At 48.2% G+C, this 57,671-nt stretch carries 48 protein-coding genes, 2 tRNA genes and 7 pseudogenes (1 of these 57 running past the window's edge); 25 read left to right on the forward strand and 32 right to left on the reverse strand.

What is annotated here, in order from left to right; all coding sequences use genetic code 11:
• Positions 1–169: 169 nt before the first annotated feature.
• From omp85 (A3SI_RS10470) to A3SI_RS10550, 18 genes and pseudogenes are all read right to left on the reverse strand, one after another.
• Positions 170–1,693, reverse strand: coding sequence for an Omp85 family outer membrane protein (gene omp85 / locus A3SI_RS10470; RefSeq protein ID WP_040670699.1), 1,524 nt, complete (start codon positions 1,691–1,693; stop codon positions 170–172).
• 235 nt (positions 1,694–1,928) lie between these two features.
• The gene (omp85, locus tag A3SI_RS10475; RefSeq protein ID WP_050977496.1) at positions 1,929–3,485 is read right to left on the reverse strand and encodes an Omp85 family outer membrane protein; all 1,557 of its coding nucleotides are present in this window, start codon (positions 3,483–3,485) and stop codon (positions 1,929–1,931) included.
• A gap of 71 nt (positions 3,486–3,556) precedes the next feature.
• The gene (gene mgtE, locus A3SI_RS10480) at positions 3,557–4,933 is read right to left on the reverse strand and encodes a magnesium transporter (RefSeq protein WP_009055739.1); all 1,377 of its coding nucleotides are present in this window, start codon (positions 4,931–4,933) and stop codon (positions 3,557–3,559) included.
• A gap of 12 nt (positions 4,934–4,945) precedes the next feature.
• Positions 4,946–5,101 (reverse strand): hypothetical protein, encoded by a 156-nt coding sequence (locus tag A3SI_RS20825; protein ID WP_238531717.1) that lies wholly within the window; start codon positions 5,099–5,101, stop codon positions 4,946–4,948.
• On the reverse strand, positions 5,043–5,669 hold the full coding sequence (locus A3SI_RS10485; protein ID WP_009055741.1) for an MgtC/SapB family protein: 627 nt from the start codon (positions 5,667–5,669) through the stop codon (positions 5,043–5,045). Before A3SI_RS10485 ends, A3SI_RS20825 begins: the two co-directional genes overlap by 59 nt.
• Before the next feature lie 197 nt (positions 5,670–5,866).
• Entirely contained in the window at positions 5,867–7,237 is a 1,371-nt protein-coding gene (locus A3SI_RS10490; protein ID WP_009055743.1) for a sensor histidine kinase, read from the reverse strand.
• On the reverse strand, positions 7,234–7,932 hold the full coding sequence (locus tag A3SI_RS10495; RefSeq protein WP_009055745.1) for a response regulator transcription factor: 699 nt from the start codon (positions 7,930–7,932) through the stop codon (positions 7,234–7,236). Before A3SI_RS10495 ends, A3SI_RS10490 begins: the two co-directional genes overlap by 4 nt.
• A gap of 42 nt (positions 7,933–7,974) precedes the next feature.
• Entirely contained in the window at positions 7,975–9,087 is a 1,113-nt protein-coding gene (wecB, locus tag A3SI_RS10500) for a non-hydrolyzing UDP-N-acetylglucosamine 2-epimerase (protein WP_009055747.1), read from the reverse strand.
• Between the two features lie 150 nt (positions 9,088–9,237).
• A complete protein-coding gene (locus A3SI_RS10505) occupies positions 9,238–10,380 on the reverse strand; it encodes a BamA/TamA family outer membrane protein (protein WP_009055748.1) in 1,143 nt (380 codons plus the stop codon).
• A 20-nt stretch (positions 10,381–10,400) separates the two neighbouring features.
• Positions 10,401–12,781, reverse strand: a pseudogene (locus A3SI_RS10510) (TonB-dependent receptor).
• Positions 12,782–12,908: 127 nt separating this feature from the next.
• A pseudogene (locus A3SI_RS10515) lies at positions 12,909–13,635 on the reverse strand (fatty acid desaturase).
• 11 nt (positions 13,636–13,646) lie between these two features.
• Positions 13,647–14,492: a 4-hydroxy-3-methylbut-2-enyl diphosphate reductase gene (locus A3SI_RS10520; protein ID WP_009055752.1), complete on the reverse strand. Its 846-nt coding sequence runs from the start codon at positions 14,490–14,492 to the stop codon at positions 13,647–13,649.
• A gap of 52 nt (positions 14,493–14,544) precedes the next feature.
• A complete protein-coding gene (locus tag A3SI_RS10525; protein ID WP_009055754.1) occupies positions 14,545–15,387 on the reverse strand; it encodes a phytoene/squalene synthase family protein in 843 nt (280 codons plus the stop codon).
• Positions 15,388–15,408: 21 nt separating this feature from the next.
• Positions 15,409–16,889, reverse strand: a pseudogene (locus tag A3SI_RS10530) (phytoene desaturase family protein).
• Between the two features lie 4 nt (positions 16,890–16,893).
• Positions 16,894–17,406, reverse strand: a complete 513-nt coding sequence (locus A3SI_RS10535) for an RNA polymerase sigma factor (RefSeq protein ID WP_009055756.1) — start codon at positions 17,404–17,406, stop codon at positions 16,894–16,896.
• Positions 17,407–17,751: 345 nt separating this feature from the next.
• A pseudogene (locus tag A3SI_RS10540) lies at positions 17,752–18,647 on the reverse strand (MerR family transcriptional regulator).
• 5 nt (positions 18,648–18,652) lie between these two features.
• Positions 18,653–19,096 (reverse strand): sterol desaturase family protein, encoded by a 444-nt coding sequence (locus tag A3SI_RS10545; RefSeq protein WP_009055758.1) that lies wholly within the window; start codon positions 19,094–19,096, stop codon positions 18,653–18,655.
• A gap of 32 nt (positions 19,097–19,128) precedes the next feature.
• On the reverse strand, positions 19,129–19,716 hold the full coding sequence (locus A3SI_RS10550; RefSeq protein WP_009055760.1) for a carotenoid biosynthesis protein: 588 nt from the start codon (positions 19,714–19,716) through the stop codon (positions 19,129–19,131).
• A 187-nt stretch (positions 19,717–19,903) separates the two neighbouring features.
• Here A3SI_RS10550 and A3SI_RS10555 point away from each other — a divergent pair, with 187 nt between their 5' ends.
• Positions 19,904–20,206 (forward strand): DUF4286 family protein, encoded by a 303-nt coding sequence (locus A3SI_RS10555; protein WP_009055762.1) that lies wholly within the window; start codon positions 19,904–19,906, stop codon positions 20,204–20,206.
• A gap of 179 nt (positions 20,207–20,385) precedes the next feature.
• On the opposite strand, the gene A3SI_RS10560 is transcribed toward A3SI_RS10555, so the two are convergent.
• Complete coding sequence (locus A3SI_RS10560; protein ID WP_009055764.1) at positions 20,386–21,147, reverse strand: hypothetical protein; 762 nt, start codon at positions 21,145–21,147, stop codon at positions 20,386–20,388.
• A gap of 40 nt (positions 21,148–21,187) precedes the next feature.
• On the opposite strand from A3SI_RS10560, the gene A3SI_RS10565 reads away from it, so the two are divergent.
• The gene (locus A3SI_RS10565; RefSeq protein WP_040670700.1) at positions 21,188–21,517 is read left to right on the forward strand and encodes a Rieske (2Fe-2S) protein; all 330 of its coding nucleotides are present in this window, start codon (positions 21,188–21,190) and stop codon (positions 21,515–21,517) included.
• Between the two features lie 22 nt (positions 21,518–21,539).
• Here the strand turns inward: A3SI_RS10565 and A3SI_RS10570 are convergent, their stop codons facing one another.
• Positions 21,540–21,875 (reverse strand): tRNA-binding protein, encoded by a 336-nt coding sequence (locus A3SI_RS10570; protein ID WP_009055768.1) that lies wholly within the window; start codon positions 21,873–21,875, stop codon positions 21,540–21,542.
• A gap of 70 nt (positions 21,876–21,945) precedes the next feature.
• Here A3SI_RS10570 and A3SI_RS10575 point away from each other — a divergent pair, with 70 nt between their 5' ends.
• Positions 21,946–22,344 (forward strand): hypothetical protein, encoded by a 399-nt coding sequence (locus A3SI_RS10575; protein WP_009055769.1) that lies wholly within the window; start codon positions 21,946–21,948, stop codon positions 22,342–22,344.
• Here the strand turns inward: A3SI_RS10575 and A3SI_RS10580 are convergent.
• A complete protein-coding gene (locus A3SI_RS10580) occupies positions 22,341–22,901 on the reverse strand; it encodes an RNA methyltransferase (RefSeq protein WP_009055771.1) in 561 nt (186 codons plus the stop codon). The genes A3SI_RS10575 and A3SI_RS10580 overlap by 4 nt on opposite strands.
• An 83-nt stretch (positions 22,902–22,984) precedes the next feature.
• Here A3SI_RS10580 and mutS point away from each other — a divergent pair.
• The 7 genes and pseudogenes from mutS to A3SI_RS10615 all read left to right on the forward strand — a co-directional run bounded on the left by mutS (position 22,985) and on the right by A3SI_RS10615 (position 29,767).
• A pseudogene (gene mutS, locus A3SI_RS10585) lies at positions 22,985–25,584 on the forward strand (DNA mismatch repair protein MutS).
• A 75-nt stretch (positions 25,585–25,659) separates the two neighbouring features.
• Entirely contained in the window at positions 25,660–26,397 is a 738-nt protein-coding gene (locus A3SI_RS20830; protein ID WP_009055772.1) for a helix-turn-helix transcriptional regulator, read from the forward strand.
• Between the two features lie 135 nt (positions 26,398–26,532).
• A tRNA-Gly gene (locus tag A3SI_RS10595) sits at positions 26,533–26,605 on the forward strand.
• A 57-nt stretch (positions 26,606–26,662) separates the two neighbouring features.
• A tRNA-Leu gene (locus A3SI_RS10600) sits at positions 26,663–26,746 on the forward strand.
• A gap of 364 nt (positions 26,747–27,110) precedes the next feature.
• A complete protein-coding gene (locus A3SI_RS10610) occupies positions 27,111–27,986 on the forward strand; it encodes a PorP/SprF family type IX secretion system membrane protein (protein ID WP_316929164.1) in 876 nt (291 codons plus the stop codon).
• Positions 27,926–28,165 (forward strand): type IX secretion system membrane protein PorP/SprF, encoded by a 240-nt coding sequence (locus A3SI_RS22675; protein WP_316929165.1) that lies wholly within the window; start codon positions 27,926–27,928, stop codon positions 28,163–28,165. Before A3SI_RS10610 ends, A3SI_RS22675 begins: the two co-directional genes overlap by 61 nt.
• 72 nt (positions 28,166–28,237) lie before the next feature.
• The gene (locus A3SI_RS10615; RefSeq protein WP_009055774.1) at positions 28,238–29,767 is read left to right on the forward strand and encodes a cryptochrome/photolyase family protein; all 1,530 of its coding nucleotides are present in this window, start codon (positions 28,238–28,240) and stop codon (positions 29,765–29,767) included.
• Positions 29,768–29,895: 128 nt separating this feature from the next.
• Here the strand turns inward: A3SI_RS10615 and A3SI_RS10620 are convergent, their stop codons facing one another.
• Positions 29,896–30,567: an ATP synthase subunit e gene (locus A3SI_RS10620; protein ID WP_009055776.1), complete on the reverse strand. Its 672-nt coding sequence runs from the start codon at positions 30,565–30,567 to the stop codon at positions 29,896–29,898.
• A 471-nt stretch (positions 30,568–31,038) separates the two neighbouring features.
• Here A3SI_RS10620 and A3SI_RS10625 point away from each other — a divergent pair, with 471 nt between their 5' ends.
• Positions 31,039–31,671, forward strand: a complete 633-nt coding sequence (locus A3SI_RS10625; RefSeq protein ID WP_009055778.1) for a pirin family protein — start codon at positions 31,039–31,041, stop codon at positions 31,669–31,671.
• A gap of 11 nt (positions 31,672–31,682) precedes the next feature.
• Positions 31,683–31,889 (forward strand): pirin-like C-terminal cupin domain-containing protein, encoded by a 207-nt coding sequence (locus tag A3SI_RS22680; RefSeq protein ID WP_316929166.1) that lies wholly within the window; start codon positions 31,683–31,685, stop codon positions 31,887–31,889.
• A gap of 313 nt (positions 31,890–32,202) precedes the next feature.
• On the opposite strand, the gene A3SI_RS10630 is transcribed toward A3SI_RS22680, so the two are convergent.
• The 6 genes and pseudogenes from A3SI_RS10630 to A3SI_RS10655 all read right to left on the reverse strand — a co-directional run bounded on the left by A3SI_RS10630 (position 32,203) and on the right by A3SI_RS10655 (position 37,825).
• Positions 32,203–32,991, reverse strand: a complete 789-nt coding sequence (locus A3SI_RS10630) for a Rossmann-like and DUF2520 domain-containing protein (protein ID WP_040670705.1) — start codon at positions 32,989–32,991, stop codon at positions 32,203–32,205.
• A 76-nt stretch (positions 32,992–33,067) separates the two neighbouring features.
• Positions 33,068–35,595: pseudogene (gene ccsA, locus A3SI_RS10635) on the reverse strand (cytochrome c biogenesis protein CcsA).
• 26 nt (positions 35,596–35,621) lie between these two features.
• The gene (locus A3SI_RS10640) at positions 35,622–36,038 is read right to left on the reverse strand and encodes a cytochrome c maturation protein CcmE domain-containing protein (protein WP_009055784.1); all 417 of its coding nucleotides are present in this window, start codon (positions 36,036–36,038) and stop codon (positions 35,622–35,624) included.
• Positions 36,039–36,075: 37 nt separating this feature from the next.
• The gene (locus A3SI_RS10645) at positions 36,076–36,324 is read right to left on the reverse strand and encodes a CcmD family protein (protein WP_050977492.1); all 249 of its coding nucleotides are present in this window, start codon (positions 36,322–36,324) and stop codon (positions 36,076–36,078) included.
• Complete coding sequence (ccsA, locus tag A3SI_RS10650; RefSeq protein WP_009055786.1) at positions 36,321–37,001, reverse strand: cytochrome c biogenesis protein CcsA; 681 nt, start codon at positions 36,999–37,001, stop codon at positions 36,321–36,323. Before ccsA (A3SI_RS10650) ends, A3SI_RS10645 begins: the two co-directional genes overlap by 4 nt.
• A gap of 158 nt (positions 37,002–37,159) precedes the next feature.
• Positions 37,160–37,825, reverse strand: a complete 666-nt coding sequence (locus tag A3SI_RS10655; protein WP_009055787.1) for a heme exporter protein CcmB — start codon at positions 37,823–37,825, stop codon at positions 37,160–37,162.
• A gap of 143 nt (positions 37,826–37,968) precedes the next feature.
• Between A3SI_RS10655 and A3SI_RS10660 the strand changes: the two genes are divergently transcribed.
• The 8 genes and pseudogenes from A3SI_RS10660 to A3SI_RS10695 all read left to right on the forward strand — a co-directional run bounded on the left by A3SI_RS10660 (position 37,969) and on the right by A3SI_RS10695 (position 45,118).
• A complete protein-coding gene (locus A3SI_RS10660) occupies positions 37,969–38,385 on the forward strand; it encodes an RrF2 family transcriptional regulator (RefSeq protein ID WP_009055790.1) in 417 nt (138 codons plus the stop codon).
• A gap of 143 nt (positions 38,386–38,528) precedes the next feature.
• Complete coding sequence (locus A3SI_RS10665; RefSeq protein ID WP_238531718.1) at positions 38,529–38,735, forward strand: DUF2061 domain-containing protein; 207 nt, start codon at positions 38,529–38,531, stop codon at positions 38,733–38,735.
• On the forward strand, positions 38,710–39,414 hold the full coding sequence (locus A3SI_RS10670) for a phosphoadenylyl-sulfate reductase (RefSeq protein WP_009055792.1): 705 nt from the start codon (positions 38,710–38,712) through the stop codon (positions 39,412–39,414). Before A3SI_RS10665 ends, A3SI_RS10670 begins: the two co-directional genes overlap by 26 nt.
• 6 nt (positions 39,415–39,420) lie before the next feature.
• Positions 39,421–40,320 (forward strand): sulfate adenylyltransferase subunit CysD, encoded by a 900-nt coding sequence (gene cysD / locus A3SI_RS10675; RefSeq protein ID WP_009055793.1) that lies wholly within the window; start codon positions 39,421–39,423, stop codon positions 40,318–40,320.
• Positions 40,321–40,330: 10 nt separating this feature from the next.
• Complete coding sequence (locus A3SI_RS10680) at positions 40,331–41,590, forward strand: sulfate adenylyltransferase subunit 1 (RefSeq protein ID WP_009055794.1); 1,260 nt, start codon at positions 40,331–40,333, stop codon at positions 41,588–41,590.
• A 78-nt stretch (positions 41,591–41,668) separates the two neighbouring features.
• The gene (locus A3SI_RS10685) at positions 41,669–43,750 is read left to right on the forward strand and encodes a nitrite/sulfite reductase (protein WP_009055795.1); all 2,082 of its coding nucleotides are present in this window, start codon (positions 41,669–41,671) and stop codon (positions 43,748–43,750) included.
• Complete coding sequence (gene cobA, locus A3SI_RS10690; protein WP_009055797.1) at positions 43,747–44,547, forward strand: uroporphyrinogen-III C-methyltransferase; 801 nt, start codon at positions 43,747–43,749, stop codon at positions 44,545–44,547. The genes A3SI_RS10685 and cobA overlap by 4 nt, the downstream gene beginning before the upstream one ends.
• Positions 44,544–45,118: pseudogene (locus A3SI_RS10695) on the forward strand (precorrin-2 dehydrogenase/sirohydrochlorin ferrochelatase family protein). The gene cobA and the pseudogene A3SI_RS10695 overlap by 4 nt, the downstream one beginning before the upstream one ends.
• Positions 45,119–45,250: 132 nt before the next feature.
• On the opposite strand, the gene A3SI_RS10700 reads toward A3SI_RS10695, so the two are convergent.
• On the reverse strand, positions 45,251–46,804 hold the full coding sequence (locus A3SI_RS10700) for a hypothetical protein (protein WP_009055799.1): 1,554 nt from the start codon (positions 46,802–46,804) through the stop codon (positions 45,251–45,253).
• Positions 46,805–47,085: 281 nt separating this feature from the next.
• Positions 47,086–50,382, reverse strand: coding sequence for a TonB-dependent receptor (locus A3SI_RS10705; protein ID WP_040670709.1), 3,297 nt, complete (start codon positions 50,380–50,382; stop codon positions 47,086–47,088).
• Between the two features lie 347 nt (positions 50,383–50,729).
• Here A3SI_RS10705 and A3SI_RS10710 point away from each other — a divergent pair, with 347 nt between their 5' ends.
• From A3SI_RS10710 to A3SI_RS17520, 4 genes are all read left to right on the forward strand, one after another.
• Positions 50,730–51,434 (forward strand): lysoplasmalogenase, encoded by a 705-nt coding sequence (locus A3SI_RS10710; protein ID WP_040670715.1) that lies wholly within the window; start codon positions 50,730–50,732, stop codon positions 51,432–51,434.
• Between the two features lie 98 nt (positions 51,435–51,532).
• Positions 51,533–52,108: a M16 family metallopeptidase gene (locus A3SI_RS17510; RefSeq protein ID WP_050977493.1), complete on the forward strand. Its 576-nt coding sequence runs from the start codon at positions 51,533–51,535 to the stop codon at positions 52,106–52,108.
• A gap of 11 nt (positions 52,109–52,119) precedes the next feature.
• Positions 52,120–53,346 carry a M16 family metallopeptidase gene (locus A3SI_RS17515; RefSeq protein WP_262491777.1) on the forward strand — a complete coding sequence of 409 codons (1,227 nt, stop codon included), beginning with the start codon at positions 52,120–52,122 and terminating at the stop codon, positions 53,344–53,346.
• A gap of 163 nt (positions 53,347–53,509) precedes the next feature.
• A complete protein-coding gene (locus tag A3SI_RS17520; RefSeq protein ID WP_050977495.1) occupies positions 53,510–54,364 on the forward strand; it encodes a M16 family metallopeptidase in 855 nt (284 codons plus the stop codon).
• A gap of 110 nt (positions 54,365–54,474) precedes the next feature.
• Here the strand turns inward: A3SI_RS17520 and purU are convergent, their stop codons facing one another.
• Positions 54,475–55,329: a formyltetrahydrofolate deformylase gene (gene purU, locus A3SI_RS10720; RefSeq protein WP_009055806.1), complete on the reverse strand. Its 855-nt coding sequence runs from the start codon at positions 55,327–55,329 to the stop codon at positions 54,475–54,477.
• Positions 55,330–55,552: 223 nt separating this feature from the next.
• Entirely contained in the window at positions 55,553–57,031 is a 1,479-nt protein-coding gene (gene guaB / locus A3SI_RS10725; protein WP_009055808.1) for an IMP dehydrogenase, read from the reverse strand.
• A gap of 349 nt (positions 57,032–57,380) precedes the next feature.
• On the opposite strand from guaB, the gene A3SI_RS10730 reads away from it, so the two are divergent.
• Positions 57,381–57,671, forward strand: the 5' portion of a protein-coding gene (locus A3SI_RS10730; RefSeq protein WP_009055809.1) for a hypothetical protein. 90 nt of this gene lie beyond the right edge of the window; the window shows 291 of its 381 coding nt (coding positions 1–291); its start codon is at positions 57,381–57,383; its stop codon lies beyond the right edge, outside the window.

The raw sequence follows: 57,671 nt of genomic DNA on the forward strand, positions 1-57,671 counted from the left end.
CTACAGCTACCTTTAAAATGTTCGTTTACTTTCGTTTGCTTTCCTTTTTTCGAAAAAACGAGATCGTTTGCTTTCTTTTTCTTTCGTTTGCTTTCTTTTCTATGTTCGTTTGCTTTCGTTTGCTTTCCTTTTGGGCAGAGCCCAAAAAAAGGGCAGCGCAGGCGCTCCCTTAGAAAATGTGTCCAAAACCGAAGAAAAACTGACTCCCCTCACGGCTAGTCGCAAAATCGAGACGAAGGACCGTGCTCTGATTCCAAGCGATACGCCCTCCGATACCAGGGGCACCACGTAACTCATTCAACTGAATGTCTCGAATGCCATCCCATACCGTTCCAAAATCATAGAAGGGTGTCAGGCCCAGAGCGAAGTGCTGATTAAACGCATTAAAATCATACAGACGTGTACGCATCTCCAAATTGACCAAACCAACCGTAGGGGCTAAAAAGCGAGCTTCCCGATATCCCCGAAGCGAGCGAGCACCACCTAACACCAAGATGCCACCCGCCTCAGCCTGTGAAGATAAATCCCACATCTCGATAAAGTTGATGTTCGGACCGAAAATATGGCCGAAAGCCGCTAAGCCTGCAAAGGTGATTCGATTGCGACCATCTTTCCAGCGATGTAAGGTACGCACGTACTGGCCCTGAACCATAAACTTGTTGAAGTTAAAGTCAGACCCTAACCATGGAGCCGAGTACTCATGACTATACTGCAGGAAAACCCCTTTCGAAGGATCTGGCTCTAGGTCACGCGTATCATAAATAATGGCACCCGCTAGCATGGAAGTAAACATGAAGGAGTCCGAAAAGCCTGAAAGGTTAAAACGGTCCCAAGTGCCATCTTGAATCTGACGATTCACAAGAGTCTGCCGCTGAATCGCCTCCACTTCTGTACCATCCGGTAAGAAGGCCTCCTCAGCGATGCGTCCTGTGTAATCCTCAAAGGCAGTAAAGAGCATCTCATAACCGAACATCAAACGCAGCTTACCCCCCATTTCTACCCGCTCTCCTAAGAAGTTAAACAGCGCTTCCCGCTGAATAAACTCATTAAAATGGGTGTTCGTTAAAAACCCACCTTGATTATCCGAAGTAGCGATGCGCAGATTGTCCTCGTACTTGCGTACACGGTTAAACTGGCGCACTTCGCCGGTAGTCTGATCCTCGAAGCGTAACGGATTTAAGGACTCGCGACCGATGCCCCAGTACTGCGCATTCGGGTCTTCCCAAAGCACCGCATCCGCACGAAGTCGCCACTTAGAGTTAAAAATATAGGGTACGTCCAAGTTTAAAGCGGCCTTCACACGGCCATTCTCGAAGACGAAAAACTCGGAATTTAGACTCCACCGATAAGGGGTATAATAAAATAAGGGGTCTTCCTTGGTCTTGTTTTGATAAAAAAACACATTTCCTCCCACTCCAAAGCCTCGAATCGGGTCGAACTCAAAACGTGGCAGTCCCGTCACAAAAAATCCCTCCTTCTTAGAAAGAATATCCTCCTTAGAAAGTCGCTTCTCCTCCGCTAACGTGAAGGGCAGCTGAATGGTATCTAAAATCGCTAAGCGATCGAGATTTTCGATGCGCGCAGAACGATCTTTGGCCGTGGCCACCTGTACGTCGGTCTGCTGAGCCGACAGCTGCGGGCAGGAAAAAAGCAGTAAGAGCCCTCCCACCACAAGGATGCGTAGTCTTTTCATTTCTATGGAGTCGAATGTGTGTTGGTTTTCAGAAGACTCGCCTCATTACGCAAGCCTCCTGATTTTCAGTGCGCAAAAATACCGCTTTCAGCATCGGAAATACCAAATTATAGATTAGATTATTATTAAAGTTAGCCGAAACCCTTCACCCCAGCCGCTATCAGCTAAAAAAGGTGCCGACAGCATCGGCACCTTTTTCAAACAGTAAAACACACATTCGAGGCACAGCGTGCCCTTAAAATATATGGCCGAAACCAAAGAAAAATTGGCTTCCCTCTGCGCCTGATGCGAAGTCTAAGCGGATCACAGTAGACTGATTCCACGCGATCCGACCGCCGATTCCGGGTGCTCCCCGCCAGCCTTCTAGGCCTACACGGCTGAGCTCATCCCAACCTCTACCCATATCATAAAAGGGAGTCAGACCTAAAGCGAAGTGCTGGTTTAAAGCTCTAAAATCATACAAACGGAAGCGCGCTTCTAAGTTGATCAAACCGATAGCCGGCGCTACGAAGCGGGACTCGCGGAAGGCACGTAAGGAACGGTCACCACCGAGCACGTTTATACCACCCGCTTCCGCCTGAGAAGATAAGTCAAACATCTCGAGCCAGTTGATATTACTTCCCCAAACATAACCGAAGGCTGCCATACCCGCTAAGGTGAGACGACTCTTACCCCCTCTCCACTTTGCAACCGTATTAAAATACTGCCCTTGGATCATGAACTTGTTGAATGCAAAGTCAGACCCGAGCCACTTAGCAGAATACTCATGAGAATATTCTAAAAAAGTTCCCTTAGAAGGATCTGGCTCTAAGTCGCGCGTATCCCAGATCAATGCAGCAGCTATCATCGAGGTAAAAAACCAGTCATTGTTCCCGATGGCATTCACCCCGCTGATATTAAAACGATCCCAGGTACTGCCTTCCGTACTTCCGTCACCGGTTCTGGCGATCGCATCTTTATTGATAAGCGTCTGGGCATTAATCGCCTCTACTTCACGACCATCAAAAAAGGCCTCTTCCGCTATTCTTCCTGTCCAGTCATTTGTACGCGTGAACAGAGCCTCGTACCCGAACATAAAACGCAGCTTGCCTCCATACCATACGCGCTCAGGAAGCACATTAAAGAGCATTTCTTCGATTTCGATTTCGTTATAGTGGGTATTCGTAATGAAGCCACCGTTTCGCGTCTGCGCCTGTGCTAAATTTTCCAGGTACGCATCGATATTTCTAAAGGACTGCGCTGGTTGTCCCGTTCTGGCTTGATCGAACTGCTCTAAGGAGCGCAAGCTCTGCTCCCCGATTCCGAAATACTGAAAGTTCGGGTCGAACTCATAGAGAGCATCGACGCGCATTCTCCATTTGGTACCGAACATGTAGGGCACATCCAAGTTCAGCCCCCCCTGTAAACGTCCATTCGTAAAGAAGCGGAAGTCAGTAGATAAGCGATAACGGTACGGCGTGTAGTAAAAGAATGGATCACTGGAGTCCCTGTTTTGGAAAAAGAAGGCCGTTCCACCGATTCCAAGGCCTCGGATAGGATCTACCTCGATATCAGGAAAGCCTGTCACAAAGAAGCCTTCCTTTTTCGTCAAGATATCATCCTCGCTGAGCCTTTTTATCGGATCGATATGTAAAGGTGTCGTCAGCGTATCGAGGATTTGTAAGCGATAGGCATTTTGTTCCCTCAGGTTTTTTAATTTACTAGGAGACTGGGAAATGGGATCTTCCTGCGCCTGAGCTCCTGTGAATGCCAGCCAATTCAGCAAGGCAAAAGCAAGTAACATTTTTTTCATGGCAATAATCATTTAGGCGCTTTCTTAAGGAAAGCGAATGTATAAATTTGGATAGATTTAATGTGCTTATTTCAACTAAGCCCGAGCAGGGTAACGGTAACTGTGAAGTATATGAGCAGGCCCGTCACATCCACCACCGTGGTGATGGCCGGTGAGGCTGCCACTGCAGGGTCACCCCCGAAGCGCCGTACTAGTAGGGGCAAACCCGCACCGATACAGGTGGCCGTGACGACCTGTAGGGAAAGTGCTAAGGCGATGACGCTTGCTATCTGCATCAGCGAATACTCCGGGGGAACAGTGGTCTCCCAGCTTAGAAAGAGAACTTTGCCGAAGGCCAAAACCCCCAGACAAATGGCCAATAGAAAGGAAATTTTAAACTCTTTAAAAATAATCTGGAACCACTGCTTAGGGGCCACCTGCCCGAGCGCGAGTGAGCGTACGATCACCGTTGCAGCCTGCGAACCGGAATTCCCGCCCGTGTCGGCCACCATAGGCATGTAAAGCGCCAGGATGATAAGCGCCTCGAGAGTCGCCTCGAAGCGATGAATGATCATCCCGGAGATAATGCCTACCGCTGCCAGAGAAACGATCCACACCACACGTTTTTTAAAGTGGCCCATGGTGCTCGTTCCTAGGTAATCTGCCCCCTCACTTTCCTGCATGATCCCCATAAATTTCTCCATATCCTCAGTATGTTCCGCGCGGATGACGTCGATCGCATCATCCTGCGTCACGATACCGACGAGCTGCCCGGCATGGTTGAGCACCGGAATGGCTAAAAGGTCATAGGACTCGATCAACTTAGCGACCTCCTCGCGGTCTTCGTCCACATGCACATGCACGAAGTTTTCATGCAGCACATCGGAAATCAACTGGCTCGGGCTGGACATGATTAAATCTTTCAGGGAAACGAAGCCCACCATCTTCATACGGTGATCGACCACATAGATGTAATAAATCATCTTCTTCGAGGGGCTATCCCGCCGTACCTTACTGATGGCTGATTCCACCGTCATGGAGGCCAGCACCGTCGCAAAGTCCGTGCTCATGATCCCTCCGGCCGTTTCTGGCGGATAGGCACTCAGCTTGATAACATCCTCGCGAACGGTCTTAGTCAGATAAGGGAGTAGGGCCACCTGCTCCTCTTGGCTCATGTGCTGAAAGAGGTCACAGCGATCATCGGAAGCCATGTTCTCGAAAATGGGCGCAAAACGCTTCTTACTCACCTGCTGAAAAAAGGCCAGCTGACGCCCCATTTCCATCTCAACGATGATTTTACCCTGCTCCTCGGGAGAAAAAAACTCCAATGCCTCTAAAATACTGGCTTCTTCCAGGGGTTCTAAGGTCTGCGCGATCTCCAGGGCGGGCATTTTTCGGAGGGCAGGAATCAGCTCCCGCACTTTTTGTTTTTCGCTCATCACGATCCAGTTTTCTGTTCCTGTTTTCATCACTTCCTCTGCTTACATTTCCGCCGGCTGCTGCCCGTGAATTTCCCAACTCACCTCCAGCACCCCGTATTCCAGTGTTAATTTCCCCGCGAAGGTCTCCATTATCTCATCACGCTTGCCGTTCGCTAAGACCAAAGCTTCCACATAGGCATGTCTCAGGATTGCCATTATCGAAGCTTTTTAGGGAGCGCAGGCGCAAATTTTTATCTGATTTCACCGTCTCCAGGAGCATCACCCGCAGGTGGTTCTCCACCTTATCCAGACACTTGATCTGAAACTGATAGTAGTAGGTTCCCGTGCTGTCATCATCGTCATGGTTAGCCGTCAGGCTGTACATTTTGCGCCCCACGGGCCGCAAAACTATATGCGCAAACATCACGAATGCTGCTGTGATAACTGCCTCCCACGTAAGGCCCACACCTGCGAGAGAGCCGACCGCCGCCGAACACCAAATCGTGGCCGCCGTATTCAGCCCCTGCACGTTTAAGCCATCCTTCATGATGACGCCAGCCCCTAAGAAGCCTATCCCGGTAACGATCTGTCCTGCCACACGGGATGGATCTCCCATATCTCCCGTCAGCGAAACGGATAGCAAAATAAATGCTGCCGCTCCCATCGCAACCAAAGTGTTCGTCCGCAGGCCAGCACTTTTCTGGCGCCACTGCCGCTCGAAACCGATGCCCGCACCTAAGACCAGCGCGAGCCCTAACCGAAAGATGAATTCTACTAATTCCATCGCTTTTCCTCCTCTTTTTTAAATGCTTACAGCGCCAGCATGCGGCCTGTAAAAAAGGAAGACCTGCCGGCGTTTTAGCGTTTTAATGCAAATATGGGACCTAGTTCCATGAGATAGGTATGTTTTAACTCCCACAAAGGTACGAAACATTATTCCGCGCCATTTTAGAAAGCTATTAAGATGGAATTAGAAAAAAATTAGAAGGCATGATTCAGGTGAAGCGTAAAAATGGTCTCTCCTGGCTTGGAGCTCACGGCGATCTTACCCTGATGCAGGGTGACGATGCGCTTCACCAAACTCAGCCCGATACCACTACCGAAGGCTACGCTCTGGTTTTTACCGCGAAAAAAGGGCTCAAAAATCTCTTCCACTTCCTCTTTCGGAATACCCACACCGGTATCACGAAATTTCAGGTGCACGCCCGAGACATCTGGAGCGATAAACACCTGGCAGGTTCTATTCGATGAAAACTTACAGGCGTTTTCCATCAGATTAACGAAGGCAATCGTGAGCAGATAACCATTACCGGTCACATTTAGGGCCTCCTCTCGGTCCGTCAGACCCTCAAAAGAAAGGTCGATGCGGTAGCCAGGATTCGCCTGCTGCACCTGTTGGCTGGCATCGAGCACCAGCTCATCCACCCGCTGCAGGCGGAAATTTACTGCTGTCCGATCGTAACTGGCCCGCGCGAAGTCCAGTAAACTTCCCGAGAGCTTGGCTAATTTCTTCGCATCTCCCAGCACCGTCTCAGCCACCTGTCGGTATTCCTTTTTCTCCCGCTTTCGGGTAAGGGAGAGCTCTAGCTCGGTGATCATGGCCGCTAGGGGAGTGCGCACCTCATGGGCCATAAAATAGACGAACTGCTTCTGGGTGTCAAAGGATTTTTCCAACTTTTCTAACAGGGCATTTATCGTCGCTGCTAAGGCATACAGTTCGTCCCGATTCGGCCCCATTTTCAGCCGCAGATCCAGATTAGAAGCGGTAATCTTTCCCGCTTCCTGAATCATATCACTGATGGGGCTGAGCGCGCGCCGCGCAAAATACTTGCCTAAAAAGAATAAAATTACGATGGCGATGAGGTAGCCTAACAGTAAAAAACGGCCTAAATCGGCTAATTTGGCGTAGCCATACTCATCATAAGCGGCGGCAGTAACCAGGTAACTGCCCTGCTGGGTACGGAATTTCTGACCGAGGACATCCCAGCCCTCCTGCTGAAAAGTGATGCGCACCTCCTGCTGTATTTGGGCGAGCATCTCGGCGGTTTCTTTCACAAAGTCGATATCCACAGCATCGTGATAACGCAGCGTATAGTCTTCCTCCTCATAAATGGCCACCTCGACCTCGTAGAGAATTTCCCGGTTGTTCCGGTAAATCGTCTGCAAGGTGGCTTCATCCAAGCCGCTGTTCAGAAAGAGGTTTAATTTCGTGCTGGCCTCCTTTTCTAAAATCGAGTAGAAGGCCGTTTGCCGGTTTTGAGCAGAGAAAAAATAGACACCCAAACAAAAAACCAGCAGGAGCCCCCCTGCTAAAAGGGTAAAACGTAAGGTAAGGCGCTGCTGTATGCTCATGATCGCTCTAAGACAAATCCCATCCCCGTGCGGGTATGGATTAATTTTTCCCCGAAAGGCTTATCTACCTTTTTCCGGAGATAATTGATATACACATCGATGAAATTCGTACCTGTGTCGAAATCTACCCCCCAGACTTCTTTAGCGATTTCCTCGCGCGAAAGCACGCGCATGGGATGCTCCACCATATAGCGCAGCAGGTTAAACTCCTTAGGGGTAAGCTGCAGCTCTTGTTCTTCGCGGAAAGCCTTTTTGGCTTGCAGGTCGATCCGAATGTCGGCAAAGCGCAGCATGTCTGCATTCGATTCCGCTGCTTCTGGCACCAAGCTGGCCCGCTGCAGCAGTGACTTGATGCGCACATACAATTCCCGAATGTCAAAAGGCTTCACCAAGTAGTCATCCGCTCCGGCATCGAAGCCCTCCACCTTATCGTCGGTGGTGCCGAGGGCTGTCAGCATGATGATCGGCACTCTACGGTCTACTGCACGGATTTCCCGCGACAGCTGCATGCCATCCATTTCAGGTAAGATCAGATCCGTGATCACCAGGTCGATGCCGCCTGCCTGCCAGCGACGCAGCCCCTCTGCCCCATCTGTAGCCAAAGAGGTCGCGTAGCCTTTTTCCTGCAAACTTTTCAGAATGACTTCCGCCAGCCGTTCATCATCTTCTACTAACAGAATATGGTGCTCTTTCATACCGCAATATTAGCGCTTCCTCCGGACCTCCGGTATTAAATCTCAATTAGAATCTGCTTTCCCGTAGAGCTCCAGCAGCTTCGCAATAATCCGCTCGGCGGCTTTGCCATCCCAGTTCGGGATGTCGCTTCCCTGCTGCCAGTCCCCTCGCATCAGGCGATCTAGAAAAGGCCCTAAGCGCTCGGGATCCGTTCCGACGAGGGCATTCGTCCCTAGGGTAACCGTTTCAGGCCGCTCCGTATTGTCCCGAAGGGTCATACAGGGCACCCGAAGGACGGAAGCCTCCTCAGTGATGCCTCCTGAGTCGGTGATCACTCCCGCAGCATGCTGCACTAGATAGTTAAACTCTAAATAACCTAAAGGTTCACACTGCAAAAGCCGCTCATGCACCAAGCCCGTGTTTGCCAATATCCTTGCCGTGCGTGGATGCACCGGAAACACGATGGTAAAGGGCGCCGTCCGGTCTAAAATCACCTGCAGAAAGGTGGCCAACTTCTCTTCCTGATCCACATTCGCAGGTCGGTGCATGGTCATCACCAAATATTTTTTCGGCTCGAGTGCCTCAAAAGCGGCTCCCTCGGGGGCGCGAAACTGAGCTTGATTTGCCAGCAGGGTATCGATCATGGTATTGCCGACAAAATGAATTTGCTCCTCCCGAAAACCCAAGCGGCGTAAATTTTCATTTGCCACCTCCGAGGTGGTGAAAAAATGATCACTGATGCTGTCCGTAACCATGCGGTTAATCTCTTCCGGCATGCTGAGATCTCCCGAGCGTATACCCCCCTCCACGTGCACGACATCGATGACCAGTTTTTTCGCCGCGATGCTGCAGGCCAGGGTAGAGGTGACATCTCCTACGACCAGGACCACGTCAGGGCGGTTTTGGAGGAGCTCCCGCTCAAAGGCCACCATAATCGCTGCTGTCTGCTCGGCCTGACTCCCTCCTCCTGCGCCCAGATTCGCGTCCGGGGTGGGGATACGGAGCTGCTCGAAAAAAGCATCCGACATCTTTTTATCGTAATGCTGCCCCGTGTGCACCAGTCGAAAGTGAATCGGCTTAGCGGCTGCTTGATTATGGGCTTGTATGGCGTGAATGATCGGCGCGATTTTCATAAAATTCGGACGCGCACCTGCAACTAACGTAATTCGGAACATAAAAATTTATTTCGTGCTAAACAAAGATAGGGCTTTCCTAGAAGGGAAGAAAACCTCAGGCTGGAATTCCCCATCGAAAAGCATACTTTCACCCTTTCCGTGTCCCTTTGCCGGAAGGCAAAGACCGGTCGCAGTTCAGCACTTTACCACTTAAAAGGCCTCATTTAGGCCGAAATATCCTTTTAGCGCATCCCCATAGGCTAGGTCGATCCGCAGCTGCAGACCATTTTCGCTCAGCCGATACCGTGCGCCTAATCCGCCCGAGGCTCGCAGGGGTGCCACTTCGCCCGGACGATAGACCGTGCCCAAGCCACTGAAAATGGCGATGCTTAATTTTTTATAAAGTGGCTGCCGAAGCTCAGCCTGAAATGCCAGTACTCCGCTGTCTCGGTGCCTTCCGCGAAAATAACCCCGCATCAGATTCGCCCCGCCGAACTGCGACAGGGTCGTAAACGGCACATCGCCTCCTTGGAATTCATGATACAGCTGAGCGGCCAGCACGCCCCCCGTGCCGATCTGTCGGTAGGCGCGGATATCCTGCTCGAAGGTCGTATTTTCAAAATCGGAGAGCAGCCCTTCTACGGAAAATCCTGCCCGAAAAGTGGCCCAAACCCCTCGTGTAGGATAAAAAAGATTGTCCCGCGAATCAAAAGTCCACTGTACACCGATCGTAAGCTGCTGAAAAGGGTCTATACCGAGGAGCTCCGGATCATCGAAAAGCCCATTCGCCTCGAAAGCATAGACAGACTCTCTACGGTAGCGAACGAACGCCCCACCATACAGGTGGCGATGAAAGTAGTTTTCGCCGGCGCTAACAAAAACGCGTGCAAAACGGCTGGAATAGGGCTGTCCCTCGGCTAAAGGATTGGCACCCGTGCCAAAAAAGAAAAAGGGATAATCGTTAAACTCCACGCGCGCGAAAATGTGCTGCTTGTCTGCTTTCGTCCAGATATCTGCCTCTGCGCTGAGAATCCACTGATTGTTAAGCGTATACAAAAAAGTAAATGGGTAGGTGTTCGGCCTACCGCCTCCTTCTTTCTCGGCTATTTTAACGGACTTCACCCCGAGACCTACTGAAGTTTCTGGCGCGAAAACCACCGCCGGAATAAAAATACGCTCACCCACAGTCAAGCCACTCAGCACACGGTCGCCTAAACGAAACAACTTGTCCAGCACCTGCACTTGGGGCGCCGACACAGCCGTATCCGCCAGTGTTTCGGCATCCATCTGCTGCCCCCGAAGAGAAAAAGTTAGGAAAAAGGATATAAAAAAGAATAGGAAAGGGTATTTCATGCCTTGGAACTGTGCCCGTTTTAAAACTCGATTATCAGCCCTATCGTCGGCAAGATCGTGCCTGCCGGATTCGCCACCTGCCGTAAATCATACTTTTCTGGATTCACACTACTTACACGCAGCGAACCGTCCGGATTACGCGTAGGCAGTAAAAGAGGGGGCTGATCTGCCTCTAAATTAAAGGCATTTTGTACATCAAAGTACCAATTTAAATTCCACTTATCAAAGAAGTACTTTTTATCGATACGAAAATCGAGTTGATTAAACGCAGCCAGCCGCAATGCATTTATCCGCGTAAAATCGGGTATAGCCACCCCTCTGCTGTCCCAGTTGGCGATCAGCGCCGAAGCCTCCAGGTCATCTGGCGTAAACGGTGTGCCACCCAGCCAGCGCCAGCGAGCACCCGCCTCCCAGTTTTTGCCGAAGCGATAGCCCGCGGTCAAGCTGACGATAAAGCGGTTGTCCCAAGCGCTCGGAACGAAGCCCTCCGTATTCGGATTTGTGAATTCTGAGCGCACGAGCGTGAGGGAAGCGATCCCAAAGAAATTATTAAACAGCCGCTGCTGGGCGAGGAACTCCATCCCGAAGGCTCTCCCCTCTGCATCCGAGGCTACGGGCTCATTACCGATCACCCCGAAGTCGGCTCCTAAATTCGCCAGTGCGATGCCGTTTCGAATACTGGTTGGGTAATTACTATAGCCCTTGTAAAACACCTCCGCCGTAAAGCGCCGACTTTTCTCCGGAATCACCTTTTCTATCCCCGCGATGTAGTGCACCGCACGAATCCAACGAATATCATTCTCCTGATTCACGAGTACGCCCGCATTATCTCGAAACCCTAAGGCCGTGTAAGGAGGCTTTTGATAGTAAATTCCTGTGTTCGCCGTCAAAAATAAATTCGGTTTCAGCTGATAGGAGAGGTTTAGGCGCGGGCTAATTTGGTTCAGGGGATTGGCCGCTGTCGCGCCAAAGTCACTTCCGTCCATGCGCACCCCCCCGGAAACCAATAAACGCTCCGACAAGAACGTTTGACTAGCCGAAATAAAAGCCCCATAGGAGTGAAAAAAAGCCTGGTCGTTCACATTAATCGGCTCATTTAAACCCGGTATAGAACGGTCAAAGTTTTCGATGAAGAAACGTGCATACTCGTAATTCACTCCATACTTCAGCGTAAGACCTCCTTTAAAGATAGCGTTTTCCGCCCGAAACTTATTTTCGCTCTCCTGTGAGGTATAATCGAAGAGCAGATTCGCAGGGCTAGACTCATCATTACCGAAAAACTTAAAAGACCGGTTATTCAGCATATTGCGGCTGGCCACGAAGGTCCAAAAGCCATTTTCTCGGAACCGCTTCAGCCGAAGACCTGTGGTATAGGTCCACTGACTGGTGATGGGCAGACTTTCCAGTAAAAAGAGCCTATTTTCCCGCTCTTCCTCCGTTTCATTATTTGGCGTATCAAAATTTAGCGCAAACTGCCTGTAGCCCCCACCCCTAAGAACGTGAGTTCCGTCTTGTCATTAAACTTGGTGGTCGTTTTCACGGTAAAATCATTAAACGTCGGCAAGAAGGGCAGTCCCAAGACGCGGAATAGCAGCTGCAGATAGGACCGTCGCGCTGAAATCAGGTAGGTGGTTTTTTCTCCCAGCGGACCCTCATTCGAAAACGTGAGTTCGGAAGCGCCCACCGTAAGCTGGGTAAAGGCCTTATCCCGCCTACCCTCTTTTAACTCAAACTCGAAAAAAGAGCTAAGCGAATTCATCCGGTTAGCGGGAAAGCCTCCCGTAATGACATCTACATTTTTAATCAAGTTCACATTTAATATGCCGACAGGGCCACCAGAGCTCCCTTGGGTCGCAAAATGATTGATGACAGGCACCTCGATTTCATCGATAAAAAAGCGGTTTTCGCTTGGAGCACCCCCACGGATGATGATATCGTTTCGGAAAGCTGCCGTGCTGGAAACACCCGGAAGCGCCTGAATCACGATACTGATGTCGCGATTCCCTCCGGGATACCGCTCGATTTCATTTGAATTTAGCCGCCGTACCGATAGCGGCGTTTCCTCCGAGCGGGTAAACTCTGCACTGACCACGACCTCATTCAGATCGGAGGCGTCTTCGCGTAGCGCAAAATCGATCTGCAAAGGCCGAGCACGGGTCACCTGTACCTCAAACTCCGTCTTAGAACGAAAACCTACGAAACTGGCCCTGATGTTATAGAGCCCAGGCACGATCCCCTCGATGCGGTAGTTCCCATTTTCATCGGAAACTGTTCCATAGTCCGTTCCTAAAATCGCCACATTCGCAAAAGGCACACCTTCATTATTCGTCGGGTTAAAAACTCGCCCGGTAACGACCCCACCCTCTTGGGCAAAGGCGAAAGTTATGCTGCCTACAAGCAGTACAGAAAAAAGAAGCCTGAAGATACATAGCTGAAAATTTATGTAGAAAACCACAAGAAAAATTTATGGTTCACGTAAAGAAGAACAAAATAGCTAAATAGAAAAAATATATAATTTTATATCGACATTATGCAGTTTTACCTGATTTTTGTTCATTCTTTTCCTTTACTTGCCATAGCCTCCACCAGGGGGTTCCCGGAGAATCATGATGCTCGAAGTGGTATCCAAAAAAGTAGCAGGACACAAATGCCCACACATGATTTTTTTTTCTGCGAACGCGAATGATGGCTATTCGTGGATTCTCCCTTATGCGGAAGATAGGTACCAAAGTAAAAGAGTTGAAGTGTGCTCAGCACGGCAGGTAACATCCAGTACACCACCAGTGGTGGTACGGGAAGCCAAAGTTTCAGGATATTAAAGGTGATGGCCATGGCGGCTATTTGCCAAATGGTCACGTACTGCCGCACGAAGCTCAGGTACCAGAGAAAAAAATTGCCGGAGGCATGATAGTCCGGATCCTTATCCGTAGCGACGAATCGGTGGTGCTCATGATGCTTGGGAAACAATTTCCAGTAGGCATTATAGCTAAAGAGCGTCGCACAGAGATGTCCGATAAAATTATTGACCCGCTTATTCGCGGACACCACCCCATGCATGGCATCATGCGCTGTAATAAATAAGCCCGTGTACAGGTGCGTCTGCAGCAGAACGAGCACATACGTAAGGGGATTATCCCATGCCACAGGAACCTGAAAGGCCAGCCCTAAACAGCCAGCCCAAAGGAGAATAATCAATACGGCAATCTGAACGCCTGTAGGGTCTATGGAAAGATTTCGGGTACGCACGTGGAAAATTTACGCTACATTTAAAAGGTTTCGATCCGCGCCTTTACTTCCTCCATCAGCCACATCGGCGTGGAAGTAGCCCCACAGATGCCCACGGACTGCCCGGGACCGAACCAGCTGTCCTGCACCTGCGCGGAGTTAGACACGAAATGCGTATTCGGGTTACGCTCCTTACACACATTATACAGCACCTTACCGTTAGAGGATTTCGTACCGCTCACGAAGATAATCACATCGAACTTATCCGCAAAATCCCTAAGCTCCTTATCCCGATTAGATACCTGCCGACAAATCGTATCATTCGTATTTACGGCGATACCATTTTCCTTTAAGATCGTATTAATCTCATAAAATTTATCGGTACTTTTCGTGGTTTGGCTGTATAGCGTGATGTTTTTCGGCATCGTCTGCAGGTCCAGCTCCTGAATGTCCTGGAAGACCACCGCCTTATTATTGGTTTGGCCTAACAGGCCAATGACCTCTGCATGGCCATGCTTCCCGTAGATGTAAATATGCTCTTCCTTATCGAAGCTATTTTTAATCCGGTTCTGTAATTTCAGCACCACAGGACAAGAAGCATCGATGAGCGTAAGGTTATTTTTAATCGAAAGTTCATAGGTAGAAGGGGGCTCACCATGGGCACGAATGAGGACCTTTTCGTCCTTTAACCCATAGAGATCCTCATGATTGATGATGCGGAGCCCTTTGGCCGTCAGGCGATTTACCTCTTCATCGTTATGCACGATATCACCGAGGCAATACAGATACCCCTGTTCGTCGAGGATTTCCTCAGCCATTTCGATGGCATACACCACCCCGAAGCAGAAGCCAGAATGCTGATCGATATGTACGCGAAGATTTTTCATACGCTAGTAAATGACGGTAAGTAATTAAATGTATACCTGATGATAAGAAAACTTAACCGAAACCAAGCTTGGTTCCCACATAGGTGCCCAGCAGGAGGGAGAACTTACGGGAGTTCGGGATACGGATACGCTCACGGGTGATGGTTTCCGCTGGCAGCCCACGAATTTTATCGAACAGCTTTTGATAGTACAAGTAGGCGACTTTTACGCCTAGCTTGGCTGTCTCTGGCAGCTGTTGGATACCGATAAGCGCATCGTCGAAGTCCTTCTGGATATCCTCTTCGATCAGGCGCTTTGCAGATTTATCGAAGGCATTAAAATCCACGCCTGGGAAATAGACACGGCCCCGCTCTTCATAGTCACTTTTTATATCACGCAGGAAGTTTACCTTTTGGAACGCCGCCCCTAACTTGCACGCTGGCGCACGCAAGGCCTGGTACTGCGCATCGTTTCCAGAACAGAAGACGCGTAAGCACATCAGCCCGACTACTTCAGCTGAACCATAGATATACTCGTGGTAGCGGTTATCGTTATACGTTTTAAAATCGAGGTCCATCTCCATACTGCGCAGAAAAGCTTCGATGAGTTCATGCTCGATGCCATACTGGTTTACGATCAACTGGAAAGCGTGCAGCACAGGATTTAGCGAAATCTTCTTTTCGATGGCTTCATAGGTGCGCTCCTTAAAATCTTCAAGCAGCGCCTTTTTATCATGCTCATGAAAGGTATCCACGATTTCGTCCGCATAGCGGACAAAACCGTAGATCGCATAAATGGGCAGGTGTAAACTTTTATCTAGCGTACGAATGCCCAGTGTAAAGCTGGTACTGTAGCGCTGCGTGATAAGTTTACTGCATGCGAGCGTCGTGTCATCGTATAAGGCTTTTGCATCCATATGCTTATACTACTCTTTTATTTACAATTTGTTTTCTTTCATCACTTCTCGCGCCACGACATGGCCAGAGATCAGCGATGGGGGAACACCTGGGCCCGGTACGGTCAGCTGTCCTGTATAATACATATTTTTAATCTTCTTGTTTTTTAGACCCGGCTTTAAAATGGCCGTTTGGGTGAGTGTATTCGCTAATCCATAGGCATTCCCTTTAAAGGCATGGTAGTCCGCCTTAAAGTCGGCATGTGCATAGGAGCGCTTATACACCACATGAGAACGTATCTCCTGCCCGGTTAGTTTTTCTAATCGGTCCATAATCATGTGATAATATTTCTCCCGCATCTCTTCGGTATCCTCTAAATCCGGGGCCAGCGGTACCAGTAAGAAAAGATTTTCGCTGCCTTCGGGCGCGACGGTAGGATCTGTGATGGAAGGAACGGAAGCATAAAACAGCGGTTTTTCTGGCCAGCGTGGATTCGTATAGATCGCGTCCGCATGCGGCCCTAAGGGCTCATCAAAGAATAAATTGTGGTGCCGCAGCCCCTTTAGGCGCTTATTTACTCCTAAATAAAAGAGCAAGCTGGAAGGTGCCATCACACGGGAGTCCCAGTAAGAAGGGCTATAGTTTCGGCTATCTGGAGGCAGTAAAACCTGGTCCACATGCTGATAATCTGCGCCGGCTACCACGATATCGGCTGGAACCTCTTCTCCCGACTTTAGGAGTACCCCCTGCGCGATCTGCTGCCGTACTTTAATGACCTCTACTTCCGCATCGAAGCGGAATTTCACGCCTTTTTCTTGTGCCAGCTGCACCATGCCCTCTATAATCTTATGCATACCCCTTCTGGATACCAGGTCCCTAAGGCGATATCGGCGTAATTCATCAGGCTATACAGTGCCGGGATATTTTGGGCGGTCTCGCCCAAAAACAATACAGGAAATTCCATCAGACGGATGATTTTATCCTCTTTAAAGAATTTCCGAACATGCTTAGCCATAGACTGGAAGATGTCCATGCGCAGCATATCTGCTAAAAGTGCCGGACTAGTAAACTCGAACACCGAGCGCGAAGGACGATAGACGAGGTCCTGAATTCCCACCTTGTATTTATAGGCGGCCTGCTCCAGAAATGTATCCAGCTGAGCTGCCGCGCCGGGCTCCATGCTTTCTAAAAGTGCACGGAAGGCATCGAGATCCGCCGGGATGTCGACGAAATCATCTTGACCGAAGATGACGGCGTAGGAGGGGTCTAAACGTTTTAGCTGATAATAATCAGAGACTTTTTTTCCGAAATGGGCGAAATAAGTATCAAAAACATCGGGCATCCAGTACCAGCTGGGGCCCATATCAAAAACAAAACCCTCGGCTTCGAACTTACGCGCTCGACCACCGGGGGTGCTGTTTTTTTCTAAAATAGTTACTTCATAGCCGCTGCTGGCTAGGTGAGTGGCAACGGACAGGCCCGCGAAACCGGAGCCTATAACCACTACACGTTTTTTCGACATACGTTTATGATTTATGTTTGTACACTGACAATTCTTCTTTTAAAAGCTTACGAGCAATATGGATTCTATTTTTGACAGTTCCAATAGGTATCTCTAATTTATCTGCGATCTCATGGTATTTAAAGCCACGGTAGTGCATCATAAAGGGAACCTTATAAACATCGTCTAAGTTTTCGATCGCCGTATAAATATCTTCCATGGCGAAGTCTCCATACGCACCATTTTCCACGAGCGTGTCGCCAGAATTCAAGTAGTGTAGGTTGTCCGTCGTATCTACAAACGTACCTCTGCGCACCATACGCTGGTAGTTCGTGATAAACGTATTTTTCATGATGGTATATAACCAAGCTTTCAGGTTGGTTCCCTCAGTAAATTTATCCTTATTCGTAAATGCTTTCACCATGGTATCCTGAAGCAAGTCATTCGCATCATCTACATCACGGGTAAGCTTTAAAGCAAATGGTTTCAAAGCGCCACTTAGCTTGTGTAAAGAGTAACTAAATTCTAGAGTTGTCATGGCTTTTTTGTTTTGTTTAATCAAATGTAGCAAGAATTAAACAGAATCAAAAACTTTTGTCGAATATTTTTTTCTGAAGCTTAAACAAAAAATCTAGCCGCATCCAGAAAATGGGGGAAAAATGACTAAAATCGACAAATTAGACGTATATACACATGTTTTTTGTTAAACAATAGGGTGAAAAATTTGATAATCTTTGTTTAGCCTTTGTCGCACAAAATGCAAAAAGACCTGAACAGCGCTTCCGTGAGCTTACTTTTGCTGGAACGGCAGGGCCTAAAAAACAAAGAAGACCTCTCGAATGAAAGGTCTTATGCAATAGATTTAGAGCGGTAGTGCTACGCTTTACTTTTCGTGCATGACATGCTCGAGCTCTTCGAGGTACTGCTTAATGTCCCGAATGTAGTTCATGATACGAATGTTACCAGGAAAATCGAGATCCTGCCCGATGATCTGATAACCGCTCAGAATGATTTCAGCCTGTGGAAACCGTTCAGAAAGCTGAAAGATATACTCTTGTACCTGATCTGCGGAAGGATTCGTGGTCATCACCGTCATCAGATAGTCTGGCTTATGGAGGCGATACACGAGGGTGAGGTCTTCATCCGGCGTGCTTTGGCTAGGTAAATGACTTTATGTCCTTTCGCCTTAATTAAATAGGCAGCAAATAAGAGGGAAATTTCATGCAGCTCGCCCTCAGGAAGGTAGAGTAAAAACTTCTTTCCGCCGCCCTTATATACCTGGCCATCGATGGCTACGATAAGCTTCTGACGCACCAGATTACTTATAAAGTGCTCTTGGGCCGGATTTATAGCTCCTGTCTGCCACAGTACTCCTATTTTAGACATGAAGGGATAGATGATATGCATCATCGTCTGTTCGAAGCCCAGCTTGAGGATGTTACTGGATAAGACTTTATCGAAGCGCTCTTCATCCATTTCGATCATACAGATCGTTAGTGTATGGATCTGGTCATCGTGCGTGAGCGAGCGTTCTGTAAGCTTGATGACCTCCTGCTTCATTTCCTCCTCTGTCATACTGGCTATCTTGGAGATTTTATAGCCATTATCGTTTAACAGAGCCACGTTCAGGATGAGTTTTAAGTCAAAGTCATCGTAGTACCGAATGTTCGTATCGGTACGTTTCGGGCTTAAAAGCTTATACCGCTGCTCCCATACACGGAGCGTGTGCGCCTTTATGCCGGAAAGTTGTTCGAGATCTTTGATAGAATAGGTACTCACCGTGATTATTTCGTTTTAAAATATTTCTTAGGTACGAAGAACAGTCCGAAGGATACTGCGTCGTCTTTTTTATTTGTGATATGATGTGCCTGATGCGCTTTAAAGATGCCACGTAAAAACCAGTTTCGCGGTTTATCGAACCATTTTAAGCGACGATGAATGAGCACATCGTGTAAGAAGAAGTACAGCATACCATAAGTAGTGATGCCCACTCCCATCCAAAACCGATAGTCTAAGGCTTCCACACCCAGAAAGATCAAGAGCACTGCCACGCCTCCGAAGAGTAAGGAAAATACATCATTCAATTCGAAAAAACCCTTCGATGCTTGATGATGCGTCTTATGAATACCCCAAAGAGGACCATGCATGAGATACTTGTGGATAAACCACCCCGCTAATTCCATGACCAGAAATCCTGCAAGGGTCCAGCCGATTGCATACAGTATCATATCGTTTTAACTCGGTTTAGGTTGATTTGTTTCTACAACAAGAAATTTAGGAAAAGGAAGAAAAACGCCAAGTTTAGTAGTAAGAAGTCTGCTAAAGGGTTTTGCTTTTCAAATTTACTATAGGCGTAGATGGCCTGAATCAAAACAGCTACTCCGAACCATCCGATGTAATTCGATACGGGAACGGTTGTATTTTCCCAGCTCCAAAAGTCCAAGGCGATGGCTACAGGCTCGATTAGAAAGTCCAGCAGTACCATAAGTGCGGAGGCCAAAATAACCTGCAGGGACTTTTGCGCTGTAAAGCGCCGCACCACATGTGCCGAGATGTACACCAGCAGCATCCAGTTCACGCCGATAAGCAGGGGCACCTCCCAGAGCTGCCAACCTAAAACAGGTCCATAGCTATATGAGCCAAAAGGAAAACCTGTTTTAACACCTAGCACTTCTGAACCGAAGCCGATCACAAAAGATGCTGCCAAAAAGAATAGGAAGCCGAAACTCCAGTCACGATGGAAATAAAGTAAGGCAAGCAGACAGGAAAGCAGATGAAAAGGCGTGAGCAGCTGAAAGATAGGCTGCAGGGCTGGGACACTCATCCCCACCACGCCGGCTAGGTGCATCAGGCCAGCAGGTACATAGCGTAGCGAACATAAGGCGATGTCGCCGCCGCGCTCGCATCACGCTGCATTTGGGTAAGCATAAGCGTTTCGTAAAGGTTTACCGGATAAAACTACCCGTTTAACCGCATATTACGTACTTTTGTTGCACAGGTAGAAAATCCAAAAGTAAGAAAAAAATCTATTTCTCATGCTATTATATAACGTAACCGTAAATGTAGATAAGGCGCAGGCCGCGCGCTGGGTGCAGTGGATGAAAGAGAAACATATCTCCGATGTGATGGAAACGGGCTGCTTCGATTCCTATAAATTCTTCGAGCTACTCCATGAGTCAGAGGATGGCTCTATAAATTATGCCGTGCAGTACTTTACTTCAGACATGAGCCGCATGCAGGCCTATCACCAGAAATTCGCCCCCCAGCTTCAGGCGGACGTGAAAAAGGAGTTTGGCGACAGCTGTGCCTCCTTTCGCACACTGTTAAAAGAAATCTAATTTTCTCGGTTGAACAAAATCGGATCGCTGCCTAAGTCGCTTCGACGGCCCGCCGCTCCGACCGAAACATAAAAACCACAAGGCAGCCTGCTACATGCATGGCACAACCTTGTGGTTTTTTACTGTTCTAGGCGGTAGGCCTGGGGCTTACGCCCAAAGGTCGGTGCGACTTATCGCTCCTACTCTTCTTCGCCCTGCGCTACGACATACGCCTGACGATAAGGCGACCAAAGCTCGTAAATCGGATTTCCCGTAGAACTTTTACCGCTATGATGCCAGTCATCCCCGATGCGCTCGAAGCTGAAGCTTAAACTAGCCCCCACGCGTGCATTATCGCGGGAAAAGAACTGAATATTTTCGGTGTAGGTCCCTGATTCGGCCTCATAGGTTCCTCCTCCGGTGCCCATGAACTGCTTGGTTTCACTATTAAATGCCACCCATTGGAAATATCCGTCGACCAGCATTTTTATCGTGCGCCTAGCGCCTGGCGTGTAGCGGCTCAGCTGGCCCTCATTGTCTTTTCGCCCTGTAAAGACCCAAAAACCCTTTAATTCATCTTCTCTGGGCGGCAGCTTCTCCCATATTTCCACACGCTGCTGACCTTTATCCATACGAGTCAGCTGAATGCTGTCCCCCTGACGCTCGAAGTTATAGGTGCGCGTGGTGCCTACCTGCGTGGAATCCTGTGGATAGAAGTCGAAGATTTCTTCGTAGGCATTGCCCTTCAGGGCAAAGTTCCCGCCGCCAGCGCCTAAATAGGCGTTATCCCCGGCCTGGGCATGGCCAAAAGTAAAGTAGCCATCCTGAAATAGCTTGATCTTATGGTTGGCTACGGGCTCACCGTTCATGGAGACCAACTTGTAGGCCCCTTCTAAGGTCTGGGCCGTCGTCTGGAAGGTCATCAGACCAACGCAGAGCAGTAAAATCGCGTATAGTTTCATAGGATTAGGATTGGTTCGTTTAAAATTAGTAGCTTTTTTTATGGAAACAAAAAGGTATATATTAGGTACTACGGCAGAACAGGTCAGGAAGATGCTGCCCGAGGGACAAATTAAACGGGTGGCACTAGGAGCCAAACAAGTGGCGCTGGTCCAGCATGCCGGCAGCTTTTATGCTTTCGAAACGGCCTGCCCGCATCGGCGTGCGGACCTGAGCACGGGGTTTATCAGCCCAGAAGGAAGTGTGGTCTGCCCGCTTCATGCCTATCGCTTCAGCCTACAAGATGGACGCTTGCTGCACGGCGGCAGCTGTTCTGACTTGCGAACCTATCCCTGTCGACTGACGGAGGAGGGGCTAGAAATTCGTTTGTAAGGTTTTTTTAGCTGATAAACGCTTAATGCAGCCGTGCGCCATTCGGTACAGGTGCCTCCACGCTGGCCAGCACGATCCCGCCATTTTCATCAGAGAAGCCTGTCACTAAAATTTCAGATAGAAAAGGGCCTATCTGACGAGGCGCCAGATTACATACGCAAAGCACCTGTTTGCCTACCAGTTCATGCACTTGGTAACGGACGGTAAGCTGGGCAGAAGACTTTTTTATCCCCAGCTCCCCGAGGTCCACCCATAGCTTGTAGGCGGGCTTTCGGGCCTCAGGAAAGGCTTCTGTGCGAATTATGGTGCCGATTCTTAGCTCAATCTTTTGAAAATCAGTAAAGTCTAACGTTTGCATTTTATTTTTTTTGTAAGTAACTTTCAGTATAATTACGCAGAATTTAGTATCCAGTCAAGTCCACCACCGCATGAAAAAGTACGCTTTACCACCTAAAAATTTCACATTTTCGGGAATCTTCCTTGCATTATTTTGCTTTTTTGGATTTTCCCCTGTTTTCGGACAGCATGAGCGCAGTGATCGCGAAAGACTGGCACAGGAGCAGCTACCAAATGAAGATCCTAGCCAGCTGATGGAAGGTTCAATAGTTCCTTCGATGCTGGAAGATCAAGCTGTACGGCAGCAGCAGAATCGTCCTCAAAACAGACCTACTGCTTCGGACGCATTTCGCAATCGTACGCAGCAGCCTGCGAACAGGGAGGAGCAGCAGTTTAAGACAGGTGGTGAGAAAGACCGCAGCCGAGATGGAGTGTCTACCCTTTCCTTTAATCTTTTCCTCTACGTCATCGATAAGTTTAAAGAGGACTAAAGGGCGGATTGCTCCCAACCCTTGGAGCGGAAGTTAAGCTTAGAAAATATATCCCATACGGCGATTCCGAGCGAGACAGACACATTTAAGGAATGTTTTGTGCCGAACTGGGGAATTTCGAGCACGTAGTCTGCGGTGTCTACGAGGGCTTGACTGACGCCAAAAACTTCATTTCCCACGACGAGTACGAGATGCTTTTCCGCATTCGGCTGAAAGTCCTGTAGCGGGGTGGATTTTTCGACCTGTTCCAAGGCGGCGATTTCATAACCATCTTCCCGTAACTTTTTCACACAGGCCTCAGCGTCTTCCACATATTCCCAGTCTACTGTTTCTGTGGCTCCCAAGGCAGTTTTATGAATATCTCGATGAGGCGGGCGACCGGTAATGCCGCAAAGGTAAATTTTTTCCAGACGGAAAGCGTCGGCAGTTCGAAAGGCTGACCCTACGTTATTCAGGCTACGAATGTCATTTAAAAGCAGACAAATCGGCGTTTTTTCTGCCTCTCGGTAGGCATCGGGACTCAGGCGCTGCAGCTCATCAAGCGTTAATTTTTTCATGGTATTTTGTGGTACAAACGATTTAGCGTAATTTCAAGATTTGATTTTAGCGGTAAAAGTACGACAAGATTTAGGAATAGAAAATGGCGAAGGGCAAAGCAGACAAGGAAACACCTTTAATGAAACAGTATAATGCGATTAAGGCCAAACATCCTGGCGCACTACTGCTTTTTCGGGTGGGAGATTTTTATGAAACCTTCGGAGAAGATGCCATCATCGCCAGTAAGGTCCTGGACATCGTACTGACCAAGCGGGCGAATGGGGCTGCCTCTCACATCGAACTGGCGGGGTTTCCGCATCATGCTCTGGATAATTACCTTCCCAAGCTGGTGCGTGCTGGAAATCGAGTGGCCATCTGCGATCAGCTCGAAGATCCTAAAAGTGTGAAAGGAATCGTTAAAAGGGGCGTCACCGAGCTGGTCACTCCCGGGCTTTCGTTTAACGATAATGTGCTGGATAAGCGTAAAAACAATTACCTGGCAGCTGTTCAGTTAGGGAGTACGGCAGGGGTGGCTTTCTTAGATCTAAGTACGGGCGAATTTACCTGTGCTGAAGGCAGCTGGGATTACGTAGAAAAACTACTTCAAAGCTTCCAGCCGGCAGAAATCCTTTACTCGAAGGCCCACAAGCAGACCTTACCCGGTAGCTTGAAAGAGCATTCTGTTACCTTCGCTCTGGAAGACTGGGTATTTCAGCGGGATTATACCTACGAAAAACTCATTCGCCATTTTCAGACCAGCAGCTTAAAAGGGTTTGGCATCGAAGGCCTCGTGCAGGGGACCACTGCAGCAGGTGCCATCCTCCACTACCTCGAAGAAACAGAGCATCGCGAGACGAGTCATATTAGTACCATTTCACGTATCGCCGCTGAAAAATATGTGTGGCTGGACAAGTTTACCATTCGCAATTTAGAGCTGGTGGCGCCACAGCAGGAAGGAGGGATTCCGCTCATCTCCATTTTGGATGAGACCGTCACCCCGATGGGGTCGCGCATGCTGAAGCGCTGGATGGTGCTCCCCCTAAAAGATGGAGCTCTGATCGAGCAGCGACTGGAAGTGGTGGCTCACTTGATCGAGGAAGCAGAAACAGCCGAAGCGCTAGAACAGCACCTCAAGCATATCGGGGACATGGAGCGCCTGATTTCAAAAGTAGCCGTGGGGCGGATAAATCCACGCGAAATGAATCAGTTGCGTAAATCTCTGGAATACAGCCTCCCGATTAAGGAGCTGCTCGGAAACAGTCCACAGCCAGCCCTAAAAAAATTAGCAGACCAGCTGCACACCTGTCAGTACCTGCTTGATAAAATTAAAACCGAGCTAAAGGAAGACGCCCCGATGCTTACCCATCAGGCGGAGTGATTCAGGATGGGGTAGACCCTGAACTGGATGAGTACCGCCGACTGGCCCATCAGGGGAAGGACTACCTACTCGACTTACAGCAGCGGGAAATCCAAGAAACAGGCATTTCCTCCTTAAAAATCGCCTATAACAAAGTTTTCGGCTACTACTTAGAGGTAACCCATGCGCATAAGGATAAGGTACCCGAGACCTGGATTCGCAAGCAGACCCTCGTTAATGCAGAGCGCTACATTACGCCAGAACTAAAAACATACGAAGAGAAAATCCTGCACGCCGAGGAGCGCCTGATCGCTCTGGAACAAAAATATTTTCAGCTGCTCGTTCAGGAAGCAGGAGACTATGTGGTACAGGTACAGGAAAATGCCCGCCTGATCGGGACATTAGACAGCTTGCTTTCCTTTGCGCGGGTAGCGCAAAAAAACCAGTACTGCAGGCCGAAAATCCATGAGGGGGACAGCTTAGAAATTAAAGATGGCCGCCATCCGGTTATCGAAAAACAACTACCAGTAGGCGAGGAGTATATTCCAAACGACGTGTACCTGGATCATGATACCCAGCAGATTATCATTATCACAGGACCGAATATGGCAGGTAAATCGGCCCTGCTAAGGCAGACCGCGCTCATCGTGCTGATGGCGCAGATGGGAAGCTTTGTGCCCGCCAGTTATGCGCGGATCGGCCTGATCGACAAGGTTTTTACGCGGGTAGGGGCCTCTGATAATCTCTCGCGTGGGGAGTCTACTTTTATGGTAGAAATGACGGAGACGGCCAGCATTCTGAATAACCTCTCTAATAACAGTCTCGTGCTGATGGATGAAATCGGGCGGGGCACTTCTACCTATGATGGCATTTCCATCGCCTGGTCTATCGTGGAGCACCTCCATAATCACCCGCAGCATAAAGCCAAAACGCTTTTTGCGACGCACTATCATGAGCTGAATGAGCTCGCAAAGGAGCTGCCAAAGATTAAAAACTTTAATGTCTCTGTAAAAGAGGTGGAGGGAAAGATTTTATTCATGCGCAAGCTGAAGCCCGGCGGGAGCGAACACAGTTTCGGTATTCACGTGGCGCAGCTGGCGGGCATGCCGAATGCCGTGGTGCTGCGTGCCGCTGAAATCATGAACCAGCTGGAGCGCTCGAAGGGACTCGAAGAAAATAAGGAGCGGCTGGCACAGGTGCCAAAGGCCAACTACCAGCTCAACCTTTTCGAGCTGGACCCCAAGTTTCAAGAGGTGGAGCGCCTACTTCGCCAAGTGGATGTGAATACACTTTCGCCCTTAGAAGCGCTCCTAAAACTGCATGAAATCAAGCAAAAGCTTGGATAAAACGGAAGATTTAAACGCTGAGACCAACTGCCATTTCTTTTCTTCCGTATGTAAGTAAACTATTAGTTGACATACATGGAAGATAGGAGATCGTTATATCGCGGGCTAACGCTCCAGGAGTTATGTGGAGAGCTCAGCCGGCTGGAGGCGCAGATCGGCATGCCCCATGCCATATTTTTATTTAGCTTCGATTACGTAACGGAGCGGCTGGCGTATAGAAGTTTTCATGTGGATACTTTTCTCGGATCGCCACCGGATGAGGGGCGTTCCTTACTGACCAAGGAGGCAGCACTTTCTCATGTCTATGAAGAGGATCGTGCGCGGCTTTTTCATTTTCAGGCCATCGTTTTAGATTTATTAGAGACGCTCCCACAGTCGGTAAGAGAGACGGTACAGACGAGTTATCATCTCCGCTGGCTCATGGCAAAGACCGGGGAGGTGGTCTGGTTAAGTACCATCGCCAGGCCCTACACGATGACCTTAGACGGAAAACTGCACTTTGATTTGCACGTGGCCAGCGTGCTAAGCAGCCCCCCGGCACATCGCGGGCTGGAGTGGTCCATACGCTATGTGGACGTTCATGGGCAGCACATCGAAGAAAAGCGAACCTTTGCTTTTTTAGAAGCAGGGCTTACCGCACGCGAGGAAGAAGTACTAAACGGCTTGCTGATGGGTAGCACTGTAGACCAGATCGCAGAGACACTGTGCCTCTCCCTACATACAGTCAATACCCACAAGCGCAATATCTTTAAAAAAACAGGCGTAACCAGCGTATCTGGACTGCTTAAGGTCATTTATGAGACAAAAACATGAAAAAATAATGCATTGATAATCAGTTGAAAAATGAACACATGAAATATTTTTTTAAGTAGGGTATTTGCAGTTTAAAAAAAATGCTTCTACCTTTGTGTCATCAAAACGGAGAAAACGTCTCCAAAACAAAAATAAGCGAGAGTAGCTCAGTTGGTAGAGCACGACCTTGCCAAGGTCGGGGTCGCGAGTTCGAATCTCGTCTCTCGCTCGAAGCCCTTTGCCGAAAGGGCTTTGTTGTTTAGTGTTTTCCTATGCGTTAGGAGAAGCCGGGATGGTGGAACTGGTAGACACGCAAGACTTAAAATCTTGTGGCCATTAGGCCGTGCGGGTTCGATTCCCGCTCCTGGTACAGCCGTAGAACGGCAGGTTAAAGCTTCCTCTAAAGGGAAGCTTTTTCTTTTTATATCCTTCTCCACTGATCTGAGCGCCAGCGCTTTGCTCAGTCCTAGTGTTCAGACGCCAAACTTTTTATGGGGAAATGCCCACCCTTACTCAGTCCAACCCGAGCCGGTGAAAGCGCAGCGTACAGCTACCTTAAAAAACATCTTTTGTTGTCCAACTTTTTTCTCTACTTTTGGCTATATAGCGAAAATCTGCCTTTTACATGCATAAAAATCATCCGACCCCCAAAAGCATGTAAGAAGTAGGCCATCGCTGTCATGGATCTATTCATGGAATAACAAGCATCCTACTCTTCACAGAGCATTAATCCTATGCCTAAACTGTTACGATCACTGCTTTTTTTGTGGTTTATCGCCTACTTTGCGCCTTCGGCGCAAGGTCAGGATGTGCAGTTTTCCCAGTTTTATGCAGCCCCCCTTTACTTAAATCCCGCAATGACAGGGGCCACCGAGCTTACCCGTGTCGGGACTATTTTCCGTAATCAGTGGCCTGGGCTCGACCATAGCTTTGTGTCTTACTCCGCATTTATCGACCACTATATCTTCGACTATAATTCAGGGATAGGGCTTATCGTCAACAGTAGCCGCGAAAGTCTCGCAAATCTGGCCACCGACGAAATAGGGCTGCTGTATAGCTACCGCTTGCAGCTAAGCAGCTCCCAGTTTCTGCGGCTTGGCGGTCAAGTGAGCTACATCAACAGGAGCGCCTTCTTTAATGATCTGGTTTTTAATAGTATGATCAACCTGGGGGCGCAGAATAACGCCCTTACCGATGAGCTGGGCGGACTGCTGGAGGATGCCCAGCATAGCTTTTTTAACTACAGCTTCGGGGCGCTCTACACAGATACCAAACACTGGCTGGGGGTATCTACTCATCACGTCACGCAGCCCTCTATCAGCTTCCTGGAAGATCCAACAGAGGAGGACTTACGTATCGCCCGTCTTCCCCTAAAACTCTCCGTGCACGGCGGAATCCGCTTTCCCCTCGGTGGGGATTACACGAACTACTTAACCGGAGAAACCTTCGAACGTAGCATCTCTTTTGCCTTTAACTACAAGCAGCAGGACCCTTTCAACCAGCTCGATCTGGGTACCCAAATCAACTTGGATCCCCTCGTGCTGGGGCTTTGGTACAGGGTCTTCCGACCCAAAATGCCCTGCCGAATAACGAGGCCATCATCGCACTGATCGGCATCGGGCTGCCTTCCGGCATCGATGTGGGCTACAGCTTCGATTTCACCGTATCCCGACTCGGCCTACGAAATAGTGGAGGCGCGCACGAGGTCTCTATCCGCTACTCTTTTTTGTGGGGTGACCCCCGCTCACGTAATCAGCGCAGCCGCATCGTCCCCTGCTTTTTCTACTAAATTTTCCAGCCTGCCAGCTAAAGGCTAAAACATTCCCCTTGCCTTTTTCAGTTGTAATGAAAAAGTACACGCATGGCAAAACACTTAAAGTTGATCCTCGGCGATCAACTGAACAGCAAGCACAGTTGGTTTAAGGAGTCAGACCCAGATGTCTGCTTCGTGCTGATGGAAATGCGACAGGAGACAGATTATGTCGTCCATCACATCCAAAAAGTCCTTTCCATCTTCATCGCCATGCGCGCCTTTGCCAGCCAGCTGGAGGAAAAAGGGCATCAGGTGCAGTATTTGCGCCTAGACGACCCGAAAAACACCCAAAGCCTCTCCGATAATTTGGATATGCTAATCGCTGAGCACAAGGCCAGCCATTTTAGCTATTTGCTACCGGATGAATACCGGCTGGATACTCAGCTAAAGGAATTTTGCGCGGAGCGCGACCTTAAAATGGAGGCAGTAGATACCGAGCATTTTCTTAGCGAACGGGAGCACCTCGGGCGCTTCTTTAAGGGGAAAAAAACTTACCTCATGGAGTCCTTTTACCGCGATATGCGGAAAAAATACGATATCCTGATGGAGGATGGGGAGCCCCTGACGGGCAAGTGGAACTACGACCAACAAAACCGCAACAAGCTAAAAGACACCTCTCTCCTGCTTCCGCCACTGGACCAGAGCCGAGATGTGGCGGAGATGCGGCAGTGGCTGGAGGAACAGGGTGTAAAAACCATCGGGACGGTGCCTAATGACCGCCTAAACTGGCCCTGCACCCGAAAGGAAGCCATCGAGGTGCTGCGCTATTTCTGTGAGAAACTTTTTGCACACTTCGGAACCTATCAGGACGCCATGCACAGTGAGGACCGCTTCCTGTTTCATAGCCGCCTCAGCTTCGCTTTAAACGTCAAGCTGATTAGTCCGCTGGAGGTAGTGCGTCAGGTGGAAAAATACTGGATGGGGCACCAAGAGCAGGTGGACATCGCACAGGCAGAAGGCTTCATCCGTCAGATTTTAGGCTGGCGCGAATACATGCGCGGGGTGTACTGGGCGAAAATGCCCGACTATGAGCAGCTTAATTATTTTGGACATGAGCGGGCGCTGCCCAAGTGGTTCTGGACGGGCGACACCAAAATGCACTGCCTCCGCCACGCGATTACGCAGTCTCTCGAGGAAGCCTATGCGCATCACATTCAGCGGCTGATGGTGACAGGAAACTTTCTTTTGCTGGCAGGCGTGGCCCCGGAAGAAGTGGACCGCTGGTATCTCGGTATCTATGTGGATGCCTTCCAGTGGGTAGAGCTCACCAACACGCGAGGCATGAGCCAGTTCGCGGATGGAGGTATCGTCGGCACGAAGCCCTATGTATCTTCCGCTAATTATATCGATAAAATGTCGAACTACTGCGGCAGCTGCCACTACGTGAAAAGTAAAAAAACAGGTGACAAGGCCTGTCCTTTTAACAGCCTCTACTGGGACTTTTACGCCCGAAATGAGGACAAGCTAGCTAAGAATCCCCGCATCGGAATGGCCTACCGCACCTGGGAAAAGATGAAAGATAAAAAGGAAATCCGCGAGCAGGCTGCCTTTTACCTAAAGCATCTGGACGAGCTCTAAGGTTATTTTCTGTCGCTTACTGTTTTGCCTACCGGCCAAAACAAAAGGCTGGAGGCATGCTGAAATACATTTCTCCAGCCACACTCCGGCGCATTAGAAATAATATCTCAGCAATATATGAATGGGATTTACCTGCCTGCCTCTGGTGCATCACGCAGTAATCCGCTAGCCTGATACTGCACGCCGAGATACACACTTCTACTCGAAAAGCTTTTCTCCTCTTGATGTTGTTTCGCCGTAAAGCCTACACCGAGCTCCGCCTGTACGGCAAAAGGCTGTACAAACTCCCTCACGGAAACACGCGTCCGTTCGCCATCCACGGCCGCGCTGTAAGAAGCCCTTAAATTTGTCAGCAGGCGACCACCGCCCTGCAGGTAGAAGCGATTCAGCAGGGTGTTGTCTCGGATAAGCTGCTTAAAATGATACCGCCCATACACGCCGGTTCCTAAGCCAAGGGCGGAGTAGCGGGGAAAGCGCCTCTCTGGGCTGGCTACCCCCAGAATAGCCCCTCCTCCATCCGCTGAGGCAGAAAGAAATTCCGCATCAAAATTATAGTTTAAGTCATCTAGCTCTCCAGTAAGCAGGATGGACCACTTTTTATTAATACCGTATGCTACATAATAGCCTAAAGATAAAACCCTGCCTGACTGCTGGAAAATGTTATCGTCGAGATTCAGCGTATTCGTTACGCCAAAGCTGAAGCTTACGCCATGTTGAAGGGCGAGTCCTTGGAACGTTTCACGATCTGATTTGGCCTGTCCAAAGCTGGCAGCAGAAAAGAAAAAACAAGAAAAACGCACTGAGAGATAGGCGTTTAAAAGAAGTGTACAACATACGGATGAGGTTAAAAATAACTACAAACAATTTTAGAAGAGGCAACGCTGCTACAATTTCAGCACAGCAGCCTTAATAATAAAACAAGAAAATAACAGATTTACTATATGTTATTTTGACAGACAATATAAAAACAAAAACCGATAGCACATAGATATAAAACTAAAATTATTTTAAAAAATACAGCTAAACGGTTCTTCAAGCTTTTCATTTACCGCAATGCATGCCGCTGAGCGGAGCCTGGCAGGGGTGCTTAGTGACCTATTGAGAGGAAAGGCTGCGGCCCTTCTTAAAGAGGAAAACCAGCCTGAAATCTCATTTGGGTAAGGAGTAGGAACCATGTGGCGCAGGCTACAGCCGTATACATACCCTTTTTAGCGCTGTGAGGGAACAAAATGATTGGGTATTTTGTATTACATGTATATACATTAATAGACATGGAAGCAAAAAAAATCAAAACCATACACAGCGGGCATTTTCATCACATCGCAGATCTGGAGACCACTACACCGTTACCGAATCGCGGCTTGGAGCACCTGGACCCTTTCTTGTTTCTGAATCATCATGGCGCTCAGTTCTACCCACCGCATAATAATGGGCTTCCTTTCGGTCCACATCCGCATCGCGGCATGGAAACCTTAACCTTTATCATAGAAGGCGATATCAAGCACCGAGATTCTCACGGGCATCAGTCGACGATCGAGGCAGGAGGCATTCAGTGGATGTGCGCCGGAAGTGGTTTGCTGCACGAGGAAGTAAGCTCAGAAAAGTTCAAGCGCGAAGGTGGCCAATTGGAGATCTTGCAGCTATGGCTTAACCTTCCCGCCAAGAAAAAAATGATGGCTCCTGCCTACACGGGCTTGCAGCGTGAGGACATTCCAGTTTACCAAGCCGAAGGCGTACATGCGCAGGTTTTATTCGGTCAACTCGGAGATGTAAAAGGCCCTTTAACGCCTAACTTCCCGCTAAACTTTTACACGCTTTATTTAGAAGCGGGTGCTGCGATCGACTTACCTATTCAGGAAAACGATCAGGTCTTTCTGTACCTGTTCAGGGCAAAATCGACGTAAATGGAACAGAGATAGCCGCCAAGCAATTACCAGAATTTGTTCCAGGGACCGGCACCATCACCCTGAAAGCCACAGAAAAATCCATAGTACTGTTCGGTCAGGCGGAACCTTTCCAGGAACCGATTGTCATGCAGGGGCCCTTTGTGATGAACAGTATGCGGGAAATTCAAGAAGCCTACATGGACTATCAAAACGGGCGCTTTGGGCGCTGGTCCTAAAGTAAAAAACTATTTACAGATCAGCGAAACCCTACAGGGATAACACGCTTGTGCTTTCGTTTGTAACATTAGGGAAAAAGCAAGAAGAGGAAAAAATAGGAGCCTCTTCTCAAAGTATTTACTGAAAAAGTCACTTAATCACCCTGACATAAAGGTAGGTAGAATCGCGCTCTGAAAAAATACCCGATTTTGGGTATTCAGAGTCGTTCTTTCTTTCGTAGAGTTTTTTAACGGAAAAGATCAGTTTACACCAAAACCTGTCGGAGAAGGCCGAAAAATAAGGGGACAGAAGGAGAAAAAACTGTTGAAAGATTTACTTTTTATCAGGTGCATACGCCTGAATTCGCGCAGAAAAAGCGGCATACAGTTCCAACATATCCGGGTGCCGCTCCGCTAAAAAAGACTGTTGACGCAGCAGGGTTTCTTCATCCCCACGCTGCGCGGGACCCGTTTGCGCTTGCTGAGGGCCGAGCTGAAAAGCTTTCGCCACGGTCTCTTCGACTAATGGCTGTAAAAGTCCCAGCTCCAACTCTTCTTCGCCCAGTACAGTGCTTGCCATTGTGAGCAGATGGTTCGTAAAATTCGAAACGAAAACAGCCGCTACATGCACCACGCGTCGCTCCTTAGACCCCAGGACCTGCACGTGCTCGCTAAGACTCCCTGCTAGCCGCTTCAGTCGTCGTAAAACCTGCGGATTATCCGCTTCGACGAGAATGGGCACTTGACCGAAGTCCACAGAGCGCCCTTTAGTGAAGCTTTGGAGCGGATACAGGATACCCACCTCATCTGCAGAAGATGCATAGAGCACATCCAGTGGAACCGTACCTGAAGTATGCAGCAGAATCGCTCCTTCAGGCAAAATCAATTCTTCGCAACAGTCTGCTATCGCATCATCAGACACCGCAAGGATAAACCAAGTCGCCTCACTCTCACTAAAGTCCAGGTGATCCTGATACTCCGCGATATACAGATTTTCGATCAGTGCATGGGCCTGTTTAGGGCTTCGCCCAAAAACCTCTAAAAGCTGATGCCCGGCCAGTTCCAAGGCCTGCGCCAGGTGCCAGGCCACATTTCCAGTGCCGATAAGACTGATTTTTTCCATAGCGTCCAAAAGATACGACCGAAAAAAGAAAAAGACCAAAATCTTTTCGATCTTGGTCTTTTTCGGTGCTTATTACTTATTCGAGCCCTTTATCGCGCATTTTCTTAAACTCATCGAAGCGTCTGAAAATGGCTACCGTAAAGCCGATAAGCATAATGATAGTCCCCGCCCAGAGAATGTTAATATGCGGTTTTACCATCGCTTTTAGTACCACATAATCCTTTTGGTACCGGTTCACTTTAAAGAGGAACTTATTCTCCTCGGGCATAATATTATCGATCTCGATCTTCACCCCTAATTCTGGATCTGTGAATGGCACACGGCCCACCTGGTTTCCTCGAATAATAAAGACAGGCTCTAAGCGTTTTTCCACATCGAAATCCTGTACGACGATGCTGGCTTTGACCGCTAGGTCACCATCTTCTAATCGAATACCATTAATTTCTTCTAGAACCTCCACACCTTCGAACTGCGTCACGAAATCCGAGATAAAGAATTGATCACCTGGAGCAACCTCAAAGAACTCGTCATCGCGCCATTCTGGATCATCGAAATCATTAATCACGGATACGAAAGTGTATAAGTCACGGCTCAGATAACGTCGAGAATCGGGAGAAGAAATGAGCCCCATGGATTCATTATACTGCGCCATCGGGTACAGCGTAAACTGCCGCTCCTCTTCTTGGTAATAATCGATCCGAAAGTAATCATTTTCCTCCAGTACGATCGGCACTAAATCTCCTTTCCGGTAGTAAATACGCCCTTTTTGTTCGAGATCAGTCAGCGCGATAGCTTCATTTACCCGCTCTGTAGGCTGCAGTTTATTGACATTCACAAGCTCTGGCATACCTTTTACCTTCTTATGACGGCCGCGATATACTGCCGTATAATCCTTTATGGCAGTCGGCTTATTGATAAAAAGTAGCACATGCTCTTTATTGATTTCATCCTCAAAGCTATTGCTATACGTCAGGCCTGATAGGTTAAAGGAAATCACCTCCGAGTAGCCTGAAGAAAACATCGTTCCGATAAGAATCATCCCTAAACCGATGTGGGCGAGGGAGCCTCCGGCCAATTTAAACGTCTTCTTCTTCACCAGTTGAAAGAGAATCGTCGCATTCGCCGTGATGGTGAAGGTGGAGGCCAGTACCAAGATGATGTACTTAATGTCATACACCTTACCTAAGACGATAATCGCCGCTGAAAGCACCAGTGAAGCGATGTAAGGGGTCACCAAGGCATTTTTTAAGGTGTCGCGATCGATTTTTTTCCACCAGAAGAACTGTCCTATCGCCGTCAAAAGAGCAAGTGCCACTGCAAACCACAGTTGGAACTTGGTATAAAAACCAACCTGATCTGCGGGTGGAGCCATATTAGAGATTCCGCCGAAGGACTCCACGAGTGCATTCCACACGGGAATAGAAGTGGGAAGAATCACTTGGAAGGCCATCAGCCCTAAGGTAGTAGCGCCGACGAAAACCCAAAACTCTCTTGAATACACGGAGGCTTCTTTCTCAGAGGTAGGAATATGTTTCCAAGAGCGTACGGCCAGGAAAACTGCCACGAAGAGAAAGAAAAACATGTAAATCATCAGCTGACCCGAAAGCCCAAGTCGGTAAAGGAGTGCACGGAAGAATCTCCAAGGACACCACTACGCACCAAGAAGGTAGCATAAAGCACAAGAATAAAGGTAGCGATTACCAGTACAATCGATGTCTTTAATGCCGTACTGCTCTTCTTATACGTAATCATGGTGTGAATCGAGGCCACTAGGATCAACCAAGGCACGTATACGGCATTTTCTACTGGATCCCAGTTCCAGTATCCTCCGAAGTTAAGGGTCACATACGCCCAGTAGGCACCCATGATGATGCCCATTCCGAGAACCATGGCAGAGAAAATGGCCCAAGGCAGGGCAGGACGAATCCATTCTGTATAGCGCTTATAGGCTAATCCAGCCAATAAAAAGGCAAAGGGTACCAAAGTACTGGCATAGCCTAAGAAGAGTGTAGGCGGATGAATCACCATCCAGATATTCTGGAGAAGGGGGTTAAGCCCAGTACCATCCTCTGGAATAAAGTCCGGATTTATCTGGAAAACAGGGGCATTCACTGCATCGCGAAGTAGAATGAAGGGCGAGCTACCGATTTTCAGATCACCGATAACCACTCCTAAAATCATAGAGACGAGGAAGGCTTGCACCAGTGCAAAAACCACCATCACGGGAGCTTCCCAGCGCTTGTTCGTATAAATTAGAAAGAAGCCTAAGACTACATTCCAAATGATCCAGAGAATAAAAGCACCCTCTTGGCCTTCCCAGAAGCTCGACACCATATAGTGTACTGGGAGCGCCTTCGAGGAATGCGAGTAGGCATAGAAATACTCGAATCTGTGGTTATAGATTATTTCAAACAGCGCGAAAGCGGTGAAGAAGCTGGCAAAGGCATGCACGTAAAAACTAGCGCGGCTGAAACGTTTCCAGGTCGCTTGTTCTTCGCCCATGGTCCTACCATACATGAAGTAGGCATAAGCAGTAACGATCGCAGAAATAAATGCGATGATTACCGACAGATGTCCGGCATTACCAATAAAGGTATTTAACATGATAATTCGTGAATTTAATGCGACACTTACATGCCGGCGGTGTTAACTTCATTTTCCTGATACTTAGATGGGCATTTCATCAGAATTTTATCTGCCACGAAAAGCTCAGGATTTCGGTAGGAGCCGATAACGACGACCTGCTCAGAGCGCTGGAAGTCTGCGGGGACCGGCTGATTATAGAAAACACGCTGTTCTGTTCCGTCATTATCTACCATCATAAAGTAAAAGGAAGTCTTTCCTTCACTCACTTCTATCCCCTCTACCTGTCCTGCTGGTGATTTTTTTAGTTCTCCCACCACGTGAATGGCTTTATCATCTCCCCGTTCGAGCATAGCACGAGCGGTAGTAAAGCTTTCATACGTACTGGCATCGCCCAGCATGGAGACGATGATCACGATCGCAATCGCGATAATCCCTAGCCCAACAATGTGTCCTTTTTTCATGGTATTTAGACTTAATTTTATTCGTTTACGTGGTTCTCTATTTTAGGTTTTTCAGCTGCTTCTCGAGCTGCCTCACCTTACGATCTGTGGCTACTGTGTACACGATCATGCCGATGAAGATAATGAGAATAATGCCGACCAAAACATATATTTTGCCCTCTGAGCGCATCAGATCGGCCATTTCTACCCGCGAATTCGCATAATCTTCCGCGGTAATTTCGATTTTCTCCTGTGCCTTTACTGCGAAGGTGAGGAGAAACAACAGACAAGTCAGCGCTATTCTCATGAGATTTGATTGATTAGTTTTTCTTCTACAGCTCGTTCTACGCGGCGCATGCGGATCCGCACACTGGCCATCCAGGCACCTAATAAGGTCCAGCCGATGATGGCAGGATAAAAGACCACGCGGAGGTTGCTATCGAGATCATAGGCATTAAAACCCGGGTTGCCCCCATTACCTGGATGCAAACTATCCGTCAAGCGTGGCAGCACAAAAATAAGTGGGATAAAGGCCGCAAAGGCAAAAATATTGTAAATAGCTCCTATACGTGCCCGCTGCTGGAGATCTGGCAGTGCATTGCGCAGCACCATATATGCGAAATACATGAGGATGCCGATGGCAGAAGCATTTTGTTTCGGATCGCCACTCCAGTAGTCTCCCCATGTGAATTTAGCCCAAAGCATCCCTGTAGCAATACCTAAAACCCCGAAAAGGAGGGCGGCATTTGTGTACTCACTCGCAGCATCATCGTACGCCAAGTGCTGGGTACGCAGGTAGCGCACGCTATTAACTACAGCAACTACAAGCAGTAAAATCATTCCAAACCACATGGTCACATGGAAATGGAGGGCGCGAATCGTCTCGTTTAAGATCGGTAGACGGGGCGCATCCATGAGCATTCCAGCCACGATCGTGTACAGCAAGAGTCCGACCGCAAGGATTTTCCACCAAGAATTTCGCATCGTAATCTTTTAATTGTCAAGTGCAAAAATACGTGATAAGTTCCGCTTTCTGGTGATATTTCGTACAAATCTGATAGGGGAAAGGTGCGCCCTGATAGCCGTCAGATGAAAACCTGTCCTATAACAGGCTATTTAATAATAAGCTCACCAAGATAGGATCAGCTACGCCACAGATAAGGAAATAGGATGTAAGCCGTAGCAGCCACGATAGCATTTAAGGCCATAAGTGTCAGCAGCTTATCCACACTGACAGAAAAATCTAAACCATCCACGGCGTGTTTGGAAACCCGAATACACATCAGTAGAATCGGAAGCACTACAGGAAAACTTAAAATCGCCATGAGTGTGGCATTGCTGCCGGCCTTTGCAGCGATAGCTGACACCATCGTGAGTGCGAACGCTAATCCACTAGCTCCCAGAAATAGGTTGAGCAAAAACAGGCCCTGATCCTGCACCGGGTTTCCTAAAATTAACCCGAAAACAGTATACCCGAGTAGAGCTAAAAGAACGGTTAGCAAAGCATTATAGGCCATTTTAGCCAAAATCAATGCGCCGGGGGCCACTGTCATATAATAATAATAATGAAGCCCCTTCGGCTCACCCATAAAGCTTTTCGCCACCGCAGATAGAGCAGAAAATAGCATGATCACCCAGTAAAGCGCATTCCAGGTGGGAGGGTTTAAATTACCCTGCTGGGCGCCTACACTGAGATAGGTGACGAAAACTGCCGACACCACGTATAAGATAATGCCGTTCAGCGCATACTTGAGGCGCCACTCCGACTTGAGCTCCTTGGCGACCAAAACCAAGATTTCTTTTCCCATGTCCGTAAAAATAAGGTAATTTTTTTATAACTTAATCCTAATATTTTGAAACTATGTAAATACGGATTCGTATTAGCATTATTCCGATTTAGTCACTCGGAAATAAATGTTAAATACCCGTTTACAAACCATCATCTATTCACATGTTATCCAAAAAAACCAAATATGCTTTTCATGCATTAACCTATTTAGGGAAAAATAGGGAAAACAAGACCGTGCTCATTCAGGAGATCGCCAGCACTTATGGCATCTCGCATAAATTTTTAGAGAACATCTTGCTCGAACTGAAAAAAGCAGGTATGCTGGGCAGTAAAAAAGGCAAAGGCGGCGGCTACTATTTAATTAAACAGCCAAAGGACATCCCGCTTTCTAAAGTCATACGCCTACTCGATGGGCCCATCGCGCTCCTCCCTTGCGTCAGCTTAAACTACTACGAACCCTGCGAAGAATGTCGCTGTGAGGTGAGCTGTGGGTTAAATCGCGTGATGGCGCAAGTTCGAGACGAGATGCTTAACGTGCTAGAAAACAAATCTTTAGCAGATATTTTGGAAAAAGAATAATCTTTTTCCGCCTATTCCCTACAAATCTTATAGGATTTACATACTTTTGTAAAATCGAATCCTTTATTTCCGTTATGCTATTAGATCAACCGCTAAAAAAATGGTTCACCAATGCGCAGGGTAGCGACACCGCGCTCAAGAGCATGCTTAAGTCGATCTCATGGAGAATCGTGGGCACCTTAGACACTATGGTCATCGCCTATTTTATCACCGGGCAGCTGACCATGGCGGTATCCATCGGGTCTATAGAAGTATTCAGTAAAATCATCTTATACTATTTCCATGAACGCGCCTGGGAAAAAGTCACCACTACCAAAAAGGAACATGAACGAAGCGAAGAACTTGCCTGACTTACGTCAGCACCTCTCTACATTAGATGCCGCCGCGGGCTTACGTTACCTAGCAGAGGCCTTTCCAGGTGGCGTAACCTTTAGCAGCTCACTGGGAAAGGAAGATCAGGTCATCACACACCTCATCGCAGCCGAAAACCTGCCCATTCACATCTTCAGCCTAGATACGGGACGTCTTTTCCCTGAGACGCTAGACCTTCTGGCACGTACTACCGCTCGCTACAGCAGCCCCATCGAAGTTATCTACCCCCCACAGGAACCCTTAGAGCGCTGGGTGCGCACAAACGGAATAAACGGCTTCTACGAAAGCATAGAAAAGCGGAAGGGCTGCTGCGCCCTGCGCAAAGTGGAAGGCCTGAAAAGAGGGCTAGCGGGTAAGCAAGTCTGGATCACGGGCCTCCGCGCCGAGCAGAGCGAAAACCGTGCCTCCATGCCTCTACTAGAATGGGACTCGAATTTCCACTTGTTCAAATACAATCCACTCCTCCACTGGACAGATGCCGACGTGGATGCCTTTATCGAAAAAGAAGCCGTCCCCTATAATCCTCTCCACGATAAAGGATACCCTAGTATCGGTTGCGCCCCCTGTACCCGCGCCATCCAGCCTGGCGAAGATAGCCGAGCAGGCCGCTGGTGGTGGGAAAGTTCACACAAAGAATGTGGGTTACATGTAAAATAAATAGCCATGAAACAGACAACATTAATCGATCATAAAGAAGCTGCTTCCATTCATATTTTACGGGAGGTGGCTGCGCAGTTTGAGCGCCCCGTGCTGCTCTTTTCTGGTGGTAAAGACTCCATTACGCTGGTGCGCTTAGCACAAAAGGCCTTCTATCCGGCCAAAATTCCTTTTCCGCTCTTGCACATCGACACGGGACATAACTTTCCTGAAACGATCGCTTTCCGAGATCAGCTCGTAGAAGAACTCGGACTCACCCTCATCGTTCGGCAGGTACAAGACGCCATCGATCAGGGATTAGTCAAAGAAGAAAAGGGACGCTATGCGAGCCGTAATAGCTTGCAGACCGTCACCTTGTTAGCGGCCATCGAGGAGTTTAAGTTCGACGCCTGCATCGGCGGCGCGCGCCGCGATGAGGAAAAGGCCAGGGCCAAAGAAAGGGTATTCTCCGTCCGTGATGACTTCGGTCAGTGGGATGAAAAAAATCAGCGGCCTGAGCTATTTGACATGCTTAATGGCCGCATCGACCAGGGCCAAAACGTCCGCGCTTTTCCGATTTCAGACTGGACAGAGTTAGACGTCTGGGAGTACATCCGCCGCGAAAATATCCAAATTCCGAGCATTTACTTTGCGCATCAGCGCGAGGTCTTCTTCCGAGATGGACTGGTATGGACAGCAAACGAGCACGTGTACCGAGAGCCGCATGAGCAGGTAGAAAGCCACTGGGTGCGTTTCCGTACGGTAGGTGACATGACCTGCACAGCGGCAGTGCTTTCGGAGGCAAAAACCTTAGATGAGGTCGTCGCTGAAATTCGCAGTTCGACGCTTTCAGAGCGGGGGGCACGCATCGACGACAAACGCTCGGAGGCAGCCATGGAAACTAGAAAAAAAGCAGGGTATTTTTAATACAGGAGACATGCAAGAGGTAAAAAAACTAATCACAATCGCCACGGCAGGATCAGTAGATGATGGCAAGAGTACACTTATCGGGCGCTTACTCTATGAGACGAATTCCCTGCCTACAGATAAGCTGGAAGCCATCGAGCGGTCCAGCAAACAAAAAGGCTACGATTATCTGGATTTCTCACTGGCTACCGATGGCCTGATCGCAGAAAGAGAGCAAGGCATCACGATCGATGTGGCACATATTTATTTCAATACGGAGCGTACGAATTATATCATCGCAGATACGCCTGGGCATGTGGAATATACACGCAACATGGTCACGGGTGCTTCCAAAGCGCAAGTGGCCATTATCCTGATCGATGCACGTAAAGGGGTGCTCGAACAGACGTATCGACACTTCTTTATCAGCAACTTGCTGCAAATGCGGCATGTCATCGTGGCGATTAATAAGATGGATCTCGTCGGCTACGAAGAGGAGGTCTTCGAGCGCATACGAGGAGAGATGGAAGAGCTCGTGGCCAAAAGTGATTTCCGGCCAGAACAGGTGCATTACCTACCAGTCTCGGCACTGTATGGAGACAATATTACGGTACGTTCGGAACGCATGCCTTGGTACCCAGGAAATGCCCTTTTACCGCATTTAGAAGTATTAGAAGAAGAGGAGCTACAAGGAAGCGGCTCAGAAGCCCGTTTTCCGGTCCAGTATGTCATTCGCCCGAAAACAGCCAGCCATCCGGATTTTCGGGGCTTGGCGGGCACTGTTTATGGAGGCCGCTTCACCGTAGGGCAGGAAATCGTGGTGCTCCCTTCCTTGAAAACCTCTCGCATCATGGCGATCCATCAGTATACCGACCAAGTAGAAACAGCTGAAGCAGGTATGGCTCCAGTACTGGTTTTGGCAGATGATATCGACGTGAGCCGTGGAGATATGATCGTGCCCTTGCATGCGCGCCCACAGTCGGTAAAGGAAGTAAGTGCTACGATTTGTCAGCTGAATAGCCAGCCGCTGCGTGTCGGCCAGCGTCTGCTGCTGCAGCATGGCGTGAATCGCGTGCACGCGAAAGTGACCGCTATCGAGGGGCGTATCCCTACAGATTTTGGCTCGGCTGAAGCTGCGGAATCTCTCGGCTTAAATGAAATCGGGCAAGTGCGTTTTAAATTGAGTAAGCCCATCCATGTAGATGCCTTCTCCTTAAACCGCCATACCGGTAGCTTTATTTTGATCGATGAACAGGGACACGATACCCTGAGCGTCGGTTTCGTACAGTAAGTTGTTTCCTGCTAATCGCGCCCTTACTCATGTGAAGGGCGTGGTTTTATTTCTATTACCCTACTTACCCCATAGACCATGCAAAGTTTTAGAACAGAAATAGAAAACCCAATCGTAGAGCAAGACATCATCGAGCTCGAACGTAAGATACGCCTGTACAAAGAAGGCAAAATAGACGAAGAAAAATTCCGCAGCCTGCGCCTCGCACGCGGGGTTTACGGGCAGCGACAGCCCGGCGTGCAGATGGTGCGGATAAAATTGCCCTACGGGCAAGTCACTCCCAAACAGCTCGAGCGGATCGCTTCTGTTTCGGACCGCTACTCCACAGGCAAGCTACACATCACTACCCGTCAAGACATCCAAATCCACCATGTGGCACTGGAGCGCACGCCAGAGCTATGGGAGGAGTTAGAACGCGACCACATTACGATAAGAGAAGCCTGCGGCAATACGGTGCGAAATATTACAGCATCGGAGCGCGCAGGGGTGGATCCAGAGGAGGCATTCGATGTTAGCCCCTATGCTGAGGCGATGTTTCAGCACTTTTTACGTAACCCTGTCTGCCAAGAAATGGGGAGAAAAATTAAAATTGCTTTTTCTTCCTCTGCGCAAGATACGGCGCTGGCTTACCTGCATGACCTGGGCTTCATCGCGCGCATACAGGAAGGCCAGCGTGGTTTTACGGTGCTGCTGGCTGGTGGTTTGGGTTCTCAGCCAAGAAAAGCAGATCTGATCGCGGAATTCATGCCCGCCGATGAAATTCTGCCCTTTTCGGAAGCCGTTTTACGGGTCTTCGATCGCTATGGGGAGCGGGCCAAGCGGATGAAAGCACGCCTCAAGTTTTTGGTTGCAGACCTCGGCGTGGAGGCATTTTTAGCTTTAGTGGAAGAAGAGCGGCGCGCACTTCCGGAGCAGCGCATTCCCATTCCGGTAGGGGCTGCGATTTCCTTACCTGAGCCCCCGCCTGCTGAGGTGACACCCATTCCGGCAGCGCAGCAAGGGGCCTTTGCGCTTTGGCGCAGCCTAAATGTGCTCCCACAAAAACAGGCACATTATGTAAGTGTGGGCATAAAAGTGCGTTTGGGTGACTTTACCAGCGACGAAGCACGCGCCATCAGCCAGCTGCTTTCAGCATTTCCGACGGCTGACATGCGTTTCACCCTGCGGCAAAACCTCCTTATCCGTCACATTCCTGAAGGACGGCTAGAGGAACTTTACTTGGGGCTGGCAGCCTTGAACTTTGCAGAACCTGGCTATGAGGGACTTAGTGACATTACTGCTTGCCCAGGGACGGATACCTGCAACTTGGGAATCGCATCTTCCACGGGGGCAGCGCGTGTGCTCGAAAATGTGGTCGCAGATGAATTTCCTGATTTCTTGGGTAATAAGGCCATCAGCATAAAGATTTCGGGCTGCATGAATGCCTGCGGGCAGCATAATATGGCCGCGATCGGCTTTCAGGGCATGTCCATCAAGGTGGGCAAGGCAGTTTTACCGGCACTACAGGTGCTATTAGGAGGGCATAATGCAGGCAATGGCCAAGCGCGATTCGCGGATAAGGTGATCAAGATACCGAGCAAACGGGGCCCTGAAGCGCTCCGCTGGCTCCTTCGTGATTATGCAGAAAACGCTTACCCAGAACCTTTTCATGTGTATTATGAGCGGCAGGGGGATCGGTATTTTTATGATTTGCTGAAGCCCTTAAGTGGTACGGAAGAGGTACAAGAAAGCGACTTTATAGACTGGGGCCACGAAAATCCCTACGTGAAGGCCATCGGCGTAGGCGAGTGTGCCGGTGTTGTTATCGATTTAATCAGCACGCTCCTGCTTGAGGCTGAGGAGAAATTAGCATTAGGACTAGACGCTCTAGCAGCTGAGCGCTGGGGAGATAGTCAGTATTACAGCTATGCCGCGGCGATTTTGGCCGCCAAGGCCATCCTCTTACAGGAGGGCAAACAGGAAAACAATTATGCTGCACTGATTCGTGCCTTTGAGGAAGAGTACGTGGCCTCCGGCAAACTAAAAGGCATCTCCTTAGTGGCTTTGGTGGAAGGCTTTAAGCAAGTACCGACTGCGGAGAAGGCCAAGCAGCTCGCCAGCCAAGCGGAAACATTTATCGCGGCCATACGCAGCCATAGAGAACAGGAGGTACAAGGATGAAAACAGGAAATCAAAATACGAAGCCTCATGTCACCCTGTTAGGGGCAGGGCCAGGTGATCCCGAGTTGATGACTTTAAAGGGGATTTTAGCCTTAAATAAAGCTGACGTCGTGCTATACGATGCCTTAGTGGATCCCGCATTACTGGCACACGCCCCTGCTACGGCGATCAAGCGTTTTGTGGGTAAGCGTGCGGGAGCGGCATCCAGCAGCCGGCAGGAAGACATTCAGGCACTTTGTGTGGAGATGGCGGTAGCTCATGGACATGTGGTGCGCCTTAAAGGAGGGGATCCTTTCGTGTTCGGGAGAGGGCATGAAGAATGGGAGCATATTCAGGCGGCAGGTGTTTCGGTGAGTTATATTCCCGGCATCAGCTCTGCCATCGCCGTGCCTGGCCTGGCAGGGATTCCCGTAACCAAACGCGGCGAAAGTGAAAGCTTCTGGGTCATCACAGCAACTAAAAGTGATGAATCCCTGTCGCGGGACATCGCGCTGGCGGTGCGTTCCACCGCCACTGTGGTCATCTTAATGGGCATGCGCAAAATCGACCAAATCGCCGCACATTACCGGGCTGCCGGATCTCCGGACTTACCCGCAGCAGTGCTCATTTCTGGCAGCACAGCGTGCAGCCAAGTACATAGTGGGTCCATCGTGGAGCTGGCAGATAAATTTAGTAGTGCCTCTACTGACGAACTGGCAGGCCCAGGCATTATCCTCATCGGAGAGGTAGCGAAACATGCTGCCGTACAGCGGGCTGCTGCATTACGTTTCCAACCCTTTATTCCCCAAATCGCATGAATCCCTTATACCCTATCTTCGTGAAGGCCGCCGAAGTGCCCATCTTGCTGGTGGGCGCGGGGTTTGTCGGCACAGAAAAAATAGATTTCCTCTTAAAATCAAGCCCACGGGCCAAAGTCACCGTAGTGGCTCCCTTTATCCGCGAGGAGTTTCGGGAAACCATAGCCGCCTATCCGGAGGCGCAGCTACGTATAGAAGAGCGCCCTTCCGTGAGAGCGACTTGAGTGGACATGTCATCGTCATCGCGGCCACGGATGATGTCGCCTTAAATCGGCACATCGCCGCCTTAACCCGCGCTGCTGAGAAACTGGTAAATGTGGCCGACACCCCTCCGCTTTGTGACTTTTATCTAGGGGGAATCGTCACCAAAGGCCATGTAAAGGTGGCCATCAGCACGAATGGAAAATCACCTACGACGGCTAAGCGCCTACGGCAGCTATTGGAGGAGATTTTACCGGATGAATTGGATGAACTGGTACTGCACCTGGACCAGTACCGCAAGCAGTTGAAAGGAGACTTCGAGGCGAAGGTACAGGCCTTAAACGAGCATACGAAAAGCCTGATTCATTAGCGCCATTATTCCTTTAGGAGGAGCATCCGCATGCCGATTTTTTGCGCTCCCGCGCAAAGAAAAATGCCCCCGACATGCCTTACAGCTATCGGGGGCTTTCTTTAGATGCTTAATTAAACGGGCCTATCCGTCTTAGGGGCAGTCACCTGCCAGGGCTTTTACTTCTGCCTTCGAGCGGACAGGCAGGGTACGGTAAATCACGATTTCCGGCTCAGCATAGCGGGTCGGCTGTTCAATTTCGTAGATAAGCTGAACACGAATTTCATCCGGAGCCATGTCGCGAGCCACCTGCTCGGCATTAGCTGCTAAATTTCCGCTTACGCTAACTCCTTCGAAAGTAAGCAGATCAAAAGGAAACTCCGCCTTATCTGTTTTGTCTGGCCCCAGATTAAATTTCGCACTTTTTAAACGCATGCCCAGTGCGGAAGCTTCTCGCTGCAAAAAAGCGATTGGCTTATCGAAGCGTAAAGTTGATTCGAACGTAAGCTGACAGCTGCCCTCGACGATGCGACGTTCATAAACCGTTTCGGTCACTAATTCTGGCATGGTTTGAAAGGCAAAAATACCCCATGGAATCGTTGAAAGGGGTTTATAACTGCTCCCATTTGCTTGAAAATCTTTAGCGGAAAGGGATATGGTAAAGCCTCTTTGTGGCTGAAAGTCAAGGGGCGAAACAGTAAACCGAAATAAATCGCGCATATAAAGCGTATGGCGTCCTGAAACTGAAAGCGGAGCACCTATGTACCCTTGAAAATTTTCATTTAATGCAGCCAGTTCCTGCATAAAAACGTCAGCAGAAGAGCTTCCTGGATTGGAAGAACCTACAGTAGCAAAGCCCTCTTGGCCCAAACGCTCCCGGATAGATGCAATGCTAGGGGCGTGTATTTGGTTAGAAGAGAAAAAAGGATTTACTAAAGCCGGGTGCGTACTTATGGGCTGAAGTCTGCTCGACCACACGAAATCGCCGAAAGGCTCCGCATCTAATGTAGTGGCGTCCATAGACCAAATAAAAATATTCAACTGATCTTCCCAGTTTAACGCAGCATTATCGTAGCTACTTAAATTAAAGTCAACAGAACCCCAGCCGCCTGTAACTTGAACACCAGTGATGGCAGAAAGGCTTAAATCAGGATTTGCTACATCCAAGAAAGGCCCATTCTCCGAAAAGTCATTAAAACTCAAAAAGCTTTTGGGAGTACCGGAGGAGTTTAAGGCAAGTCCTACACGAACCATACCAGATGCTCCAAGCTCGTTTGTGTAAAAAAGGATACGAAATCTCCCCTGATACTTGTTGTATAAGGCATAAAAAGGAGTCTGAACTGGGTTGTTTGGCGTTCCGAAATCACGTGCAACTAAAACCCAACCGTCCTCTGGATACATGTCTTTATTGACGGTATTAAGTGGATTACCCTGTTCAAAAAAAGGACTTGTTGTTTGAACCTGAATAGCATTTTGACCTGGTGTAGCAGGGCGGACAAAAAGGTTCCAGTTACCCACTTCGGTCCAATCCCAAGAGGGATCTGAATTTGGGTCGTTTACTTCCAGAATTCTAGCTCCGAAAGGCTGTCCTTCGACAGTTTCGAAATCAATAGGATTTAACTCTTTTTCCTTATCCTGGGCTATTTCCTCAACTTGACTACACCCAAAGGCTAAAAGTAAAATAAAAAGAACATAGAGTTTTTTCATGGCTTAGTTTTATTTACATAATTGTAAATATATTTATAAAACTCTAATAAACCTATTGATTACAGGATGGATAACAAAAACTTAACACAGAAAATCTGGTAGGTAAAAGGCAACTAACACCCAGAATCCTCAAGTAATCTGGTTAAAAAAAGCCAACCTTTCTGAATTGGTTTTGGCATAGAGCAGCTAAGTCTGCTCTATACTTCAATGAAAAAATTGAGTTAAAGCTAAAAAAAGGCCTCCAAAATTGGAGGCCTTTTTACTATGGATTGTTGATTAGATTAGTTGAATAGATAACGAACACCTAACTGCATGTTCCACACGTTACCGAAGGCGGTAGACTGACGGAAGGTCTCATTAACTAGTTCAGTTGTTCCGGGATTAGGCTGAACACGGAATACAGGCTCCCCAGCAGCATTGGTACCGCGATACTGAAGTGGGTTACGCTGCCATTCGATTTGAGGAACACCCCAATTTGGGTTCAGCATGTTATTAAAGTTCATGATATCGATACGAAGCTCTAAGCGATTTTTCTTATCATTCGTTACGTCGATTCTTTGTGCAAAGGAAAGGTCAAATCTATGAACCCAAGGACGAAGTCCTGCATTACGAGCAATCACAGTACCTCTAGCTGCACTTAATGCCGCATCTTGATCAATGAAAGCATCAAAGATTTCAGCCTGCATCTCTGGAGTATATCTGATTCCACCAAGAGTAAACTCTTCGAAGTTTAAATCAGATGCTCTATTTGGAACAAATAGAAGTCGGTCTTGTGCATCCCCAATATTTCGGATATTATTTAAACCTCCGCCATTTGCCATTGTATAACTCCAACGACCAGCATTACCTCCGTCATACACCAAAGAGATGGTTGTATTATCGATATTGTAGTTTAATGTAGAGATGATTCTATGCGGCTGATCGAAGTTAGCAAAACTTAATTCAGGAGCATTTCGATCTTGTTTTACAACAGATGGCCATAAAGACTGAGCCTGGGAACCACCTGTAGCATCGATATCACGCGCCCTAGAAAGTGTATAGGCAGCGAAGACACTTAAACCATTTGAGAAATCCTTCGCTAAACTCACTGTACCAGAAATATAATCAGGAAGAACTTGAGAGTTTGTTAAGAAGAACACTTGACGGAAGAAATCATCACCAGAAGGACCGAAAAGACCTGGCTGAGGAGTCCAAATAGGACGCTGATCCGGACCATTCCATACCGCATCCGGCTCACGGATAATGATATTCTGTGCTACAGGAGCCGTTACATCGCGTGAGTAGATAAAGTCCACGGAACCGATGATACCAAAAGGAAGACGCATATCCGCTGCAAGAGTCGTTCTCCAAGTCTGAGGCAAACGGAAGTTACGATCAGTTAGGTTAAGCTCTGTTCCTAAAGTCTGTGATGGGTTCTCAGGTAAGAATGCATTTACATCTGGTGTGAAGATGATATTATTGTCGATCACTTCTTGACCTTCGAAACCTAAGATACCTCTAACTACACCTGAACCATTCACCTGGTTGGATAACCATACGAAAGGAAGACGACCGGAGAAAACACCAGTACCTCCACGAAGTACTAAGCTCCTATCTCCTTTCACATCGTAGTTAAAACCGAATCTTGGTGAGAATAGCGGGTTAACAGTAGGGAAGGCAGTTACATCAGGTACTAAAGTACCGCCATTTGGAAGGTTAAACTCACGGTTTAAGTCATCCAATAATTCATTACGCGGCAACTCAGTTGGGTAGAAAGGTAGATCCACACGAAGACCACCCGTTAACTTCAAGCGAGGATTTACTTGGAACTCATCCTGAACGTAGAATCCAAGCTGTCCGAATCGTGTCGCATCAGTTGGAGGAGTTAAGGATCCATCCAAGGCAAAGCTTCTAGCGAAAGCATCAGGGAAAACAGTAGGGTCCTGATCTAAAACAGCTGCCTTAAAGCGATCGAAACCAATAAATCTGTAGTGCGTGTTAAAAACAGGGTTAAAGGCATTATCGAACGTCATGAACTCGAAGTTACCACCTACAGTCACTGTATGCTTGCCTTGGAAGTAGGTGAAGTTATTCGTGATATTAAGTACATTGTTTTCTAACAAGTTACCTACAGAGAACAATTCATTACCCATGGACATGAAGTAAAGTAACTGACCTGACTCATCTGGCTCCAGTACTTCGATGAATGGAAACTCTTGTCCACCAGGAATACCACGACGTGGATCAGCGATGGCCGTATAGCCAATGTTCAATTGGTTCGACATATTGTTACCAATACGCGTATTCAATTCAGCGGCTATAGACTCTACCAAGCGATCGTTGGTGTAGTTTGCATTACGGAAATTGATAGCTTCTACACCAGTACGACTCGTGTTACCGAAACGCGTAATATTTCGTGTTGAGTTGGCGTTCGTTGCAATATCTTGGAAAGAGCTAAAGCGATTATATCGAACCCAAAGTTTGTTGTTGTTATTGATGTTATAATCTAAACGAATATTCAAACGCGTCTGCTCGGAACCAAAAGGATAGGAATCAGGCTCACCTGCGTCATAACCAAAGTTTTCTAACAAACGCTGACGTACCATGTTAGCATCTTCAATACGTACGCGAGAGATGAATAAACCATCAGGCGTTTCTCCCGGACGTGCAGCTCTTCTTAGGATAGAAGGACGAAGCTCTTCTTCCTGCTCATAGTTCACAAAGAAGAATAATTTATTTTTAATGATAGGACCACCTAAGCGGAAACCCATAATTTCATTTCTTGCCTCATTCTGTGGAAGGAACTGATCACCCAAACGCGTACCGCGCATCTGATCGTTTCTTAAGAAGTAGTAAGCAGAACCTCTGAAAGTGTTGTCACCAGAACGTGTTACAGCATTCACACCAGCACCAGTAAAACCACCTTGTCTTACATCGTAAGGAGCTAAGTTAACTTGAATCTCTTCGATAGCGTCGATAGAAATCGGGCTACCACCTGCAAACTGACCTGTGCCAAGTCCGAAGTTGTTGTTATAAATCGAACCGTCAAGCGTGAAGTTGTTAAATCGAGAGCTAGTTCCTGCGAAAGAGTTACCGTTAGACTGAGGGGTTAAACGCGTTAAATCGTTAACACTTCGGTTAACAGTAGGAAGCTGGTTTAAACGCTCATTATCTAAGTTGATACCAGAACCCGTTCTATCTGCATCGAAAAGAGACCCTTTTCCTGCGGTTACTTCTACGGCTTCTAACGTGATACCGTCATCTAAGACTGCGTTAATCACGTAGTTCTGACCAAGACCAAGAACGATGTTATCGAATACTTTGTCTTCAAAGCCAATGTAGCTGATCGTTACTGTGTAAGGTCCCCCTACACGAACGTTAGGAAGGATCCAACGTCCATCCAAATTTGTTACAGCGCCGTAACGGGTACCTGAAGGGTTGTGGATCGCGACCACATTAGCTCCTGGTAAGAAATCACCCGTGTCATCTGCAACAGAACCCTGCATGTTAGCAGTCGTCACACCTTGCGAAAATGCCACCCCCGTCACGAAGACGAACAGGAACATCGCAAAAAGACTCTTTAGTAATGATTGCCTCATAATAATTGTTTTTTGTGGAAAATATTTGTCTTTGGTTTAATGTACTTTTCCGGCTACAAATGTACAGGACTTCCGCAAGCATTTATTTTAGGAATTGTTAAGTTTTAACGTTTATTCACATGACGACTTAACATTAACTTAACATTGGTAGCGAAGCATTCTTTGCTTCATCCTCGAAATCGACCGATTTTACCCTAAAAATAAACGCTTATCGAAACAGAAGGAAAACTTCATTTGGCCATACCTTGTTATGTTAAGAGATTATTACCTGTATGTTATGCAGATTTTCCATAATAAATCGCTATAAAAAAGCAGTTTGAATGCCTAAAAAAGCATTATATTTGGTCATGGACAAAAAACGCCTTCTTCCTCTCTATCTCTTTTTATTCGCCGCCCTTCTAGATGTCTATTTTACCGCCTCTGGACTCATCAGCTACCGGTATTTCTCCAAACCACTGATCATTACCTGCTTACTTATCTTCTTTTACAGCCAAAGTATCGTCATATCGGGAAGCATCCTGCGCAAAAGCATCGTGGCGGCGCTTGTATTTTCCCTCATAGGAGACATACTTCTCCTCTTCCCCTCCCTATTTCTCTATGGCCTCGGCGCTTTCCTGATGGCGCACGTCAGCTATATCGCCGCCTTTAAAATCGGCCAGAAAAAAGCCTTTTCCATAGAAAACATCAATTTTTTCAATCTTTTCCTGTACAATCTCCCCATATACATCGGGGCTGCCATCGTTTATTTTCTCATCTCTCCCGGCTTAGGAGAACTTCGCATCCCCGTCATTATATACCTTATCGTCATAGTGACCATGGCCACCACCGCCCGAGAACGCTTTAAAAAAACCAACTCCGCCAGCTTTTGGCAAACCTTTATCGGCGCCCTCCTCTTTATGCTTTCAGATGCTTTACTGGCACTAAATCTCTTTTTCCGCCCATTCGAAGAAGCCGGCGTACTGGTCATGGGTACCTACGCCATCGCACAGCTATTAATCGTCATGGGAATGCGTGAACATTTTATGTATATGCTGCGCGAAATCGGCACTTAAGGCGTACCACCTTAGACAGTAAACGAATCTAAGCGCTTAATTTTGGGCTTTCCTCTCTTGAATGTGTACCTTGTAAGGGAAATTAATTACATCAGTACATGAAAAAAATTTTAAGCTCCCTAAGCTTTATGCTCCTGACGCTGTGGACAGTGCAGGCACAGAACATTACTTTGGACCCCAGGGTCCAAAAGGGAAAGCTTCCAAATGGCTTTACCTACTACATCCAGCATAACCCAAAACCCGCTAACAAGGTCGAACTACGCCTGGTCGTAAATGCCGGCTCTGTCCTGGAAGAGGATCACGAAAGCGGCCTCGCACACTTTACCGAACACATGGCCTTTAACGGCAGTGAGAATTTCGAGAAAAATGAATTGGTTTCCTACCTCCAAAGTGTGGGCGTACAGTTTGGCGGCGACCTGAACGCCTTCACCAGCTTCGACGAGACAGTATATATGTTGCCCATCCCCTCTGATGATCCAGAAATTCTCGAAAATGGCTTCCTAGTGCTGCGTGACTGGGCAGTGGGCTTGAGCTTCGACGAAGAGGAAGTTGAAAATGAAAAAGGTATTATCGAGGAAGAGTGGAGGGGAAGCTTAGGCTTTTCTCAGCGCTTTAGCCAGACGCTGATAAAAACGCTTTTGGCGGGATCTGCTATCCGGATCGCCTTCCCATAGGAGATATCGAAATCGTTAAAGGTGCTGATGCAGCGACCCTCCGTGGATTTTACGAGCGCTGGTACCGCCCCGAAAATATGGCGCTCGTAGCAGTGGGAGATGTAGATGAAGCGACCCTACGTCAGCTTACGGAAAAGTATTTTGGTGATATCGCCGCTACGGACGGCGGTTTTACACGACCTCAACTCGCAGCGCCTATGCCCACTGCGCCCGTGGCCAAGGTTTTACGAGATGATGAAGCACCAGGAACCATCTCTTTATTAGTCTATTCCCTTCCCGCTGTAGGGTACACCAACCTGCAATCCCTTCGCGAACGCTTACAGTACACGCTTTATGCTGCACTTCTAAATCAGCGATTTGCGGAGCTTTCTGAAGATCCCGAAAGCCCCTTTTTATTTGCGAGCGCCTCTTATTCGCCATTGGTACGCTCAGTGGATAACTTTATGCTCCAGGGGGTGGCCAAAGACGGTTCCGCAGAAGCCACATTAAGAGCGCTAGCCATAGAAGCAAACCGAGCTGCACAGCATGGTTTTACAGCTCAGGAAATCGAAAGAGCGAAAAAAAGCATTTTGAATAATGTCGAGCGCAGCGCAAAAGAGGCCGATAAAAAAGAATCTTCCGCCCTCGTGAGCCGCTACCAAAGCCATTTTCTGGGGCAAGGCTACGGCATGGATGAAGCCACTACCCTTGCCATTTATACAGAACTGCTTCCTAATATAAGCGTAGCAGATATACAGCGCGCCGGCCAAAAAATGATTCAGCATGAACGATCTGCCAGCTTCTTTTTGGCTCCGCCAAATGTAACAGGCATACCCGAAGAGACAGAAACCTTTCAGTTGTTAGCTGAGGTGGCCGCTATGGAATTAACCCCTAAAGAAGAAGAGCAGCTAGCGGATAGACTCCTAGCTGAACTTCCTGAGGCGGGAAAGATTTCCGCTACTAACTACCATGAGGAACTGGATGTAAAAGCACTCACATTCGAAAATGGTGCTCGCGTTTTTTACAAACAGACCGATTTTAAAAATGATGAAATTGTATTTCGGGTGCTTGGCAAAGGAGGAATTTCACTGACCGCTGCCGAAGATCACTACAGTGCCATTTCGGCTGGGGTACTGATTAATACCATGGGAGTGGGTGATTTCGATCCTACACAACTGAAAAAAGTACTCGCCTGGCAAAAGTCTCAGCGTAACGCCGAATATCGGACGCTACAGTCAGGATATAGAAGGGTTTTTTAGCCCGAAAGATGCAGAGGAGGCGCTGCAGCTTATACATCTCTATTTTACCGCGCCTAGAAGAGACGAAAAGCTCTTCCAAGTATACATTAATAACAATAAAGAATATTTACGCTCAGCAGCAGGAAATCCCGACTTCCAATTTTCGATCGCCTTAAGCGAGCTAATGGCCAACAATAATCCGCGCGCTATGGGCATCAATTCGCCCGAGCAGCTTGACCTCATCAACTTAGACCGCGCGATGGATATTTATAAAGAGCGCTTTGGGAATGCAGGAAATTTCGACTTCTTTTTCACTGGAAATATCGATCCTGAGCAGTTCGAGGCCCTAGCCGCACAGTATATCGGAAGTCTACCAGGTTCCGCTTCCCGAGAAACGCCCCAGGCGCTAGCTATCTTCCCTCCACAGCAGGTAAATGAGCGCTTTTTCATCGGCCAAGATCAAAAAAGCACGGTTTTTCTACGCTATGGAACGCAGGCTCCTTACACCAAGGAGGAGGGAAGAGCTGTAGGGTACCTTTCCGATGCGCTTTCCATCATTTTGATCGAAGAAATTCGTGAAAAACTGTCTGGCGTATACAGCATTTCAGCTTCGGGAGAGGCGAGCAGAGCTCCTGACTCTCAGTATGGCCTTTCCATCTACTTCCCGTGCAGCCCCGACCAAACAGAAACACTTATCGCCGCAGTTCGTGCTGAGCTTCAAAAGATAGTAGAAAACGGAATTCCAGAAGAAACACTCGCAAAAGTAAAAGAGAAAAGAAAACGCTCCTACAGAGAAAGTCTCAACCGAAACACCTATTGGAACGCACAACTTACCTCCATTTTCCATGAGGAAACCTTTACTGCGGAAGAGTTATTCGGTTTCGAAGAAATCATCGACAACTTCCCCGCAGAGGCGGTACAGCGAATGGCTGCCAAATTATTTAAGGAAGAACAAGCGCTCGTAGTACAGCAGCTGCCAGCTGATTTTAATCAAGAAAATGCTACGAATGAGGCTGTTTTAGAAGAAAGTATGCCCTAAAGTAACAGAAGCAGGTGGAACTCAACTTATGTAATAGACTCCGTTGGGACCATTCCGTAAAAGCCTCACCCGCCAGGTGGGGCTTTTTCATAGGCATAAGGCCTGGATACTTAATAAAAAATGACTGTTTTGTTCCCCACTGGTAATACTTTTCGCTCTAGGTGATATTTAATAGCCTTCGAGAGTACGACTTTTTCGACATCCTGACCGATTTGTACCAAGTCTGAGATCGTGTTATGATGGCGTACACGCGCCACATCTTGTTCGATAATGGGTCCGGCATCTAACACTGCTGTCACATAATGGGCAGTAGCCCCGATAATTTTTACCCCTCGTTCATAAGCGGCGTGATAAGGTTTTGCACCTACGAAGGCAGGCAGAAAGGAATGGTGGATATTGATAATTTTATTTGGATAGCGTGACACGAAGTCCTCGGATAACACTTGCATGTAGCGGGCCAAAACGATAAAATCTACCTGATGTTCCGCCAAAAGTGCCAGTTGTTCCGCCTCGGCTACCTCTTTTTCACCCGATAAAACAGGGATATGATGGAAGGGGATACCGAAAGCCTCCACTATGGGGCGCAGCGTTTCATGATTGGAAAGCACAAAAGGAATCTCTACCTGAAACTGACCCGAATAATGCCGGCTTAAAACATCAAAAAGGCAGTGGGACTGCTTACTGACGAAGAGTGCCATTTTAGGCTTCTTATTTTCGATATACAGCTGATGCTTCATACCGAACTTTTTACCTATCGCCAGCTCAAAAGTGGGTAAAATATGCTCCTCAGGCAAGGAGAAGGTTTCCAGCTCCCATGCAGCGCGCATAAAAAACATGCCCGACTCCTGGTCTACATGTTGGTCTATTTCTAATATGTTTCCATAATGTGCAAAAAGAAAGTCAGAGACGGCAGCGACTATGCCCCGCTGATCTTGGCACTGTATAATCATAATGGCTTTTTTCATAGCGAAAGTATTTTGGGTTCGTGTACGCTGTAGAGCCGTAAAGTTAGGTATATTTCTTATAAAACCGTTGATTATATGCGTTATTTATAAAATTTAATCATTTCTAATGCGGAATTAATAATTTGAATATAATGGAGGCGAAAAAAAATAGACCGATGGCTTCGGTCTATTTTTTAAAGAAAGAAAAAGGCTTACCCTTATTTTTAATCTGCATCAGGTTTACTTACATTTTCGCCGAGTAATTCGGTGCCTCACGGGTGATGCTGATATCGTGTGGGTGCGACTCTTTCACCCCTGCTGCCGTAATTTTTACGAATTTTCCGTCGCGCTGTAAGGCGTCGATTGTTCCTGTACCGCAGTAGCCCATGCCCGCTTGTAATCCACCGACTAACTGATAGAGAACCTCTGCCACGAGACCTTTGTACGCTACACGCCCCACGATACCTTCAGGAACAAGCTTTTTAATATTGTCCTCCGCATCTTGGAAGTAACGATCCTTCGATCCAGACTCCATGGCTTCGAGTGAGCCCATGCCCCGATAGCTTTTAAACTTTCTGCCTTCGAAAATAATCATTTCTCCCGGAGCCTCTTCGGTACCTGCCAGTAGAGATCCGATCATAATCGAGGAAGCGCCTGCGGCAATGGCCTTTACCAAATCCCCAGAATAGCGAATCCCTCCATCGGCGATCACTGGAATGCCTTTGCCCTTTAGGGCTTCTGCGCATTCATACACGGCGGAAAGCTGCGGGACACCCACACCTGCGATAACCCGTGTGGTACAAATACTACCTGGGCCTACGCCCACCTTCACTGCATCTGCTCCTGCTTCGGCTAGGGCGAGCGCTGCTTCTGGTGTAGCGATATTTCCGACGATTACTTCTAATTCCGGGAAAGCGGCCTTGATGCGGCGACAAGTTTCGATTACACCTTTCGAATGTCCGTGTGCGGTGTCGATGGAAACTACATCCACACCCGCCTGTACGAGAGCCTCCACACGCTGCTCGATATCCGCGGTAACCCCGACGGCGGCGCCTACACGAAGACGTCCGTACTCGTCCTTACAGGCATGCGGCTTGTCTTTACGCTTTAAAATATCTTTATAGGTAATCAGGCCGGTAAGCTTGTACTGCTCATCGACGATAGGAAGCTTCTCGATCTTATATTCTTGTAAAATTTCCTCTGCAGCCTCCAGCGTCACGCCTGCCTTTGCCGTGATGAGCTTGTCCTTCGTCATGATATCCTTGATTTTCATCTGAGGATCTTTGATAAAGCGTAAGTCACGGTTTGTGATAATCCCCTTAAGGACACGCGCTGCGTCCACCACAGGAATACCCCCGATAGAAAATTCGCGCATGATGGCTTCCGCATCTTTAACGCGGGCCTCGATGTCTAAGGTAATCGGGTCTAAGATCATTCCAGCTTGAGAGCGCTTCACTTTGCGCACCTGCGCCGCCTGCTTCTCAATGCTCATGTTCTTATGAATGAAGCCGAGGCCGCCCTCCAAAGCAATGGCGATGGCCAGCTCAGCCTCCGTCACGGTATCCATGGCAGCGGAAACGAGGGGGATGTTCAAGCGAATGTTTCGAGTAAGCTGGGAGGAGGTATCCGTATCGCGGGGTAAAACTTCGGAGTATCCGGGTACCAGAAGCACGTCATCGTAGGTGAGCGCTTCGAAAAGGAATTTATCTGAATTTCTGTTCATGGCAAATTTGGTTAGGGAACCTTATTTGCCCGTCAAAGATACACAGCGGACCTGATATAAACCAAATATTTATCGGAAGAGGCGCATGTTTTTTCCTCTCACAGTATTTCGTTTTGAACTCATGCTTGGTTTAAAGGTCAGCGTATACGCTGAAACTGTCTTAAGGATGAGGCGACACCAACGATGAGCACTTCACCTGCACTCTTTTATTTATTCAAGTAATAACCTTAGTAAAGTACAAAACAATAAAATAAAAAGGCTTTATCGAAAAAAAGAGCCACTTAGTCGAAAAAAAAATAGACTAACAGGTACATCTTCTAATTTTGGCACAAGCTAAAAAAACACGCTAATGAAAAAACTCTTTTATGTCACCCTGCTAGCTTTCGGCACCCTCGCATGCATGCCTCAGGAAGCTCCTGTAACGAACGATGCCCTTGATGGTATCGCTGTAAACGCACCCCAGGGATTCACCTGGTCTAATTTTCGGACCGTGAATGTAAACTTTACGCCCCTAACCGCGCCGATGAATTTTTCCGCCCTATTCACAGTGAAAACTATGGATGGAGTAGTGCTCTATCAAGCGCTACAGGATGTAAATAGCGGTTTAAAGGTCGCTTTGAGCCTGCCGGCTCAAATGGAC

It is taken from the genome of Nitritalea halalkaliphila LW7 (assembly GCF_000265075.1).
GTDB lineage: Bacteria > Bacteroidota > Bacteroidia > Cytophagales > Cyclobacteriaceae > Nitritalea > Nitritalea halalkaliphila.

Coding starts and splice junctions, on each gene's coding strand:
- omp85 (WP_040670699.1), bottom strand. CDS start 1,693: ATGAAAAGACTACGCATCCTTGTGGTGGGAGGGCTCTTACTGCTTTTT.
- omp85 (WP_050977496.1), bottom strand. CDS start 3,485: ATGAAAAAAATGTTACTTGCTTTTGCCTTGCTGAATTGGCTGGCATTC.
- mgtE (WP_009055739.1), bottom strand. CDS start 4,933: ATGAAAACAGGAACAGAAAACTGGATCGTGATGAGCGAAAAACAAAAA.
- A3SI_RS20825 (WP_238531717.1), bottom strand. CDS start 5,101: ATGGCAATCCTGAGACATGCCTATGTGGAAGCTTTGGTCTTAGCGAAC.
- A3SI_RS10485 (WP_009055741.1), bottom strand. CDS start 5,669: ATGGAATTAGTAGAATTCATCTTTCGGTTAGGGCTCGCGCTGGTCTTA.
- A3SI_RS10490 (WP_009055743.1), bottom strand. CDS start 7,237: ATGAGCATACAGCAGCGCCTTACCTTACGTTTTACCCTTTTAGCAGGG.
- A3SI_RS10495 (WP_009055745.1), bottom strand. CDS start 7,932: ATGAAAGAGCACCATATTCTGTTAGTAGAAGATGATGAACGGCTGGCG.
- wecB (WP_009055747.1), bottom strand. CDS start 9,087: ATGTTCCGAATTACGTTAGTTGCAGGTGCGCGTCCGAATTTTATGAAA.
- A3SI_RS10505 (WP_009055748.1), bottom strand. CDS start 10,380: ATGAAATACCCTTTCCTATTCTTTTTTATATCCTTTTTCCTAACTTTT.
- A3SI_RS10520 (WP_009055752.1), bottom strand. CDS start 14,492: ATGAAAAATCTTCGCGTACATATCGATCAGCATTCTGGCTTCTGCTTC.
- A3SI_RS10525 (WP_009055754.1), bottom strand. CDS start 15,387: ATGGATGCAAAAGCCTTATACGATGACACGACGCTCGCATGCAGTAAA.
- A3SI_RS10535 (WP_009055756.1), bottom strand. CDS start 17,406: ATGACAACTCTAGAATTTAGTTACTCTTTACACAAGCTAAGTGGCGCT.
- A3SI_RS10545 (WP_009055758.1), bottom strand. CDS start 19,096: ATGATACTGTATGCAATCGGCTGGACCCTTGCAGGATTTCTGGTCATG.
- A3SI_RS10550 (WP_009055760.1), bottom strand. CDS start 19,716: ATGCACCTAGCCGGCGTGGTGGGGATGAGTGTCCCAGCCCTGCAGCCT.
- A3SI_RS10555 (WP_009055762.1), top strand. CDS start 19,904: ATGCTATTATATAACGTAACCGTAAATGTAGATAAGGCGCAGGCCGCG.
- A3SI_RS10560 (WP_009055764.1), bottom strand. CDS start 21,147: ATGAAACTATACGCGATTTTACTGCTCTGCGTTGGTCTGATGACCTTC.
- A3SI_RS10565 (WP_040670700.1), top strand. CDS start 21,188: ATGGAAACAAAAAGGTATATATTAGGTACTACGGCAGAACAGGTCAGG.
- A3SI_RS10570 (WP_009055768.1), bottom strand. CDS start 21,875: ATGCAAACGTTAGACTTTACTGATTTTCAAAAGATTGAGCTAAGAATC.
- A3SI_RS10575 (WP_009055769.1), top strand. CDS start 21,946: ATGAAAAAGTACGCTTTACCACCTAAAAATTTCACATTTTCGGGAATC.
- A3SI_RS10580 (WP_009055771.1), bottom strand. CDS start 22,901: ATGAAAAAATTAACGCTTGATGAGCTGCAGCGCCTGAGTCCCGATGCC.
- A3SI_RS20830 (WP_009055772.1), top strand. CDS start 25,660: ATGGAAGATAGGAGATCGTTATATCGCGGGCTAACGCTCCAGGAGTTA.
- A3SI_RS10610 (WP_316929164.1), top strand. CDS start 27,111: ATGCCTAAACTGTTACGATCACTGCTTTTTTTGTGGTTTATCGCCTAC.
- A3SI_RS10615 (WP_009055774.1), top strand. CDS start 28,238: ATGGCAAAACACTTAAAGTTGATCCTCGGCGATCAACTGAACAGCAAG.
- A3SI_RS10625 (WP_009055778.1), top strand. CDS start 31,039: ATGGAAGCAAAAAAAATCAAAACCATACACAGCGGGCATTTTCATCAC.
- A3SI_RS10630 (WP_040670705.1), bottom strand. CDS start 32,991: ATGGAAAAAATCAGTCTTATCGGCACTGGAAATGTGGCCTGGCACCTG.
- A3SI_RS10640 (WP_009055784.1), bottom strand. CDS start 36,038: ATGAAAAAAGGACACATTGTTGGGCTAGGGATTATCGCGATTGCGATC.
- A3SI_RS10645 (WP_050977492.1), bottom strand. CDS start 36,324: ATGAGAATAGCGCTGACTTGTCTGTTGTTTCTCCTCACCTTCGCAGTA.
- ccsA (WP_009055786.1), bottom strand. CDS start 37,001: ATGCGAAATTCTTGGTGGAAAATCCTTGCGGTCGGACTCTTGCTGTAC.
- A3SI_RS10655 (WP_009055787.1), bottom strand. CDS start 37,825: ATGGGAAAAGAAATCTTGGTTTTGGTCGCCAAGGAGCTCAAGTCGGAG.
- A3SI_RS10660 (WP_009055790.1), top strand. CDS start 37,969: ATGTTATCCAAAAAAACCAAATATGCTTTTCATGCATTAACCTATTTA.
- A3SI_RS10665 (WP_238531718.1), top strand. CDS start 38,529: ATGCTTAAGTCGATCTCATGGAGAATCGTGGGCACCTTAGACACTATG.
- A3SI_RS10670 (WP_009055792.1), top strand. CDS start 38,710: ATGAACGAAGCGAAGAACTTGCCTGACTTACGTCAGCACCTCTCTACA.
- cysD (WP_009055793.1), top strand. CDS start 39,421: ATGAAACAGACAACATTAATCGATCATAAAGAAGCTGCTTCCATTCAT.
- A3SI_RS10680 (WP_009055794.1), top strand. CDS start 40,331: ATGCAAGAGGTAAAAAAACTAATCACAATCGCCACGGCAGGATCAGTA.
- A3SI_RS10685 (WP_009055795.1), top strand. CDS start 41,669: ATGCAAAGTTTTAGAACAGAAATAGAAAACCCAATCGTAGAGCAAGAC.
- cobA (WP_009055797.1), top strand. CDS start 43,747: ATGAAAACAGGAAATCAAAATACGAAGCCTCATGTCACCCTGTTAGGG.
- A3SI_RS10700 (WP_009055799.1), bottom strand. CDS start 46,804: ATGAAAAAACTCTATGTTCTTTTTATTTTACTTTTAGCCTTTGGGTGT.
- A3SI_RS10705 (WP_040670709.1), bottom strand. CDS start 50,382: ATGAGGCAATCATTACTAAAGAGTCTTTTTGCGATGTTCCTGTTCGTC.
- A3SI_RS10710 (WP_040670715.1), top strand. CDS start 50,730: ATGGACAAAAAACGCCTTCTTCCTCTCTATCTCTTTTTATTCGCCGCC.
- A3SI_RS17510 (WP_050977493.1), top strand. CDS start 51,533: ATGAAAAAAATTTTAAGCTCCCTAAGCTTTATGCTCCTGACGCTGTGG.
- A3SI_RS17520 (WP_050977495.1), top strand. CDS start 53,510: ATGGCCAACAATAATCCGCGCGCTATGGGCATCAATTCGCCCGAGCAG.
- purU (WP_009055806.1), bottom strand. CDS start 55,329: ATGAAAAAAGCCATTATGATTATACAGTGCCAAGATCAGCGGGGCATA.
- guaB (WP_009055808.1), bottom strand. CDS start 57,031: ATGAACAGAAATTCAGATAAATTCCTTTTCGAAGCGCTCACCTACGAT.